Below are 56,848 nucleotides of genomic sequence, written 5' to 3'. Positions count from 1 at the left end.
ACGGACCAAAGGAGACAGGGCCGCGAAGCAACGACTCTGTCCACCCAAAATTGTATATGGTTATCGTTTACCCCTTTAACTGAAGCGATTTTCTACTAAATACGTATTTCGGCCCCAACGGAAGCGGAAAAGGCACCCAGGGATCCATCCTCAAGGACAAGTACAATGCTGCCCACATCGAGTCCGGCGCCATCTTCCGCGAGAACATCAAGGGCGGTACCGAACTCGGCAAAAAAGCAAAAAGCTACATCGACGCCGGTGACCTGGTACCCGATGACATCACCATCCCCATGATCCTTGACCGCCTCAAGCAGGACGACTGCGCCAACGGCTGGCTCCTGGACGGGTTCCCCAGAAACAAGGTGCAGGCCGAAAAACTCGATGAATCCCTCAAGGCCGCCGGCATGGAACTCAACTACGTGGTTGAGATTGTCCTGGACCGAGAGATTGCCAAGCTCCGCATCACCGGCCGACGCCTCTGCGAAAACGACCCCAACCACCCCAACAACATCGGCATCGAAGCCATCAAGCCCAACGGCGACAAATGCCGCGTCTGCGGCGGGGCCCTCACCTCCCGCGCCGACGACCAGGATGACGCAGCCATCGACAAACGCCACTCCATCTACTACAACGAAGTGGACGGCACCCTGGCTGCGGCCTACTATTTCAAAGATGTTGCCGCCAAGAGCGATGCCACCAAGTACATCACCCTGGCCGGTGAAAAAGACATGAAGTCCGTCACCGACGAACTCATCTCCAAGCTGTAGAATACGCAAACGGCCCAGGGCCGAGGCTTTCAGACAGCAAGATACCGAAAAGGTGATGGCAGGATTTTTTTCTTGCCATCACCTTTTTTTTGTTTTATCCTTACAGGAGTTTACTTTTTAATAGTATACAGACTAACCATCACGCCGAACGCAAGAGATCACCGGCCTCTGATGTTGAGAAAGGGGCGATATATTTGAAGGAAATCGAAGTTAAAGTACTCGATAACGATCTCGAAAAAGCCATGCGTATTCTGAAGAAAAAAATTCAGAACGACGGCCTTTTCAAGCGGCTGAAGCTCAAGAAGAGCTACGAAAAGCCGAGCGAATTCCGACGCCGCAAGCAGCGCGAAGCGCAGCGTCGACAGAGGATTGCCAGTGCCCGCAACCGCTAAGGCCTGACAGTTTCCTGTATCGCTATCGATTCTTTTTCAAAAGGCCCGGCTTAGGCATTTTCTGCATTTAGCCGGGTTTTTTGTATTGGCAGACCACCAACATCTTCAGAGTAACATCCACCATGACAATGCAATCCGACTACGAGCGCTGTCTCGACACCATGTACAAACTCGGCCGCTTCGGCATCATCCTGGGCCTGGACACCATGAAAGGGATCCTTGAACGCCTGGACAACCCGGAGAAAAAATTCACCGTCATCCATGTGGCGGGCACCAACGGCAAGGGTTCCGTGGCGTCTTATCTATCTCGGATCCTGACCCTTTCCGGCTACCGTACCGGCCTGTATGCGTTACTTCCTGCCGCCTTTCGTCCGGTTCAACGAACGCATCGTGGTGGACGGCGAGATGGTCACCGATGCAGACGTTGTGGCCAGCTACAACCGGGTGGAAGCCGCCAATGTCGGAGAACGCTCCGGTACCTTCTTTGAGCTGACCACTGCCATGGCCTTTGATCTCTTCGCCGAAAAAGGGGTGGAGGTGGCCATCATCGAAACGGGCATGGGCGGCCGCCTGGACGCCACCAACATCGTCACCCCGGCCCTGTCGGTCATCACCAACGTCTCTCTGGAGCACAAGGACCACCTGGGCGACACCATCGCCAAAATTGCCTACGAAAAAGCAGGGATCATCAAGCAGGGCATCCCCGCCATCGTGGGCGTGCGCCAGGCCAGCGCCATCGGCGTGGTGGAAGAGACCGCCCGGGAGCTGGACGCCCCCGTGATCCGCCTGGGCCGGGACATCCACACCCGACGCTCCGACAAGGGGTTCAGCTGCCGCTGCAGCGGCATCTCCATCAGCGACCTCACCACCTCCCTGCTCGGCAGACACCAGGTGGATAACGCCGCCCTTGCCGTGGCAGCCTGTGCCACCTTGAGAAAAGGGGACACATTCCGCATCGCCGACGAGACCATCCGCCAGGGCCTGGCCACCACCCCCTGGCCCGGACGCCTCGAGCGGGTCGCCGGCAACCCGGAGACCATCATTGACGGGGCGCACAACCCTGCAGCCATAAAAGCCCTCGTCCAGTACCTTGAAGACGAGCAGCGGGGCCGGGACATCACCCTGGCCACAGGCATCCTTGACGACAAAGCCTATCCCAAGATGTTTGCCAACCTGCTGCCCTTTTGCAGGCGCGTCATCCTCGTCAAGGCCAAGACCGACCGAAGCATCGACCCGGAAGCCATGCGGGCCGCTGCGTCCAAATACGTCCGCGACGTCTCGGTTATCCCCGACATCGCGCAGGCCATCCAGTCTGCCCGCTCCACAGCCCGGCAGGACGAACTGGTCCTCGTGGCCGGATCCCTCTACGTGGCCGGAGAAGCCCGGGCCGCCCTCACGAGCCGGTAAGCCTTACCAAGGCCGAGCCTGAACGACTGCTTCTCGCACCAAACCAAAAAAGGACACCCCGCCTGGGGGTGTCCTTTTTTTATGACTGCCATGCGCGCCTTCTAAAGGAACAGAGAAACAAGGCAGGTAAGCTCACTTCACGAGCCGGAGGCCGCATCGTACGCTGCCCGGACCAGGGAATCGGGGACCTCAAGGAGAGAGGCGATGCGCTGCAACAAGGCCGCCTGACCGGACACATACCCCATTGCCTGGGCCGCACGATGGGCCGACTCAAGGAGCATCCGTTTCTCGGCGTTGGCAAGATACGGAGCGATACGCTTCAGGCGCTCTCCCAGGGCATCGGGGTCGGCTTCATAACGACGCGTTTCCAGAGCCATGGCATCGGCATCCATAACAACCCCCGTCACGTCCTCAATGAACTGGGAGTCAACGGCTCCTTTCGAGCAGTTCCCCTCCCCGTGGGCATCCATCATCGCCAGCACCACAGCCAAAAGCGCGGGCTTCAACCCGTCACGGGTCACCGTGGGGCTATGGGCTGTCACATCCCGGTCAAAGACCCCGCCGCACCGAAGGCAGCGCACCAGGCCGGCATCTTCGGAACGTGTGCGCACAGGCATCCCCAGCAGCCGGATCACCGTAAGGGTCTCCATGGACTGACACTCTGAGGTCTGGCGGCATCCCGGGCAGTAAAACTCACCCAGGGGCGTATACCTGTATCCTGTGCTGCACCCAAACAAGCCCATCACCTGCGTCGCCTCCCTTTACCGGCCTCTACCCCGGTTCGCTTCAAGAGCTCGGCCACCTCCCCTTCCGAGAGATGGCGCCACTGGCCGGGCTTCAACTGCCCCAGCCGGATATTGGCCATGCGCACCCGCTTCAGGGTCACCACCTCATGGCCCACGCTTTGCGCCATGCGCCGGATCTGGCGATTCTTACCCTCTTTGAGCACAATGGTGTAACGGTCCCTGTCCTCCCGGCGGATCCTGCAGGGCCGGGTCATGCCTTCTTTCAGGCGTATCCCCTTTTCCATGCGGGACAGCTCCGAGGACGAAATCTCGGTTGACACCCGCACCCGGTACTCTTTTTCATGGTCAAAGGAGGGGTGGGAGAGCCGGTGGTGAATCCTGCCGTCGTTGGTGAGGATAAGGAGCCCCGACGAATCCCGGTCCAGCCGCCCCACGGGAAACACCCGCTCCGGCACGTCCACCAGGTCCGTCACCACCCTGGCATCCCCATGGTTGCAGGAGGTGATCACCCCCACGGGCTTGTGCAGGGCAAGGTAGACCCGTTTTTCTTCGGTGCGAACCGCCTGGCCCTTCACGCAGACCCGGTCCTTTGCCGGATCCACCCGGGACCCCAACTCCGTGACCACCCGGTCGTTCACGGTCACTGCCCCCTCCTTTATCAGGGTTTCGGCAGCCCGCCTGGAGCAGACCCCTGCATGGGCCAGGTATTTCTGGAGGCGCACCCCCTCAATCTCAGTCACAACCCCTTCTCCTTCCAAAGAGCGGTTGAATCCGCTCCGTTTCTTCTATATACCTATGGCGATCACCGGGCCGCTTTCCGGCCCAAAAAATCGGGGCCGCGCCTTTACTGCGGCGCGCCCCTTACCCTATGTACAGGAAACCTCTGAAATGTTCAATCAAACCGACACCCACGGGGAGTGCCCCGAATGCGGAAGCCCCCTTGAGGTGCAGCGGTCCTGAACCCGCGTCACCTTCCGTTGCAGGTCCTGCAACACAAGCTATCGCCCCGAACGGCTCAAGGAACTCATCGACGAAGCCTTTGAACGGAAAATGGCCTGCGTGCCCATCAACCGCATCTGATATGGAAACCACCTTCAAACTGACCATCGGATACCACGGAACGCCCTACGCCGGCTGGCAGATCCAACCCGACCAGCCCACGGTGCAGGAGGCGATCCAAAAAGCCCTGACGCGCATGGTCACCCGACCCGTCACCGTCATCGCCTCAGGCCGCACGGACGCCGGCGTCCATGCCGTGGCCCAGGTGGCCCATTTCAAGGCAGACACCGCCATATCCGCTGAAAAGTTCCAGGACGCCCTCAACAGCATGCTCCCGGAGACCATCACCATCCACGCATGCGAAAAGGTAGACGATTCCTTCCACGCCCGGTTCAACGCCCGGCGCAAGCGCTACACCTACCGCATCATCAACCGCCCGGTGGCCCCGGCCGTAAGCGCCGACACCTTCTGGCACATCCGGAATCCGCTGGATATTCCGGCCATGCAGCAGGCGGCCGCCTGCCTTGCGGGCACCCATGATTTCAAAGCCTTCGAAGGCACAGGCAGCCCCCGGGCCACCACCGTGCGCACCCTCTTTGAGGCCTGCGTCCACGACCACGGCCAGGGGCTTATCACCCTCACCTTCTGCGGCAGCGGCTTTTTAAAATTCATGGTGCGGAACCTGGTGGGCACCCTGGTGGATGTGGGACTCTCCCGCACCACCCCGGACGGATTCAAGGCGATCCTTGCATCCTGCAACAGACAACACGCCGGTGCCACCGCCCCTTCCCGGGGCCTGTTTCTCGTATCCGTGGCGTATGAAGACACGCCCCACACACCGAGAGAGTTCACCGACTCCCCCCTCTACCCCGCCGGCCTCTGGCTCGGCCCCTGTTAGGAGAACCATTCATGACATCACATATCAAAGGGGTCGTCTTCGACCTGGACGGCACCCTCATCGATTCCCTGGAAGAGATCGCCACCGCCACCAACCGCACCCTGGAGGCCTTCGGCTACCCCACCCACCCCGAAGACGCCTTCAAGTACTTTGCAGGCCACGGGGCCCGGGTTCTGGTGGAGCGGGCCGCCCCCAAAGAGGTCACAGCCGACCCCGACAAATTCGAGCCCCTGCTGGAGCGTTTCCTCTCGGTCTACCACAAGCTCACCGGCACCATCGCCCATCCCTACGACGGGATCCCCGAGCTCCTCACCGCCCTTGCGGATAAAGGCATCAAACTCTTTGTCCTCACCAACAAACCCCACGAATCCGCCGGGGAGTGCGTCGCCGACATCATGCCCCACTGGACCTTTGACCAGGTCCTGGGTGCCCGGGAAAGCGTCCCCAGAAAGCCCGACCCCGCAGGGGCCCTGGAGACCCTTGAGACCACCGGTATCAAAGGCGAGGAGATGCTCTACCTTGGCGACACCGCCGTGGACATGAAAACCGCCACCGGCGCCGGCATGGTCCCCGTGGGCGTCCTCTGGGGCTTCCGCGAACAAAAGGAGCTCGAAGAGAGCGGCGCAAAACACCTCATCAACCACCCTCTGGAGCTGCTCGACCTGCTGTAAGACAAAAGCGATGCCTCCGGCGGCCAGGGGCTAAGCCCCTGGACCCCAGGTTCGCGAATGCTCTTTCGCCTTCGTGCCTCAGGCTCATCACGTTCGCTGACGGGCTGACGCCCGTGGCTTACAAATAAAGAAGGGAGATCACGTCACAGCGACGTGGTCTCCCTTTTTTTATCCGTCACCCCACGTTTTCCCACGGGCGCAGCCCGTACGCGAATGGACGCGGGCGAGGAACGAGCCCAAGGAGCATTCGCAATCCCCAGGGGCTTTAACCCCTGGTGGTTTCTCCGTCTGCCTGGGCGGTTGTCGTGGCAATGGCGGGCCGCGCGACGATCCAGCATGCCGATGAGGATGCCCGCGTCATGCTCCTGCACCACGGGCAGGCTGTCGATGTTCTTCTGAGTAAACTTCTGGAGCACCGCGTTTAAATCTTCGGACGGGGTGGTGGTGATAATCTCGGTGGTGGCGATGTCCCGCATCACAATGAGGTGCTCCACCTCTTGAAGAAAAATCACACTCCGGATGTCTGTGGACGAAAAGATGCCCACCAGGCGCTCCTCTTTGTTCATCACGGGAAAGTAGTGCTGCTTGGTCTCCGAAAAGAATCGCTTGAAGGCAAGAAAGCCCATCTCTTCATGGACGTGAGGCACCTGCTTTACCGCAGGCATGAGGTCCTTTACTCGAAGCTTCTGAAGAATATCCACCATGAACTCACCGGCATGGGCCGGGGAATCCACCTTGGTCTTCACCTGGTTTTCAAAGATGGTGAACTTCTGGCCCATGAGAAAACAGATGGAGCAGACCATGAGACTCGGCAGCAGGAGATGGTACGAGTTGGTCATCTCGCTGACGAAGATAATGGTGGAGATGGGGGTGTTGGAGACAGCCGTAAAAAAACCGGCCATGCCCACGATGATAAAGGCCCCGGGGGCCGTGACCACCCCCGGCATGATCTGGTCGAGACCCGGCCCACAACGCCGCCCATGGCGCCGCCAATGACCACCGACGGACCGAAGACCCCGCCGCTGCCCCCGGATCCGATGGAAAAGGAGGTGGTGAAGATCTTACCGATGGCAAGGGTGAGCAGCATGGTGATGGGCAGCCCCGTGGTGAGGGCCGTCTGGATAAACCCGTAGCCGAAGGCCAGGGTATGGGAAAAGAAAAACCCGATGATGCCCGTGCAGAGCCCGCCCATGGCAGGCTTCAGGTGGTTGGGCACCCCGGTGAGGTTCTTGAACACCTTTTCCGTGCCGTAGAACACCTTCACGTAGAACCAGCCCGTGGCCACCAGCACCCCAGCCAGCACCAGGTAGGGCCCGAGTTCCAGGGGGTTTCGGAAGAGAAAATCCGGGGACTCGAAAAGGGACCCCCAGCCATAAACCAGGCAGTAGACGCAGTAGGCCACCACCGAGGAGATCCCCGCAGGAATAATCACATCGGACTCAAACTCGGGGTCCCGGTAAAGCACCTCCGAAGCAAACAGAGCCCCTGCCAGGGGCGCACGGAAGATACTCCCCACCCCTGCGCCGATGCCCGCAGCCATCATGATGCGGCGTTCCCGGTCCGACAGATTTAAACGCGTGGCCAGAAACGAGGCAAAACCTGCCCCGATCTGGGCGATGGGGCCTTCCCGGCCACCGGACCCACCCGTGGTCAGGGTGATGGTGGAGGCAATGGTTTTGATGATGGGCACCCGGCTCCGGATGAAGCCCCCCTTGTTGTGGTAGGCGTCGATGGCTGCATCGGTGCCGTGGCCTTCGGCCTCCGGGGCAAAGGTGTAGACCAGCCAGCCGCTGACGAGACCGCCCAGGGCGGGAAGAAACAGGAGGATCCACCGATTGAAAGGACGGGTGGTGGGTTCGAGGAGATGGTGCTCTCCGGCGGGAGGCGTGGGACGGTACCCTGCCATGAAATCCATAAAATAGTGGATTCCCAGCTGGCACAGGTAGTGAAAAAGGACAGATCCGCACCCGGCAATGAGGCCAATGATCAAAAAGTAGGAAAACCACTTGCCGGCGTTGTAGATCCCTTTCCGACCCCGTGCGCCTTTGGTCAACAAGACCATATAAACTCCAATGGGCAATCACATGTGCCGCCCCGCACAGCAGAGAGTCTGCAGGGCACTTAAAAGCCCGGGCCGGAGCGAGGTCAGGCCCGGGTGCAACAAACGAACCGGTTAGCCCGCCAGGTCCTGGACACCTTTGTAAATGGTGTCGAAGAGCTCGCGAACGTCCTCGATCTCAATGCAGGAGAACGCCACGCGCAGGTCGGTGGCCCCCAGGGAGATGAGGCCCACCCCGTAGGTATCCAGGAGATGGAGTCTCAGGGTTTCGGCATCGGTGTTCTTAAGGCGGATGCACATGAAGTAGCCCGAGTTAAAGGGATAGACGCTCCAGGCGTCGGCGTACTTCGCATCGCGGGACACCTCGGCCACCTTGTTGGCGCGGGCCTTGAGGATCTCGCCCTTGGCGTCCTTGGACTCGGCGTAGCCTTCGGTCTGCATGGCCTTCAGGACAATGGACTGGCTCAGGTGCGAGGCGTTGGAGACGCTGCCGCGAACCGCACCGGCGGTTTTCCTCTCCAGGGCGTCGTAGACACCGGCCTGGTTATCACAGGCGGGAATGCCGTAGGTGAGAAAGCCCACGCGAAGGCCCCAGACATAATCTTCCTTGGTGGCCCCGTCCATCTTGATGGCCATGAGGCGCTCGTGGCGACCGCTGATGAGGGAGAAGATGGACTCCTTGAGGACGTCTTCTTCGTAGAACAGGCCAAAGTAGGCATCGTCGGTGACGGCGATGACGTTGGTCCCGCCCTTGGCCACCTCTTCAAGGATGTCGGCGATCCTGGCTGCTTCGGCATTGGTCACCGTATACCCGGTGGGGTTCTGGGGAAAGTTGAGGAGCACGATGATCTTGTCGCGAGCCGCCGCCTCTTCCTTCACCTTGGCCTCAAAGGCGGCCAGGTCAAAGCCGCCGGCTTCGGTAAAGAGGTTGTACTTGGACAAGGTGGCGCCTTTGCGAACCGAGAGGATCAGGTTGTAGTTGCCCCACATCATGTCCGGCAGGATCACCGCGTCGCCGGGGTCGACCCAGACATCGGCCATGACGCTGATGGCCTGGGTGATGCCGCAGGTCACAACGGGCAGGCTCACCTCTGCCCCTTCAAGGGAGGGGTTCTTCTCGTACATCGCCTCTTTCCAGGCGGCGCGGAGTCCGGGGATACCGAATGAGGGGGCGTAGGTCAGGCTGTTTTCCGTGCCAGCCCCTCGATCACCTTCGCCCATGACGGACGGAAGACGCATGATGCCGCCCTCTTCCTTGGCAATGCCGATGGTGGCGTTGATCCGGTGCGCTTTTTGTTTTGCTTCAGCGGACTGGCTCAAAATCCCTTTGGGAAAAAAGAGATTTTTACCAACCTCTGACAACATCTCCATCAGATAACCATTACCCTGGGCGATTTCCTCATTCAGCTGTCTGGCGATTTCGTTCATGGATCAGGCTCCTTCAAATCTGTGTCGGTTCGACACTTCCGATGTGGGCCAGCCACATCTTCATCATATACGTGTCATGCGGCAAGGTGCCGCCCCTATTCTCCAGGCAATAACCAAAAGATAAAAAAACCCCCGTCGTTGTACCACAAAGGTGAAAAGGCGGGGGCTTTTGAATCGTCCGAAAAGGCGCATCTATGATCGGCTCTGCATCGACTCGATACGCTATCTTCCCCCACGCTTTGAAGCTTTGATGGGGTTGATCTTCTGCTTCTTCTCAACGATCACGTTCTTCACGTGGGTGGCAAGGTTGCAGTTGCCGTTTTTCCAGCGTGCATCGGGATCGGGTGCGGACGTGCAGTATTTTTCGGAGGCGAACTCACCGATGCGGCCGCAGCCTTCGCACTTTTCGATAATGGGTTTGCAGACGCCGCCCTCGTAGGAGCAACCGCTTTTGGTCATGAAAGGGCAATCGCTGCCGTTTCGAACTGTTGTACAAATCATTGGATATACTCTCCATATCACAGATTTTGGCCCTGGGGCCGACTCATGGTATCTCAATAGATCAAAATTAAACCAAATATTTATAAAAGAACTCAGCCCCATTTGTCAAATTCAAATTCATGGGAGCTTTTAAAAAATGGCACCGCCCCTGCCCCTGCGCCGATGCTTGATCCCCGGCACCATCCGGTGCCCCGGATGGCTGAGGCCGCCGGAAAAGGGGGACGCACACGGACTCCCCATGGCCCCGTGCGGCTTTTTCCCTTGATCTTTGGCCCGTTTGATGCCACTTACGAAAGTAAGGTGATGAGCCGACCTTTCGCAAGGCCCACACAAAACCACAACATCATGGACACACGGTCCATATGTGTCCATGGTGCATTCCATACATACAGACCATCTTGAAGGACAACACCATGAATCGAATCCAACAGGCCGCCGAGGTTATCCGCACCGAAGCCGATGCCCTCCTCAACCTGACCAAGGTCACTCACAATTTCGACAAAGCCGTAACCGCCATCCTGGAAAGCCAGGGACGCGTCATCATTACCGGTATCGGCAAATCCGGCCTCATCGGACGAAAAATCGCCGCCACCTTGAGCAGCACCGGAACCCGCGCTGTCTTCATGCACCCGGTGGAAGCCATGCACGGCGACCTCGGCATGGTCTCCCCCAAGGATGTGGTGCTGGCCATCTCCAACAGCGGTGAAACCATCGAGCTCAACCACCTGCTGCCCAGCATAAAGGCCCTTGGGTGTCCGGTGGTGGCTTCAACGGCAAGCCCAACGACCCTGGGGCAGCACGCGGACCTGGTCATCGACACGGGCGTGGAAAAGGAAGCCTGCCCCCTGGGCCTGGCACCCACCTCCAGCACCACGGCCCAGCTTGCCATGGGCGACGCTCTCCTGCGCCGATCATGCTCAAAGCTCAAGCCCGACGACTTCAAAAAGTTCCACCCCGGGGGCGCCCTGGGCCAGCGGCTCTCCCTGCAGGTCTCCGAGATGATGGTCACCGGCGAGATGGTGCCTCTGGTGGCGGCTTCCGCCTCCATTGGCGACGCCCTGGCCGCCCTGGACGCCCGTCGCCTGGGTGCCGTGTTTATCACCGACGACAAGGGCCTGCTCCTGGGGCTGCTCTCCGACGGGGATGTCCGCCACCTCATGGCAGCCGAGGACTTCGACCCCGCCCGCCCCGTCTCCGAGGTGATGACCCGGTCCCCCCGCTCCGTGGCCATCAATGCCCCGGCCTACGACGCCCTCAACATGATGGAAGCACACCAGATCACGGTCCTGCCCGCCACCGACGACCAGGGCAGGGTCAAAGGCCTGCTCCACCTCCACGACATCCTCGGAAAAGGGGCGTTTCAGTTCAACGGCAACTGATCCACTCTCCTTTTTGACCGGGCGCAAAAAAGGGACGCCCGCGGTTCACCCGAAAAATCCGTTGATCCGGCATCGGATCATGACAGATACCCGACGCCCCCGTATCCCTACCCGGATGCGGGGGCACATCGCAACGCCATGATGGGAGTGATTATGAGATTCGAACACATCGACACCACCATCCAGACCCTTGGTGAAGCCAAGATCCCCTCCCCCCTCCTGCAACCGAATAACGGTGAATGCGGGGCCTATTTCGTGGACGACGACGAGCGGATCCTCCTGCACGTCAACGAAAAGCATGTGGCCCAGCTCAAAGCCGACGACATCCCCGCCCCCGCCTTTGAATCAGCCGGGCCCCGTCGCAAAAATCCAAGTTGACCCCAGCAGTTCGACTACGCTCGGCGACCTGCGGCGGCCTCTGCCCCGGCCTCAACGACATCATCCGGTCCGTGGTTTTGGAGCTCTACCACCGCTACGGCGTGAAGCACATCTGCGGGATCCGGCACGGCCTCCAGGGGTTCATCCCCAAATACGGGCACAGCACCGTGGACCTTTCACCCGAAAGCGTCACCAACATCCTGGACAGCGGAGGGTCTATTTTGGGGTCCTCACGGGGAGATCAGGACATCGAAGAGGTGGTGGACAGCCTGGAGCGCATGCACATCGGCATCCTCTTCATGGTCGGCGGCGACGGCACCCTGGCCGCCGCGTCCAAGATCTCGGAGGCCATCACCAAGCGCGGCCTGAAAATCAGCGTCATCGGCATCCCCAAGACCATTGACGACGTCTATTCGCGCGGCCGTCCTTTGGCTTTGACACGGCCGTGGACATCGCCACCCAGGCCATCAGCGGAGCCCACAACGAGGCAGAGGCCTACCCCAACGGCATCGGCCTCATCAAGCTCATGGGAAGGGAATCCGGCTTCCTTGCGGCCACTGCTGCCCTGGCGCGCCAGGACGTCAACTTCGTGCTCATCCCCGAGGTCCCCTTTGACCTGGACGGCCCCAACGGTTTCCTGGAAAACCTGGAAGCCAACGACCCTTCGCGGCCACGCCGTGGTGGTGGTGGCCGAAGGCGCAGGCCAGGAGTTCTTTGAAGGGCGCAAAAAAATGCACGACGCGTCCGGCAACGTCAAGCTTTACGACATTGGCCTGCTCATCAAGAGCAAGATCATGGCCTACTTCAAGGAGAAGGGGATCCCCGTCAGCCTGAAGTACATCGACCCCAGCTACATCATCCGGAGCCTTCCGGCCAACGCCAACGATCACGTCTTCTGCAGCTTTCTCGGGCGCGACGCGGTCCACGCCGGCATGGCGGGCAAAACCAAGATGGTGGTGAGCCACTGGAACAACCACTTTGTCCATGTGCCCATGGACGAGGTGATCACCCAGCGCAAAAAAGTGGACCCCGACGGAAAGCTGGGCTTAGTGCTGGAGGCCATGGGGGCGCTCTCAAGAACCCCGCCCCGGAAAAGGCATAAAAAACGCTTCCGCGGGTCGACTTGGTAAAACAAGCCTCGCAAAAACGTTTCCAATTAAACGGTGACGCGTCCAAAATGATTCTCGGAAACAGCGTGGCGGCACAGCCATTTTATAAGGTGGTGAAGCGCCCACGCACCCCGCCCCCTATAGCTTATAGCCTATGACCTTTTTCCTATGGCCTGCCTCTTACTCCCCACTTCCACAAACCGCCGCCTCGATCCCTTCAGAAGGGTCAGGGCCTTGTCCGCATCGCCGGTTCCGTCAAAGGAGGTGGTTCCGGTGACCCCGGGATAGGCGTTCACCGCCAGAAGAGCATCACGGACCGCACCACGGGATGCCGGTGCCGAATCCAGTAGGATATTCAACATCAAAGAAGCAGAGTCAAAGGCCACGGCCTCGATGTAATGGGGTTCGCCCATAGGCGCCTTTAAACGCCCTTACAAATCCCTTGACCTTCGGGTCGCGGCTCCGCGCGTAAAAACCGTCGGGGATGATGCTGTTCCCAAGATGGCCGGACACCCCTTTTCTCAGGGCTGTGTTGTGCCAGAGGTTCGTACCCAGGGTGTACACACCCCCTAAATCGTGGAAGGCCAGCTGGGGCAGGATCATCTCAAGATTTTTCCGTCCGTCGGGAATAAAGATCGCCTCAAAGTCCACCACCTGGCCCGAGCCTTTGGCATCTTCGGGCAGCACACGCCCCCAGGCCTGCATGCCGGTGGGAACCTGGGGCTTGGCGTACCAGAGCCCGGTCAGTTTCTTGATGGCCCGTGAAAAGTCCACGGTACCGGCCGCGTAGGCCTCCACCCAACTCCTCCCCAAGTGTCTCCACCTCATCCCAGAACAGGTTCATGAAATCCCGGCCATAGGGTTCATCGGGATAGAGGATCACAAAATCGTTTAAGCCCAGCACCTCAAAGGCGTATGAGACCACGGAGCGGACCTGCATCCTGGGGGTTATGAAGTTCCGGAAAACAAAGTCGCCGGAGGCGGTGATCCCCTCTTTGCCCGTCATGGTCATGAGGGGAATCCCCCTGAGCTGGGCTTCGGCCGCGGCGCTCTCCACGTTGCCCACCGGACCGATGATGGCTGCGGCCCCTGCCTCCACCAGCTCACGAACGGCCTGGCGCGTCGTCTCGTCATCGGAGCCCGTATCCCGGAAAATCAACTGGGCATCCCGATACCTTTCGTCAGCGGCCATGGACTGGAAGGCAAGCTCAATCCCCTCCCGTGCCTGGCGCCCGTACTCGGCATACCGGCCCGTAAAGGGCAACAGGCATCCCAGGACCCTGGGGTTGAAATGGGTCTGACTGAGGGCCTCCCGAAAGGCCACCACCTCATCACGCACCGGGTGAACCGCGTAAAGGCTCAGAAACTCCACCGCCCCCCGGAGGGCCTCGTCACCCTGCCCGTCCTCGGCCAGGGCCCGCATGCGCCTCAGAAGCAGGTACCCCCTTTTCTCCTTGTCGTGGACCCGCGAAAGCATCTCCAGGGTTTCCGAAAGGGTCAGGTTGGCCACGGTCTGCCGGAGACGGACCGTCACCCCCCTGCGCTCTGCAGGATGGGCCAGTTCGCACGCCTTGAAATAGGCGCCCACGGCATCCACAGTATCCCCCAGGGCCAGGTAGGCATCCCCCATGACGGCGTATTTTCGCATCAGATAATCGGATGGAGAGAGGGTATCTGGAATGGCCGCACCCTTTGGATCACCCCTGGGCCTCCGGCGATAGGAAAGAATCATGGACTCCACCAGAGCCACAGGCACAAGGGGGCTCTCGGGATATGCCTCGGCCACCCGGGCCAGTGCGACGTCGGCCTTGTCGTAGTCACCGGTAAGGCCGTAGATCATCCCCTGCTTCAACAGGGCTGCAGCGGCCACATGACTTTCGGGATAATGGCCCACCACGTCTGCGTACATCTCCAGCGCCTGGTCGTATCGCCGTGCGCCAAAGGCCTCTTCCGCACGGACAAAAAGCTGCTCATCTTCCGGCAGGACCCGCTCAGGGCCGTACCCCCTTTGCCCGCAACCGACCAAACACAGAATAAGCACCAGGAAAAGCAGTGCCCGGGCCCCTTTTTTTATCAACGGGTTCTTTATCGCCATACCCTTTGGCCATCCTTAATATAGTGGGTTGTCATGCAAGGAACGATTCCACAGCCGCAAAAAGACCTTCGGTATCCCCGGGGTCCAGCCAGATCATGTCGGGTCGGCCGAAGCCAAGGGCCAGCTGCCGCTTGGCACTGCTCGCGTGTCCCGCTTCAGGAGCCTGACAGTCTCCTCCCAGGGCACGCCATCCTCCAGGTGCTCTACCATGTGCCGGTACCCGATGGAACCCATGGACTTCAGGCCCCGGTGGTAGCCACGGGCAAGGAGCCCTTTGACCTCGTCCAGAAGGCCCTCGGCCACCATGAGGTCCACGCGCCGGTTGATGCGGTCGTACAGGGTCTCCCGGTCCGAAAAGAGACAGACCTTGAGGGCATCGTAGCGGGCCTGTGCAAAGGCGTGCTCTGCGTGGTGGGCGCTGAAGGGCTTGCCCGTGGCCTCGAAAACAGAGAGGGCACGAACAATGCGCAACGGATCGTTTTCGCTTATTTTCTCAGCATACGCCGGGTCCACCTGAACCAATCGGGCGTAAAGGGGGGCAAGCCCCGAGGCCTCCACCTCGGCCGTAAGCCTCTCGGTAATGACGGGATCCGACGGGATCGCCTCGGAGAGCCCGTGAACCAGGGCTTTCACATAAAGGCCGGTGCCGCCGGCCACCACGGGCAACACCCCGCCATCGCACAGGGCGTCGATCACCCCATCGGCCTGGGCCAAAAAAAGGGCGGCGTCGTAAGCTTCATCAGGGTCCACCACGTCAATCATGTGATGAACGGCAAGACGCTGCTCCTCTTCGGTGGGTTTGGCCGTGCCGATGTCCATTTGCCGATAAACCTGCATGGAATCCGCCCCGACCACTTCCCCGGAAAACCGTCTGCAAACCTCTATGGCCGCAGAGGTTTTTCCTACACCGGTGGGTCCACATATCACAACAATTTTTCTATTCATACCAGTAAATAATGTAAACAAGCCTAAACGGATTCACGCCGGTTTCTCCCGTTGTCCACCATTGAACAGCCGCACGGATACCGGACATTTAGTCCCTTAATATATAAATATAATTCTATTGACAACACCCAATATAGCGGGTAGTAAGTGTATTTGCTCATTTTATCTTTAATATAAGGTAAGATAGCTGCGAGCCAGCGCGCTCGTCGACTCTGGAAATATAACTTTTCAGGTTTATTTGGAATATTCTGTAACACTGCAAGGCCGTTCTCAGCGATTTGAATGCGCCTGCGCACCATTCAACAGGAGAAAGAAGCCATGTCTAAGGATGTAATCGGATCCGTGATGGTCGTCGGGGGGGGTATCGCCGGTATGCAAACTGCCCTGGATCTGGCCGATTCAGGTTATTATGTATACCTGGTCGAAAAAGGGGCCTCCATTGGCGGTGTCATGTCCCAGCTGGACAAGACTTTTCCGACCAACGACTGTGCAATGTGAATTATCTCACCTAAACTGGTCGAGGTCGGCCGGCATCTGAACATTGAGTTAAAAACCCTTTCTGACGTGATCGACATCCAGGGCGAGGCAGGTAATTTTGAAGTTACCTTAAACGAGAGGCCCCGATACGTGGACGAGTCCAAATGTATCGCCTGTGGTCTCTGTGCCGAAAAATGCCCCAAGAAGGTCACGGACCCTTACAACGCTAATCTGATCAAGCGAAAAGCCATCTACGTCGAGTATGATCAGGCCGTACCCCTTAAGTACGCCATTGATCCCGACACCTGTCTCAAGCTTACCAAGGACAGGTGCGGAAACTGCGAGAAGGTCTGCCCCACCGGCGCCATCGATTACACGATGACCGCCAAGGAGACCACCCTCAACGTCGGCTCCGTGGTCCTGGCCACTGGCTTCAAGCCCTTTGATCCTTCCGTTTTCGACACCTATCAGTACACCAAGTTCCCCAACGTTGTTACCTCTCTGGAATTCGAGCGTATCCTCTCCGCTTCAGGCCCCACCCAGGGTCACCTGACCCGTCGGAGCAAGGACGGCGAAGAGCCCAAGAAGATCGCCTGGTTCCAGTGCATCGGTTCAAGGGACATCAACCGCTGCGACAACGGCCACTGCTCCAGCGTCTGCTGTATGTACGCCATCAAAGAAGCGGTCATGGCCAAGGAGCACAACGGGGACGATCTGGATTGCGCCATCTTCTTCATGGACATGCGTACTCCGGGCAAGGACTTCGAAGAGTACTACGAGAAGAGCAAGGATCGTGGTATCCGGTTTGTCCGCAGCCGCGTACACACCATCAACCCCATTCCTGAAACCGATGACCTGGAAGTACGCTACGTCACCGAAGACGGCACCATCAAGACCGAAGTCTTCGGCATGATCGTCCTCTCCATCGGTCTCGAGGCGGCTCCGGAAACCGTGGAACTGGCCAAGAAGCTGGACATTGAGCTTACCCCCAGCAACTTTGCCGCCACCTCCGCCTTCAACCCCGTGGCCACAAGCCGTGAGGGTATCTACGTCTGCGGCGCCTTCCAGGGCCCCAAAGACATTCCCGAGTCCATCGTGGACGCCAGTGCAGCAGCTGCTGCGGCCGGCGAGTCCATCGCCTCGGCACGGAACACCGTGACCAAGGAAGCCGAGACGGTGCCCCAGCTCGACGTGGGCGGCGAACGACCCAAGATCGGCGTCTTCGTCTGCTCCTGCGGTACCAACATCGCAGGTACCGTGGACGTGGAGGCTGTGTCCGAGTACGCCAAGTCCCTCCCCTACGTGGAGTTCGTGGCCAACAACCTCTTCTCCTGTTCCCAGGATACTCAGGACAAGATCGCTGAGACCATCAAGGAGAAGGGCCTCAACCGCGTTGTGGTTGCCGCCTGTACGCCCAAGACCCACGAAGGCCTCTTCCAGGAGACCCTCCTGGCTGCCGGCCTCAACAAGTACCTCTTCGAGATGACCAACATCCGTAACCAGGACTCCTGGGTACACAAGGATCAGCCGGAGATGGCCACCGAAAAAGCCAAGGACCTCATTCGCATGTCCGTGGCCAAGGTCGCCCTCTTCCAGCCCCTCGAAGAAGCCGAGCTCCAGGTCAACCAGACCGCCATGGTCCTCGGCGGGGGCCTTGCGGGCATCACCACTGCCCAGAGCCTCTCCCGTCAGGGATACGCCACCCACATCGTTGAGCGCGAAGACAAGCTTGGCGGCAACGCCAACCGCCTCTACCGCACCGCCTCCGGCGAGAATGTGGCAGAGAAACTGGTCGAGCTCATCGACGACGTGACCAAGGACGAGAACATCACCGTTCACCTGAACACCACCCTGGAAAACGTGGAAGGCTTCGTGGGCAACTTCGAATCCACCCTCGCTTCCAACGGAGCGGAGACCGTCCTGAAGCACGGGGTTGCCGTCATGGCCACCGGGGCTCAGCCCTACACCCCCACAGAATACTCTTACGGCTCCAGCGACCGCATCGTCACCAGCCTTGAAATGGATGAGAAACTCAAGGCCGACGATCCGATGCTGAACACCGTGAATTCAGCCGTATTTATCCAGTGCGTCGGCTCCCGCGAGCCCGAGCGTCCCTTCTGCTCACGTGTCTGCTGTACCCACAGCATCGACAACGCCCTGGAAATCAAACGCCGCAATCCCCTTGCCAACGTATACATCCTGTACCGCGACATCCGGACCTACGGCGAGCGCGAGCATCTCTACCGCGAAGCACGCGAAAAAGGCGTTATCTTCATCCGTTACGACGTGGACAAGAAGCCTGTTGTCGCCGTCAACGGAGACAAGGTATCCATCAAGACCGTCGATCACGTTCTCCGGCGCGAAGTTGAGATCGAAGCAGACCTCCTCTCCCTGGCCACCGCCGTGGTGCCCTACCGGGATGAAAAGGTTGCCCAGTTCTTCAAGCTGCCCATGAACGACAACGGCTTCTTCGTGGAACGCCACGCCAAGCTCGGTCCCAGCGAGTTCGCAACCGACGGCGTCTTCCTCTGCGGCATGGCTCACTATCCCAAGCCCATTGACGAAGCCATCGGCCAGGCCAAGGCAGCGGCATCCCGCGCCATCACCCTGCTGGCCCGTGAGACCATTCACACCAGCGGCCAGGTCGCCCATGTGAACCCCGCGCTCTGCAGCTCCTGCGGGATCTGTGTCAGCGTCTGCCCCTACTCCGCGCCTTCCTTCATGACCGAAGGCCGAGACGCAGGCAAGGCCCAGATCAACCCCGTACTCTGCAAGGGCTGCGGCCTCTGCGTCGGCTCCTGCCGATCCGGTGCCATTCGCCACAGGGGCTTTGATAACGACCAGATCATGTCGCAGATCTTTGCCCTGAACGAAGCGTAAGGACAGATTCGCATTAAACCTGTTTGTCCCGCCCTTTCCGAGCGTGTTTCGAAGGGGCGGGATTCAAAGGAGACTAAATAAAAATGGCTGAATTCGAACCGAAAATCGTCAGCTTTCTCTGTAACTGGTGCAGTTACGGAGCCGCTGACCTCGCAGGTGTGGGCAGAGCCCAGTACCCTGCCAACGTCCGCGTGATCCGGATCCCCTGTTCCGGTCGCATGAGCCCCAAATTCTTCCTGGCCGCCCTGCGCGAAGGAGCTGATGCCGTCTGGGTTTCCGGCTGACATCCCGGTGACTGCCATTACCTGGAAGGTAATTACTACGCACGTCGAAAGTTCGCCCTGATGAAAAACCTCATGGAGCATATGGGCGTTGAACCCGGCCGCCTGCAGTTCTCCTGGATCTCGTCCGCCGAGTCCACCAAGTTCGTGGACGTGGTGACCAAGGTCACGGAATCCGTCAAGGCCCTGGGTCCCAATACCAATTACGTGAAAAAGAGCGCGGCGAAGGGTTAAGCCATGGAATCATACATCGGAAAAATCAAAGAGATATCGGAAAGGCTCTTGAACGACGGCACCGTCGAGTGCGTTGTTGGATTCCGTAAAGGAACCGTGGCCAACACCAACGAGCCCTGCATGATCACCAAAGCCGAAGATGCCAAAGACCTTGTCTGGGATGCAAACTGCCGTTTGAACCTGGCCAACTACATCACCGGCCGTACGGAAAAGATCGCCATCATCGCCAAGGGATGTGATTCTCGAAACATCGTCAACCACATCATCGAAAACAAGATCTCCCGCGATCAGCTTGTGATCATCGGCGTGCCCTGCAAAGGGATGGTGGACAAGAACAACCCCGAGCAGCTTCAGGCCAACTGCGCCACCTGTCTCCACAGAAACCCCGTCATCTACGACGAGCTCTGTGCCGACCTCGTGGAAGAGCAGAAGGACGTGGACCGCTACGAAGACGTCCGCAAGGTTGAAGCCATGGACACCCAGGAGAAATGGGCCTTCTTCGAAGAGCTCCTCTCCGGCTGCACCCGCTGCTACGCGTGCAGAAACGTACGCCCCTCGCTACCGCCCCACCTGCTCGCCCTGCACCAAGCCCGACCCCAGTGGGTAGGCAAAGGAACCGATCCCATCGATATTCGCACCTACCACTTCCTGAGGGCCTACCACTGCGCCGGCCGCTGCACCGACTGCGGCGCCTGCGAAGCGGCCTGTCCCCAGAACATCAAGGTGCGCAATTTCACCAAGAAGCTCGAAAAAGACTGCTACGAGCTCTACGGTTGGGAAGCGGGACTTACCGTCGACCAGCGTCCGCCGCTGGACAGCTTCAAGCTGGACGATCCCGAAAAATTCATCATGTAATCCCGTTCGCCTCTCTTGTGTTATCTGAACTGAGCGAATGAACCATCATATGAACAAGGGCAAATATCATGAAGGTCATCAAAATTGATAAAAATACATGGGCCGCGGATTCTACAGCCTGAGAAGCGGTTACCGCCTCTTCGGCCCCGTGATGCAGGGTGATGCCCACGAATACAAGGAACTGACGAGTGACGAAACGCCGGACATGGCGTACACCAACACCCGTCTCTCCCCCAAGTCCGTGGTCTTCCCCCAGTCCGAGCCGATGTTTACGTACAGCCTGGACGAGTCTGATCCGGAACACCACCTCCTCAAGGACGCCCCCAAGGATTATTCCCCCCGGGCCGTCATCGGGATGCGACCCTGCGACGCCAAGGCCCTGGCCCTGGTCCGCATGAACTTCGACACCGAAGACTACCGCGACCCCTTCTGGATGGACTCTTACGAAGCCACCACCTTTGTGGGCCTGGCCTGTGACGCCCCCTGCGACACTTGCTTCTGCACCAGCGCAGGATGCGGCCCCTACCACGAGGAAGGCCTCGACGTTCTCCTCTCCGACTGCGGCGATGCCTACGAGGCCAAAGCCCTGACGGAAAAAGGGGAGAAGCTCCTGGCTGCGGCCGGTTGGGCAGCCGAGGGCGATGCTTCTGTCTTCGAGCCCAAAAAAGCCGAAGCCGAAGCCAAGATCACCTGCAAGGTGGAGTCCTCCAAGCTTCGGGGCAAAAACAGCCTCGATCTCTACGATGCACCGTTCTGGAAAGAACTCTCCTTTGCATGCATCAACTGCGGGACCTGCACCTACGCCTGCCCCACCTGCTGGTGTTTCGACATCCAGGACGAAAACAAGGGCAACGACGGCGTGCGCATGAGAAACTGGGACAGCTGCATGACCTCTCTGTTCACCCTGCACGGCTCCGGCCACAACCCCAGGGAACAGAAGCATCAGCGCTTCCGTCAGCGTTTCATGCACAAGCTCAAGTACTTTGTCGACAAGTACGACAAGGGCCTGATGTGCGTGGGCTGCGGCCGCTGCGTTCAGCAGTGCCCTGCCAACATTGATATCCGCAGCATCTGTAACAAGATGAACGGTTACGAAGCCGCCAGCTAAAAAAAGGAGAAGACCTGTGCAGAATCCTTATAAGGCGTATCCCGTTCGCATTGACGACATTCAGGTTGCGACCGCGGATAAAACGCTCAGAACCTTTAAGTTTGTCTTTCTCAACCCGGAAGATGAAGAGAAATTTGCCTACAAGGTTGGACAGTTCGCAGAGCTCTCCATCCCCGGTCAGGGTGAAATCCCCATTGGCATCGCCTCCTCCCCTTCCGAGAAGGGCTTTGTCATGTTTACCGTGTTCGATGAATAAAGTGACCGACCACCTTCACAACATGAAGGTAGGCGACATCATGGGCATCCGAGGCCCTCTGGGCAACTGGTATCCCATTGAGGACCTCGAAGGCAAAAACATCGTCATCATCGGCGCCGGTTTTGCCTTTACCACCCTGCGTTCCACCATCAAGTACCTGCTCGAGCCCGAAAACCGCAAGCGCTTCGGCCGACTGGACGTGATCTACGGTGCGCGTAACCCCGGCATGATCCTTTATAAGGATGAGCTGGTGGAGCGGAAAGCGGCAATCAACGACCTCAACCTCACCGTTGACGGCACCGATGATCCCGACTGGAAATACCACACCGGTTTCGTGCCCACCATCACCGAAACCCAGGCGCCCCAGGCCGATGACGATACCTACGCCATCCTCTGCGGCCCCCCCATGATGCTGAAGTTTACCAAGCCTGTCCTGGACAAGCTTGGTTACAAGCCTGATCACATCATCATGAGCCTCGAAAACCGAATGAAATGCGGCATCGGCATGTGCGGTCGCTGCAACATCGGCAAGGAGCTGGTCTGCAAAGACGGCCCCGTCTTCACCCTCGACAAGCTCAATGAGATGCCGGAAGAGGATCAGTAAACGAATATAGGCGGTTAAACCCGTAACATATTGTATGTTACGGGTTGACATTGCCCTTTCTTTACTGTATTTCTTCTCTTCGAAGTGGACAGGACAAAATAAGGGATAAGCCTTTCAAATTGATAATTCTCAACAGGAGGTTTTGATTCAATGGCCGTAACCACAGGTACGGAAAGTCGTTTGACGTAGATGAGGATGGTTTCCTTCTTGACTTCAACCAGTTCACCGAAGAGTGGCTGGAGATCGTTATGAAAGAAGAAGGTATTGCAGAGCTGAACGACGAGCACAAGCTCGTTATCGACGTTCTTCAGGACTACTACCGTAAAAACGGTATCGCTCCCATGGTTCGCGTTCTCTCCAAGCTGACCAAGTTCAAGCTCAAGCACATCTACGAGCTGTTCCCCTCAGGCCCCGGCAAAGGCGCCTGCAAAATGGCTGGTCTTCCCAAGCCCACCGGTTGCGTATAGTCACCGGACGCCGTTTTTAAGTTTATCAAATCAGGCCCTGTCGGTAACGGCGGGGCCTTTTTTGGTTTAAGCCCCTCACCCTATAAGCCTTTCCCAAACGCCCATGCAGACTTCCCTTCTGATCCAGACCACAAAAAACAAAGAGCTGGTGGATATCTCCTCTGACGTGCAGGCAGAAATAGACCGATGGGGCTGCCACGACGGCGTCCTCTTCCTGTTCGTGCCCCACACCACCGCTGCCGTCACCATCAATGAAAACGCCGATCCCGCCGTTCAGGAAGATGTGATCTACGCCCTGAAAAAGGCGTTCCCCGACCACCCGGCCTTCCGGCACCTGGAAGGAAACTCCGATGCCCACGTCATGACAAGCCTCACCGGCTCATCCGAGATCATTTTCATCCAAGAGGGACGCCCTGTCCTCGGCACCTGGCAGGGCATCTACCTTGCCGAATTCGACGGCCCCCGCAAACGCCGGGTGGTCCTCAAGTGCCTTCCGGGGTAAGGTCCTGAAGGGCTGCGGCACCAACAGGCGCATAACCCCTCTTATTCTTCTTTATCAAGGGGCAGAAGACAAGCGCCTTGATTGCCGGAACGTTTTTGCGGAGCTTTTTTCAAAAAGCGACCCGCCGGAGGCAACGGAATGGATAAATGCGTTGACCCGATGGCACCCGGCCCCAACGGTTGACGCAACGGCCCCGGCATCATAAGATATCGAATTCAAGAAACACGACATGCAGGCCCCCTTTATTATAAGGCCCTGCCAGGCGATTACCCATGAGCGGCCAAAGGAGCATCCGTACATGACCCTCGAAGAGAAGGACAAGCAGATCATCAACCACATCCAATCCGATTTTCCCATCTGCAAACGGCCCTATGCCGCCATCGGCGACGCGCTGTCCATGGATGAAGCCGAGGTGATCACGCGGGTGGCAAAGCTCAAGGAGATGGGGATCATCCGCCGTATCGGCGGCAACTTCAGCCCCGAAAAAGTGGGCTTTCACAGCACCCTCTGCGGGGCCAGGGTTCCCGAGGAGAAGCTTGAGACCTTTGCCGAGGTCGTCAACAGCTACAAAGGCGTTACCCACAACTACGTCCGGGATGACGATTTCAACGTCTGGTTCACCTTCATCGAAGACTCCGTGGCTCAGATTGAGGCCAACCTGGCCGAAATTGCCGAGCGTACCGGGGTCACCAGTATCTACAACCTGCCAGCCACCCATATCTTTAAAATTCGCGCCGAATTCACCGTGGAGTAGCCATGGAAACCCTGCGCCTTGCCCTGGCCGCCGTTCCTGCCTCCCTTGCCGACCCTTCCGGCAACAGAGACACCCTTCACCGCAGCAGTCGCAAGGCCCGGGAGGCCGGGGCCGACCTCATCGTGTTTCCCGAGCTCTCCCTCACCGGCTATGCCAACGGAACCGGTGCCTTTGAGCGGGCCATCACCGAAGACGAGGCCCTCTGCATCATTCAGGAGGCCGTAAACGAAACCGGCTTAGGGATCCTTGCCGGGTATGCGGAAAAGGCCTCCTCCGGTGACCTGTTCGCCTCCCACACAGCCCTTTTACCGGACGGAAGTCACACCACCTACCGAAAGCTCCACCTGGCCCCGCCGGAAAAGGGACTCTACAGCGCCGGCACCGGCCTGCCCCTCTTTTCCTTCAAGGGGTTTTCCATTGGCATGATGCTCTGCTACGACGCCCACTTCCCTCTGGCCTTTCACCACCTGGCCCAGCAGGGCGCAGACCTTGTGATCCTCCCCCACGCCTCCCCCAGGGGCACCAGCGAAGAGAAATACGATTCCTGGATGCGTCACCTGCCGTCCCGGGCCTTTGACAACAGCTTCTGGGTGACTGCCGTCAACCAGTGCGGCACCAACGAAGCGCACCTTTCCTTTCCGGCCCTGGCCCTGGCCTTTGACCCCTCGGGGCATCTTGCGGGACCTCCACGCCTTACAGAAGGCCTCCACCTCGTGGACATCGACCAAAAAAAACTGACCGAGGTCAGGTCCCACCCCATGCGCTACTTCCTGCCCAACACCCGCAACGAGTTTTAACCTTCAACACCAAAGTCGATAGCTTACAGGTGGTTAACCTGTTTCCGCACAACTGAAACAAGACAACACCCAGCCTTTTGATGGCGTTCGCCCATGCCTTAAGTCATCCTCCCCTTAACTCACCACCCGCACCACCTTAGAAATTATTATTGACACATAAAATGTAGATATATATATGACTGACATCGCCCTTTAATCATTGGCACATCCCATGATCAATATTTAATGATTCGATGTTATTAGAAATATGGCATTTATCAATAAAAAAGACCAAGTATCCATTTCACTACACCATAAAAACGCATCGCTGCACGAGCAGCACCGGAGCCAAGGGATAAATACCCGCAAGAATACGTTGAAACCATCGCGATCCTCCACCAGCCCTTAGGTATCGGTCGCCGATGCTCCCTTCAGGCCCTTGCGTTCGCCTAAATTCAGTGGCCAACGCAAGTCACATGCGGCGCAACATGCACCCTTAACCCATTGTTGACAAACGGACATCCCACCGCCGGGCTGGGCCATCTCACATAAGATAACCACCGCGCACCCTGTGCGCCGATCATACAATGTAAGCACTGCATTTAATTTAGTCATCGCTAAAGGAGATTAGGTGAAATGAGACGACTTGTGATGATGATTGGTTTTTTCTTTGTGTTAACCGGGTCCGCGCTTGCGGCCGATGGCAAGGACGTTGACGGCTCCGGCCTCCCACCCCAGATGACCCAGGTTGAATACGAATACATCCTGGACATGGCCAACCTCACGGCACGGATCTACGACAACGCCTGGGACTGGATGCTGGACAGACTGGCGCCCTTCCTGCTGAACAAACTCGACTTTGTGGGCAATTCATCCAACTACCTCAATGTTGTACGGGATAAAAACGTCCTGAACTACATGACCGAAGCGCAGCGTTCGGCAGTGACAACCCTGCTGGACACCTATGTGGGCGGCTGGGACGGCCTGGACGCAAAGGTGTACATCAACATCCACAACCCCGGGCAGCTTGTTCTGGTTTTCAGGGGCACCGAAGCCCTCAACGTCAACGACTGGATTGCCGACGTCAGGCAGGCCCTCAATATTTTCGTAAACTCCATCGGGTCGGTCCAGTATGATAAAGCCGTGGACCTCGCCGTGGGCCTGAAGGCCTTTGCCGATGCCAACAGCTACACCATGGAAATTGCCGGCCACAGCCTGGGCGGTGGCCTGGCGCAGATCACCGGCCTGAAAACCGGGGTCAAGACCACCTGCTTCAACGCAGCCGGCCTCACCGCAGCCACCCTTGTTGAGCAGGGCATCATCGACAGCGCAAGCCAGCCCGTGACCGAAGAGATGGTGGCCAACATCACCCACATCAATGTCAAAAACTGCCCCCTGGTGGACACCGACGGACAGATGAACGACAGCTCCCCCTTCGCCACCTGCCCCCGCTACGGCAATGCCGACAAGGTCTACTGGCTGGATCACCTGATGTTCTGCGGAGGCACATGGAACATGCCCCTGCGCATCGCCAACCACATGTACCATGCGTACGTCTACCAGCTGTACCAGAAAGATTTTCTCTAAGCAGCCCGTAAAACGCCCGGCATAAAGGCAACACGAACCACGCACCATAAAAAAAGCTCACCGGGAATTCCCGGTGAGCTTTTTTAACTGGTGCAATAGCAGTCTGCCGACGAACGCGCTCTGCCTCAGGAGACAGCCACAAGGACGTTCTGATCCTCCAACTGATGCGGTAGTTGAACATCACGATGGTGGTGGTCAGGGGGCGCCCGAAGAGAAAATCAAGGATCTCTGCCTTGACCCTGCCGCTCTCCACCAGGGTCTCCCGGAGGCTCCGGTCGTAGGCGATCATCTCACAAACCTTTTCAGCGGCCTCCTGGTCGCCGGTGTCGTCCACCTTCCGGATCAGCTCGTCCAGCAGGTCATAGCTGCAGCGCTCGTGGTGGTCTGCCACCAGGTCCCAGAGCCCCTTGATCCCGCCGATCTTGTCGGCACCGAAGCGTAAACCTCCACGATCTCCCGCTCGTCCCAGCACTTGAAGGACCGACACTCAAAAGGCCTCTGGCTGTAGATGTCGCAGCGGTTCTCAGGGGTCAGGAACAGGCAGCGCAGAGTCTCGGGGTCCACCTTGATCTTGATCTGATCCGTGGCCAGGGGCTCCATCTTCAGGGACTCTTTATTGAACATGCGCTCTCCGGCCCTCAGGGTGTACAGCACGGAAAGGTCGAGTTTTCCTGTCTTGATAAGCCGCTCATCCTGGGACCGCAGCACCGGGCCGCCCCCGGTGCAGCAGGCGCCGCAGTGGTTGCATGATGTCTGGGCAGCGCTGCACCCGCTGCATCCTTCGTTTCCGCCCGTTAAAAACTCCATAAAGCCCTTCCTTATATATAGATCATGTTGAGCCCCATTGCCTCCGGCGGCCCTGCCGGCGGGACCAACTTTTGTTAAAAATTTAACAACCAGGTTTCACACAGACACCAGCCTGCCTTCCGGGTTCACGGCACAGTCCGTAAGCACATGTGATGAGCCTGGGGCACGAAGCGTAAAGCATGTGCGATACCGCAGGTCATCAAACATCAAACCAGAAAAAAAGGCAAGGGCCAACTGCGCACCGCGCAAGAGACCCCTGCCTGATTTGTTTACCTTACGTTTTCAAGGTGTTTCACCCTGAAGGATCGCTGTGTTACCGCGACCCAAATCCCTGCGGGTTACTCGGCAAGGCGCTTGTAGTGCTCGTAGCGCTTGGCGAACTCCATCTCGATCTGCCCGCGGAGCTTCTTGGACTCTTCAGGGAACATCTGCTCCAGGCTGGCAAAACGGTTCTCGCCGGCCAGGAAGTCCTGAATGGTGCCGTCGGGCTCTTTGGATTCAAAGATGAAGGGGTTCTTGCCCTCTTCGGCCAGGGCAGGGTTGTAGCGATACAGGGGCCAGTACCCGGAGGCCACCGCAAGCTTCATCTCTTCCTGGGTCTTGCCCATGCCTTTTTTGATGCCTTGGTTGATACACGGGGCGTAGCAGATCACCACAGAAGGTCCGGGGTGGTTTTCCGCCTCGATAAAGGCTTTCATGAGCTGCTGCTTGTTGGCACCCATGGAGACGGAGGCCACGTAGACATACCCGTAGCTCATGGCAATGAGACCAAGGTCCTTCTTGCCGATCTTCTTGCCGGAGGCGGCAAACTTGGCCACGGCACCGGTGGGGGTCGCCTTGGAGGCCTGACCGCCGGTGTTGGAGTAAACCTCGGTATCCATGACCAGGATGTTCACGTCTTCCCCGGAGGCAATGACGTGGTCCAGGCCGCCGAAACCAATGTCGTAGGCCCAGCCGTCCCCGCCGAAGATCCAGTGGGACTTCTTGGTGAACAGGTCGTTCATGGCATCGATCTCATCGAGGATGGGGTCTCCCATCTCCGTGAGAAGGCGTGCCTTGATCTCGTCCCCGTACTGCCTTGAGAGCTTGGCATCGCCCATGTTCTCGGACCAGTTCTTCATGGCGGCCTTCATCTCGTCGGAGATCTCGCAATCCTGGGCCTCGGCCATGAGGTCGGCAAGCTTCTGGCGCCGCTGGTTCGTGGCCAGGGCCATGCCGTAACCAAACTCGGCTGCGTCTTCAAAAAGAGAGTTGCCCCAGGTGGGACCGAACCCGTCTTTGTTGGCGCAATAGGGGAAGGAGGGGGCGGACCCCGCCCAGATAGAGGAACAACCCGTGGCGTTGGCGATGGTCATGCGCTCACCGAAGAGCTGGGTGAGGACCTTCACATAGGGGGTCTCCCCACAGCCCGCACAGGCACCGGAGAACTCCAGAAGGGGCTGCATGAGCTGGCTGCCCTTGACGGACTCGCGCTTGAGCAGGCCTTCCTTGTACTCCACGGTCTTGGAAAAGGCGAAGTTGTCCGCCTCGGCCTCGGCCTGGGAGGCGATGGGCTTCATCACCAGGGCCGGGGTCTTGGCCGGGCAGATGTCGGCGCAGTTGCCGCAGCCCAGACAATCCATGGCGTTGACCTGGATGCGGAACTTGTACTCCTTGAGCTCCTTGCCGGCGGCGGGCAGTGTGGCAAAGCTTTCCGGCGCATCGGCCAGCTCAGCGTCGCTCACCACAATGGGAACGATGGCCGCGTGGGGGCAGACAAAGGAGCACTGGTTACACTGAATACAGTTTTCAGCGATCCACTCGGGCACTTCGATGGCCACGCCGCGTTTCTCGTAGCGCGAGGTACCCACGGGGAAGACACCGTCGGCGGGGAAGGTGGAGACGGGCAGGGAGTCACCCTTCTGGGCATTGACGGGTCGAAGCACATCGGTGATGAACTCCGGTGCCTCTTCGGCTTCGGAGGCAGCATCTTTGGCTTCGGCCCACGCCTCAGGCACGGGAATCTCCACAAGGCCTTCCAGGGCCTGGTCCACAGCGGCGATGTTCATGTCCACGATGGCATCGCCCTTCTTCATGTAGGTCTTCTTGATGTCTTTTTTCAGGAGGGCAATGGCCTCCTCAAAGGGCATCACATTGGCCAGCTTGAAGAAGGCGGTCTGCATGATCATGTTGATGCGTCCGCCAAGGCCCACGTTGGCGGCGACCTTCACCGCGTCGATGGCGTAGAAACGGATCTTCTTGGCGGCCAGGATACTCTTGAGGGAACCGGGAAGCTCGGCCTCCATCTCCTCGGCCGTCCAGGGGGCGTTGATAAGGAAGGTGCCGCCCTCTTTGATCCCATCCACCACATCGTAGAGGTGGACGTAGTTGGACTTGTGGCAGGCCACGAAATCGGGCTTGTCCACAAGGTAGGTACTCTTGATGGGCTCGTCCCCGAAACGCAGGTGGGACACGGTAATGCCGCCGGACTTCTTGGAGTCGTAGGCAAAGTACCCCTGGGCGTACATGTCGGTGTTGTCGCCGATGATCTTGATGGCGCTCTTGTTGGCACCCACGGTTCCGTCGGAGCCAAGGCCCCAGAACTTGCAGTTGACGGTGCCTTCGATGCCGGCATCGAAGCTCTCGTCCACTTCCAGGGAGCTGTAGGAGACGTCGTCCTTGATCCCCACGGTGAAGTGGTTCCTGGGCCCGGTGACCTTCATGTTGTCGAAGACCGCCTTGGCCATGGCCGGGGTGAACTCCTTGGAGCCCAGCCCGTAGCGACCGGTGAGGATCTGGGGCATCTCCCCCATCTCCATGTACGCGGCGGCAACATCCAGGTAGAGGGGCTCGCCCATGCTTCCGGACTCCTTGGTGCGGTCCAGAACGGTGATGGTGGACGCCGTGGCCGGAATGGCCTGCAGGAGGTGCTCGGCGCTGAAGGGGCGATAGAGGCGAACCTTGACGAGGCCTACCCTCTCACCCATGGCGGTCAGCTTGGAGACAGCCTCTTCCAGGGCTTCGCAGCCGGAGCCCATGGCGATGACAACCCGCTCGGCCTCGGGGTGGCCCACGTAGTCGAAGAGACGGTAGGGGCGGCCGGTGAGCTTGGTGACCTTCTCCATGTACTCGGCCACGATGTTGGGCACATCCTCATAATAGAGGTTGGCGGCCTCACGACCCTGGAAGTAGATATCCGGGTTCTGGGCGGTGCCGCGAATCTCGGGGTGCTCAGGGTTCATGGCGTTGGCACGGAACTCTTCCAGGGCGTCCATGTTCACGAGGTCTTTCATGTCCTCGTAATCGATCATCTCGATCTTCTGGATCTCGCTGGAGGTTCGGAACCCGTCAAAGAAGTGGACAAAGGGCACCCGGCTCTCGATGGTGGCCAGATGGGCCACCAGGGCCAGGTCCTGGACTTCCTGGACGTTGCCGGAGCAGAGCTGGGCGAAACCGGTCTGCCGAACGGCCATGACGTCCTGGTGATCCCCGAAGATGGACAGGGCATGGGCGGCAACAGCACGGGCCGACACATGGAAGACGCAGGGCAGAAGCTCCCCTGCAATCTTGTACATGTTGGGAATCATGAGCAGGAGGCCCTGGGAGGCGGTGAAGGTGGTGGTCAGCGCCCCGGCTGCCAGTTACGTAAACCGCGCCGCCGGCCACACGGCCTCGGACTGGAGCTGGCGAACCATCACTTCCTGGTCAAAAATGTTTTTCCGGGATGCGGCTGCCCACGCGTCGGCGGTTTCGCCCATGGGCGTTGAAGGCGTAATCGGATACAGTGCCGCCACGTCACTGAAGGCGTAGGCGACATGGACGGCAGCGGTGTTGCCGTCAATGGTCTTCATTGTTTTCCCCATAGTTAACTCCTTTAAATCGTTAGGAAGGATTCGCCACACGCAATCCCGGCCGCAGGACTACCATGCCGGAGATTGGCGATTGCTGCGGGTCTTTTTCGTTGCGGTGGCGCGATGGCGGAAATCCGGGCCGGAACTGCGATGGTCCGCAGGTCGGTGCATGGCGTCGGCCATATTCCGAGCATCCCTGCGGACGCGGGTCTCACTATACCGTACCGCCCCACGGGGCGGATATTTCCTCACTTTACGAGGGAGTCGTAAATAAGCATGATTACATGATCCCCATATCAAAGTAAAGCAGAATAATCCTCATTTACCCAATCATCCTACGCAAATATTTCACTTCCGAGCACCTTCCAAAGCGCCGCCTAAATTACATAAAAAAAGGTCGAAACAGCATCCATTACTCTGCTGTTCCGACCTTTGAGTGTTTTCCAGCTTCCTCGAAAAGGAAACTTCTATTTGCTATCTTGACTCATCACCCATGCGAAACTCAAGGCCATCGCCCCCCACATCCACGGCCACACTGTCGCCGTCCCCAAAACGCCCTTTGAGGATCTCCACGGCCAGAGGGTTCTCCACCTCCCGCTGAATGGCGCGCTTCAGGGGCCGGGCTCCGAACACGGGGTCGTACCCGGCGTCCACCAGGTGGGCCACCCCCGCCTCGGACACGGAAAAGCCGATACCCCGAGCCATGAGACGCTCGCTCACCCGCTTGAGCTGAAGTTCCACAATGCGGGACAGGTCTTCCCGGGTCAGGCTGTCGAAGATCACGGTCTCATCGATACGGTTGAGGAACTCGGGCCGGAACGACGCCTGCAGCATGGACTCCACCTTGGCTTCCATCTCCGGGCGGTTCTTGCCACCGTACTCCTGGATCACGTGGCTGCCGATGTTGGAGGTAAGCATGATGAGGGTGTTCCGGAAATCCACGGTGCGTCCCTGGCTGTCTGTCATCCGCCCGTCATCCAAAATCTGGAGCAGGAGGTTGAAGACGTCCGGATGGGCCTTTTCGATCTCGTCGAAGAGCACCACGGCATAGGGCCGCCTGCGGATGGCCTCGGTGAGGTACCCGCCTTCGTCGTAGCCCACGTACCCCGGAGGCGCCCCGATGAGCCGCGCCACCGCGTGTTTCTCCATGTACTCACTCATGTCGATGCGCACCAGAGCCCGCTCATCGTCAAAGAGAAACTCGGCCAGAGCCTTGGCCAGCTCGGTCTTGCCCACCCCGGTGGGGCCCATGAAGATAAAGGAGCCCACGGGCCGGTTGGCGTCCTGGAGCCCGGATCGAGCACGGCGCACCGCGTCGGAAACAGCCGAAATGGCCCGTTTCTGGCCCACCACACGCTTGCCCAGCCCCTCTTCCATGGCCAAAAGGCGCTCCATCTCCCCTTCCAGCATCTTGGCCACCGGAATGCCGGTCCAGCGGGAGATCACCTCGGCCACGTCCTCGTCGTCCACCTCCTCCTTGAGCATTTTCCGGTCTTTCTGGAGCTCGGAAAGGGTCTCCTTGGCTTCATCCAGAGCTTTCCTGAGTTCATCGCTTCGCCCGTAGCGGAGCTCGGCCACCCTGGCCAGGTCCCCTTCGCGCTCGGCCCGTTCCTCTTCGATCCCCAGCTGTTCCTGCTCTTCCTTGAGACCCCGGATCCCATCGATTATCGCCTTTTCGTTGGCCCAGTGGGCCTTCTTGCTATTGGCCTCTTCCCGGAGCTGTCCCAGCTCCTTTTCAAGGGCTTCCAGCCGGTCCTTGGAACCCCGGTCGCTCTCCTTGGTGAGGGCCTGCTTTTCCACCTCCAGCTGGGTGATGCGCCGCATCATCTCATCGATCTCGGCGGGCATACTGTCAATCTCGATGCGGAGCCGGGAGGCGCACTCGTCAATGAGGTCGATGGCCTTGTCCGGCAGGAACCGATCGGCGATGTAGCGGTTGGAGAGGGTGGCGGCCGCCACAATGGCCGAATCCTTGATGCGCACCCCGTGGTGCACCTCGTACTTTTCTTTAAGCCCGCGCAGAATGGAGATGGTGTCCTCCACACTGGGCTCAGCGGTAAAGACCGGCTGGAAACGCCGCTCCAGGGCCGCATCCTTTTCGATGTATTTCCGGTACTCATCCAGGGTGGTGGCCCCCACACAGCGCAGCACACCGCGAGCCAGGGCAGGCTTCAACAGGTTGGAGGCGTCCATGGACCCTTCCGCGGCACCGGCCCCCACCACGGTGTGGAGCTCGTCGATGAACAGGACGATCTCGCCGTCGGCGTCTTCCACCTCTTTAAGGACAGCCTTCAGCCGCTCTTCAAACTCACCCCGAAACTTGGCGCCCGCCACCAGGGCCCCCATGTCCAGGGCCGCAAGGCGCCTGTTCTTGAGGATCTCGGGTACGTCCCCTTCCACGATGCGGCGGGCCAACCCCTCCACAATGGCGGTCTTGCCCACCCCGGGCTCCCCGATAAGCACCGGGTTATTCTTCCGGCGCCTGGAGAGCACCTGCACCACGCGACGGATCTCTTCGTCCCGACCGATGACCGGGTCCAGCTTGCCGGCGCGGGCCAACGCCGTTAAATCCCGGGAAAACTTCTCCAGGGCCTGGTAGGTCGCTTCCGGGTTGGGGTCGGTGACCCGCTGGCTGCCCCGAATCTCCATGAGCACCGAAAGCAGGGACTCCCGGGTGAGGCCGAACCGGGCAAAAAGCTCCTTCATCCCCTTTTTCCCGCATCCGGCAAGGGCCAGGAGAAGGTGTTCCACGCTGACGTACTCGTCTTTCATGGTCTCGGCTTCGTCAAAGGCCTGGCTTAAGACCTGCCTGGACTCCCGGGATAAGGCAGCGTCCCCTGCGGCCCCGCTCACCTGGGGCAGGCGCCCCATGAGCTCGGCCAGCTGACCGGAGAGCCCTTCTAAAGGAACCCCCATTTTTCGGAAAATCGAGAGGACAATCCCCTCCCGGTCCCCCACCATGGCCGCCAGCATGTGCTCGGGTTCAATCTGTGGGTTGCCCTTGCGCGAGGCCATCTCATGGGCCTCCTGGATCATCTCCTGGGACTTCACCGTCAATCGATCAAATCGCATCATCCACTCCTTTTCGTCCTGAAAGACCCTTCCCCCACGGTCGGGCCTTCACAGCGTTTCGCTTTGTCCATCGCAAAAGCTTTAGCGTCCTTATCGATGCGTTCAACGGAAAAATTAACCACCCATCCGGACGTGTCAAGCAGGGGCCAGGACCATCGCATTGAACCATTCAGATGCCTTCTATGGGCAAAGTGAGCGGCCAATGCCTGCCTCCGGCGGCCAGGGGATTTTTAGCCTAAGTGGCTTCGCCACCCCTGGACCCCAGGTTGCGAATGCCCTCTCCCTTCGTTCCTCAGGGTGAGGACATTCGCGAAGGTTTCTGGATAAGTGAGCAAGACCTGTTTATCTAACTTTTCAAAAGTTTGGCCCCCGGCAGGGCCGCCGGAGGCGTCTTTTAACTTGGCTGCCTTTGGCGGCCAGGCGGGGGCACCTATAAACCCTATGACGAATGCATGGGGGCAACCATCCCGCAAACGGTTTCGGGGCATTCGCGTGGGGTACCGCTTTTGCAGGAGATGCCCATTTCATTCTTCTGGAAACAGGTAAAAGGCTGGCGGTATCAGAAATGGGTGGCGAGAAAATCGATGGATTCAAAGCACGGGGCGGCTTTGAAGATCTCCATGGAGAGGGTGTGGGTGTAGGAGGACAAAAAGGGAAGGAGGCGGTGAAAAAGTGAAGGGTCCATGAGGGGAAGGGCGCGGTGGTCTTTTCCGTTGGCAACGCCGTGGAGGTGAACCATGCGGCACAGGGGACCAAGACGGCGGATGGTCTCTTCAACGGGGAGGCCAAAGTGAATCAGGTGGCCCAGGTCCAGGCAGATCCTGTAACCCATGGACTCCAGGGTGTCGGCCAAGGGAAGCAGGTCGTAGTCCAGGGTCTCCACGGTGACCCTGGCCGGGTCCATGGCCCCTGCAAGGGCTTCAAGGCTCCTGTGGGCGGCTTCCGTCCACGCCCCGGGATCCGTGCCGGAAGGGCGCTCCAGGTGGACGGTATGGGTCACCGGGGCAAGGGGTGCCGTCAACTCGAAAACCCGCTTGTGGGCGTCCAGGGACCGGATCTGTTCGGCACGGTCCACCGAGGCCAGGTTCTCGTCGATGGGCATGTGGATGTTGTAGGAGAGGCCGTGGGCCTGCTGAAGGGAGGCAAGGGCCCGGACGGTTTTCGCCTCCGGCAGGCACTCGGGCCTGCCTTCGAAAAAGAGAAGCTCCACCCCGTCCACAAAGGGGGCCACGCGGACCACGTTCTCCTCATACCCCGCAGGGTAAAGCCAGGAGGGCACGGAAAGGGAAAAGGGAAACCGGTTTTTGTAGCTGGTTGTCGGTATGGATTCCATCAGGCATGCACTCCTTTCACACGGCCGTGGCACCGTGAGATCTTGCGGCTTCGTTTCACCTCGTACATGGCACTGTCCGCATACCGGATCAGGTCGCTTGCCGTCACCGCGTCGTCGGGGAAGACGGCCACCCCCACACTGCCAGAGACATAGGCCACGTCCCTGCCTCCGGCGCTGTATGGCTGGGCCAGAATCACGGCCACCTTGCGCACTACCACCTCCACATCGCAGCCGTCGGCATTGTCCAGGACCACGGCAAACTCGTCCCCGCCCACCCGTGCCACGCAGTCGCACTGGCGAAGATTGTCCACCAGGCGCCGGGTGATCTCCCGGAGGACCTCGTCTCCGGCCTCGTGCCCCAGGGTGTCGTTGACCTCTTTGAACCGATCGATGTCGATGTAGAGCAGGGCCACCTGCCCTCCGTAGCGCTTGGCCCTCAGGATATCCGTCTCCAGGCGTTCGTAGAAGCCCTTCCGGTTTTTCAGGCCGGTGAGGGGATCGTGGTAGGCCATGTAGATCAGTTCCTGCTCGTAGCGTTTCCGTGCCTCCACGTCCCGCACAATGGTGCGGTACCCGGTGCGCTCCCCGGAGCTGTCCCGGATGACGGAAACCGACACGCCGATATGGCGCCGATCCCCACCCTTTCGGATGATGGGGTAATCGAACTCGGCCATCTCTTCATCGCCTTTGAGGATCCTTGCAAACCGGGTCAGCACCTCGTCCCGGCTCTCCTCGGCGATGAACCGGCCCCTGTGCATCCCCAGGATCTCGTCTGCTTCGTACCCGCAGATCTCACACATGGCGGTGTTGACAAAGGTGACACAGCCCTCCCGGTCCACCTCGCAATACCCCTCCTTCATGTTCTCCACGATGGTCCGGTACTTCTCCTCACTGGACCTGAGGGCCTCTTCCGCCTGGTGGCGCTGGACGATTTCGTGCTCCAGCTCATAGCTTCGGATCTCTGCCTCGGCCGTCATCTGGTTGGCTGTAAAGATGGCACGCTCCAGGGCCTTGTTGGAGGATTCGAGCTCTTTTCCCTTTTCGGCCAGGGCCCGATTCTGGCCCTCGGAGTCATGGAGCATCTCTGCAATGGCCCGTCGCATGCGATTGATGCTCCGGGACAGGGAGACAAACTCGGAGCTTCCTGAAAACCGCACCCCTTCGTCAAGGTTTCCTTCGGCAATCTTCTCCGAGACATCCCGCAGCTCCTCAATGGGGCGAATCAAAAACCAGGAGAACAGAGAGCCCCCCACCAAAACAACCCCAAAAAGACACACCGCAGCCACGGCAAACCGGGACCCAAGCTCTTCGGTGCCTCCGGGGCGGGCAAAAACCGGAGTAAACACCAACCGGCCCCTGCCGCCCTCTTCCCCGGGGGGCAGGGCCACCAGGCGAACGGTACCGCTGGGCAGCGCTGCCGTCCGGCCAACGGCCCGGCCTTGTCGCCTTGCCTCCGCCAGCAGGTCCGCATGGGCCGCCAGCTCGGCCACAGGGATACCCGTGGCCTTTCCGAATCGCGCCCACGTCTCCGGGGTTCCCTCCCCCTGGACGAGCCCTCCCATGGAAAGGGCCCCGTCGGCACGCACCGTACCCGACGGAGAGGCACCCTCTCCCCAGGCCAGCAGGGCCCCATCAAGGGTTGCTGTGTAAACGGACCGTGTCTGATAATGCACAAAGGCATAAAAGAACAGGGCCATGACCACAAGGACCCCAGAGATCCATATGGTGATGCGGGCTCTCAGCCCCAGGCCCGTTCCTTCTTTTTCTTCCATCGATCACTCCTGCCTCGTCAGGCAAATGGGTCGGCGGCACGGCAGGTCCATTGAACCCGAAGAGTGCCCTGCTCGCCATAAAAAAAGGGTCGGCCACCCGGTGGCCGACCCTCACATGCTTTCCCGTCACTGCACGCGCTGACGGATCAGTAAGTCAGCACCACGCCGCACATGGTTTCATTGATGTAGCGACTCCAGGAATTCCCGGTGTCGAATTCAGCATCGATATAGGTGTGAGTAAGGGTCAGGTAGGCATTTTCGATGAGGTAGAAGCGCAGGCCCACGGTGAAATCCATGTACCCTTTGGTCTCATCGAAGGTGATGGATTCGGGGGCAAGGGTCATGTCGCCGGTCACCTCGATGGGAATGTTAAAGGGGTTGATGGTGGCCGGCAGCTCGTAGCCGGCGCCGAGGTTGAAGCCCAGGGCGCTGAGGTCGGCCCGCTCGGTCTTTGCCTTGTTCTTCATGGAGCCCAGAACGTACTTGAAGCCCAGGCCGTAACGGAGTCCGGGGGTGAGGTTGTCGCTTTTCACGCTGACAAGGCCACTGCCGATGGTGTAACGGTCTTCGTTGTACATCAGCCCAGCGCCGACCTCAAGGGTCCCCAGGGGGCTGCTCGTCAACATGCTGGCGTTGGTTCCCACGGCACGGTTGTTGGCTGAGATCCCGAGGCTGAGCCCCTCGGCAGATGCCGAGGACCCGAAAGACAACAGGGAAGCGGTAATCATAAAAAGGGAGGCAGCGATGATCGATACTCTTTTCATCATGAAGAATTCCTGTACAAGTTGAATATGAATTGGCGACGAAACCCGCCGTTGCCGCCCCGCTGCCGAGGACAGCCTTGCTGACATCCGCATGATGTGGGTGACTCCGGACAGGGATTCGGTCATTTTCAGGCGTCGACTTTTTCCGGACGGCCCTGTAAGTATGATATACTTCCCCGGTAAACCTCTCCACGCCAGGGTCATCTGCAACGGAGTCGGTACGTTGCTTACGGGATGCCTTAAAAATCAACTGGAAAACACACTGCCACACTTACCGGAAAAGATCAACAATACCGGAATGACGAAACGCCAGGCCCCTTCCCCTCCGGGCCCGGCGTTTTTTAAGAAAGGAAACCCATGCTGAAAGTTTACTCCGCCTCCTGGTGCCCCCACTGCATCAAGACAGAGGCGTACCTCAAAGAACAGAATATCCCTTTTGATTCCATCAACATCGAAACCGCGCCAAAGGAGATCGTGGACAAGGTCTCGGAGATCAACGGCGGGGAATGGGTGGTGCCCACCCTGGAGTACAAGGGTGTATGGCGAAGGGGCAAGGTCTTTAACAAAGCCGCCCTTGAGGCGGACCTCAGGGAGATGGGCGTCCAATAAAAAAGCGGCCCCCAAAGGAGGCCGCTTTTGATCATATCATCACACCAACGCTGAGGACCGGGCTAAAAGGAGAATCCCACCTCGGCAAAGGGTCCGGCAAAGGTCAGGTCGACGTCAAAGTCGTCCTCATCCACCTCCACCTCTTCGTGGCGGTACCCGGCGGCCACGAAAAACGGCCCCATGGTGTTGTATTTCACGCGGCCGATGGCACTGATGATGCGGGCATAGCTCACGTCCAGGCCCCTGACTTCCGCCTCCAGGGCAAAGCCCCCGATGAGGTTGAGCTGGCCTGCCACAAACAGCATGGGAACGGGTACGGTGACGCTTTCGGTGCGTGTCTCGCTGGACACGGAGTCGGTCATCTCGGCTTCCATGTCAAGCACCCGCACGTTGAGGCCCACGTCAAGGCCCACACGGCCCAGGGTGGCCAGCCCCACAAAGGGGACACCGTAGAACAGGCCGATGTCATACTGCTCAAGGGTCAGCTTGGTTTCGGAGTTGGCGGTAAACGTCTCGTCCCCGAATTTGAACTCCTCGGTGAGATTCCCCTCGAATTCCATGGGGGTGGTCATGAGGTAGACATTGGGAATCACCAGGGGAAGTTCCACCCGAAGGCGGGCCGCGGGAAACACCTCGTCGTCAAAGCCCAGAATGGATTCCACATCCCCACTGGTTCCGCCGTTGTACTGGAAGTCACCGGACGGAGTCGGCATGAACCCTCCCACAGCCCCTTCCACACTTACCAGCCCGAGGAGCGCAAAGGAGCGCCCGGGCACCATCACAGCTGCCACTGCAAGCAGAATGAATAACCATCGTTTCATACGTATTGTTTCCTCCATCATTTTGGGCCGATCATTATGGCGGGACATCCCCGTTGTCCCCTATATCGTCCGGGAACATCAATCCTTGAGGCATTTCGTTTATAAGCCAGATGCCATCGTAAAATCAGGTCAAAATAGCCGAATACCGCTTAAATAACAAGCTTTCATCTTCTTTGCGCGGCCCATGAAAAAAAGCGCGTCTCCGGAAAGAGAACGCGTGAACCCCTTGACCGCAAAGGATGAATCAGATATTTTAGGCCGTTGACCTCACTCTGACAGGCTCATTAGCAATGATCAACAACACGAAATGAAAATGAAACGGATCCCCCCTGCACCCTTAAAAGGCACGCAAATGGGATGATTGACTGTTTTATCACCGAGCCGACCCAAGGGCGGAAGACCTAAATAGACGACATGCGCAGAGCAATCGCGCATGCACGGGGCCTCACTCCACGGATCTATGGGGATAGTCTTTTCGTGGAACACTTGATGGCACGCCTTGAACAACGCCATTTCGGTATCCGGTCGCGTCACCCGGACACCCGAAACACGTTGCCCCGAACCACCTGTCGGAGAATCATGAGCATGCGGCTGAACCGCACCTTTGGCTGACCGCATCCGCCCGCTTAACGAAAAAACCAGCACGGCCGGAGTCTTCCCAGCCTAACTCTTTTTACCTTCCCGAAGCTGTATCCGCACAGCCCCGCAGGGCAACCGTTAAAAGGAGGAATACCATGTCTGAAGTGGTAAAAATGATCATCGAGGGAAAGACCTACGAATTCCCCGTGATTGAGGGATCTGAAGGGGAAAAAGCCTTCGACATTACCAAACTGCGCCAGCAAACCGGGTACATCACCATGGACCCCGGGTTCGGCAACACGGGCAGCTGTACGTCCGCCATCACCTTCATGGACGGCGAAAAGGGCATTCTGCGCTATCGCGGCATCCCGGTGGAACAGCTTGCCGAGCACTCCAGCTTCGTCGAGACCGCCTACCTTCTCATCAACGGAAGACTCCCCAACAAACAGGAGCTCACCCGCACCAGCGTTCAGCTTAACGATGACTCGCTCATCCACGAAGACATGCAGATCTTCTATCAGAACTTCCCCAGGCGGGCTCACCCCATGGGGATTCTCTCGGCCATGATCAACGCCCTGAGAAGCTTCTACCCCGAACTCGAAGACACGGACCCGGAAGGCATCAACCGCACCTTCCTGCGGCTCCTCTCCAAGATCCGCACCATGGCGGCCATGAGTTACAGGATCTCCCGGGGCCACAAGGTGGTCTACCCCCGGGCGGACTACTCCTACTGCGCCAACTTTCTCAACATGATGTTTCACTCGCCGGTGCGGCCCTACGAACTCGACCCGGACATCGTGGAAGCATTGAACGTCTTCTGGATCCTCCACGCCGACCACGAGCAGAACTGCTCCACGGCGGCTGTCCGCGTGGTGGGCAGCGGGCGCGTCAACCTCTACGCAGCCATCTCCGCAGGCATCGCCGCCCTCTGGGGGCCCCTGCACGGCGGAGCCAACCAGGCGGTCATCGAGATGCTCACCAACATCCACAAGAGCGGTGCGGACATCGAGGATGTGGTCAGGCGGGCCAAGGAGAGCTACTACCTCTGCCTCATGGGCTTCGGCCACAGGGTCTACAAGACCTACGACCCCCGGGCCAGGATCATGAAGACGTGTCAGATGGCTGCTCAAGCTCAAGGTGAAACACCCCGCTGGACATCGCCAGAAGGCTCGAAGAGGTGGCTCTTACCGACCCCTACTTCATCGACAAGAACCTCTACCCCAACGTGGACTTTTACAGCGGCATTGTCTTACGGGCCATGGGTATTCCCACGGAGATGTTCACCGTGATGTTTGCCATCGGCCGACTGCCCGGCTGGATCTCCCAGTGGAAGGAAGGGGCCGACGACCCCAACTGGAAGATCAGCAGACCCCGCCAGGTGTACACCGGCAACATTGCCACCGACTACGTCCCCATCAACAAGCGATAACCTAACGCAGGCCGCCTGTGGGTCGGGGGCGTTTTTGCGTCCCTTCCCCGCAAGCCCCAATCCGGTATTGACCCGACCCGGGGCAATCCGATATACAACCGCTTTGATTTTTTATGATGTTCACAAGCCTCTTCCACGGCCGTCGGGCCAGAGTGTGGAGTGCGGCTTTCTTGTGCGTCCTGTCCCCGAGGCGACATGTTTCCTTAGAAGCCTGTGCTACATACAGGGCAATGGATGCACGTATACGGCGTTACGCCACATGCATCACAGACAGACCCAAAACCCAAGGAACCGCCCGTGTTTTTCAAGAATTACAGTGACACCACCCACTTTGAGCTCATGGTCCGCCTCATCCGGGCCTTTGATTCCCAGGACTTTTCAGACACCGTCAACCGCATCCCCGTTGAGATGCGCCCCCGGGACGGAGACCACTCCCGGTGCTGTGTCTACAGGGACCGCGCCATTCTGAAGTACCGGCTCATGGCCCTTCTGGGCTTCGGCATCGAAGAGGAAGAAGACGAGATGGTGCCTCTCTCCCGATACGCGGAGTTAAGCCTCTCCCGCCAGTCCGCCCCCAACCCCGTGCTGACGGTTATCGACGAAGCCTGCAACGGCTGCGTGCGAACCCGCTACGAGGCCACCAACGCCTGCCGTGGGTGCCTCACCCATGCCTGCGTGGATGTCTGCCCCAAGGGTGCCGTAAAACTCGTCAACGGCAAGTCCATCATCGACCCGGACCGATGCGTCCAGTGCGGCAAGTGCATGGATGTCTGCCCTTATCACGCCATCGTGCGCATCCCCATCCCCTGCGAGGAGTCCTGCCCCACCGGGGCCATCTCCAAGATGAGCAACAGCAAGGAGACCATCGACTACGACAAGTGCATCTTCTGCGGAAAATGCCTGGCCGCCTGCCCCTTCAACGCCATCCTGGAACGTTCCCAGCTGGTGGACGTCACCCGCGAGATGGCCGAGGGCAAACGCGTCACCGCCCTGGTGGCCCCGGCCATCGTTGGGGAGACCCCTTCCACCATGGGACAGCTCGTGGGCGCCCTGAAGGCCGCCGGTTTCTCCCATGTCTTTGAGGTGGCCTCAGGAGCCGACAAGACCGCTGCCTTTGAGGCCGACGAGTTTGTGGAACGCATGGAAGAGGGCGCGCCCTTCATGACCTCCTCCTGCTGCCCCGCCTACACCGAGTGCGTGGAAAAACACCTGCCCGAACTCAAGCCCTTTGTCTCGGACACCCGAACCCCCATGCACTACACGGCCCAGACCGCCAAGGAAGAGGCCCCCGACGACGTCACCGTCTTCATCGGCCCCTGCGTGGCCAAACGCAAAGAGGCCTCGGACGATCCCTTTGTGGACCACGTCCTCACCTTCCGGGAACTAAGAGCCCTGCTGGCCGCGCGCAACATCGAGATCCTCCAGTGCGAGGACACCGACTTTGACCTGGCAGGCCTGGCCGAGGGCCGCGGCTTTCCCGTCTCCGGCGGCGTCACCGAGGGCATCAAGGCCTATATCGGGGAACGCGCTGCCATAGAGCCTGTGGCCGTCAACGGCCTGGACAAGCGGTCGGTGAAAAAACTGAAATCCTATGCAAAGAAATGCCCGGGCAATTTTGTGGAGATCATGGGATGTGAAGGTGGCTGCATCGCCGGTCCCTCGGGCGTGGAGCCCGGCAAAAAGGCGGGAAGAAAACTCCAGGCATTTTTGAAAGAGAGCCCCAGGGGGATCAAGGGCTAAAAAACGTGCCTCCGGCAGCCCTGCCGGGGGCCAACTTTTTTGAAAAGTTAGACAAACAGGTTTCACGAATCATGTAAACCGGCCTCGTCTTCCGGCCCTGGGTGCCGGAAGACGAGGCAACTGGAACGTTTTTGCGGAGCTTTTTTCAAAAAGCGACCCGCCGGAGGCATGATTTAAAAAGAAAAGAGAGGCAAGGCGCCCCTGGCGATGAACCAGATCAGGGGCAGGAAGATGGCAGGGAGCATGTTGCCCACACGGATCTTGGTGACGTTAAGCATGTTGAGGCCGATGGTGAGGATGAGAAGGCCGCCCACGGAGGTCATCTGGGCCACCACCTCAGGGGTAAGAAACTGCTTCATGACCGTGGCGGTGAGGGTAATGCTTCCCTGGTAGATGAAGACGGCCACGGCGGAGAAGATCACGCCGATGCCCATGGTGGTGGTGAAGATCACGGAGATGATGCCGTCTAAAATGGCCTTGGCGTAGAGGGTCTGATGGTTGCCGGTGAGCCCGCTCTCAAGGGCTCCCACAATGGCCATGGAGCCCACGCAGAAGACCAGGCTGGCTGTGACAAATCCTTTGGCAAGGGACCCTTCGCCACCGGGAACCTTTGTCTCCAGCCACTCCCCGAGCCTTTGGAGACGGCCTTCGATATCCATCCACTCGCCCATGAGGGCGCCAATGACCAGCGAGAGAATCACCACGAGGAGGGCCTCGGAGGCAAAGGCGGCCTTAAGCCCCACAAGGACCACGGCCAGGGCCACGGCATGGATCACCGTCTCCTTGTATTTTTCGGCGATGCCGCCTTTGAACACCAGGCCTGTAAGGCTCCCTGCCACAATGGCGCATGCGTTGACAATCGTACCGAGCATGGGCTCTCCCCTCTCCTTCTGCATATCTATAACTTAAAAACCATGTTTCATATCACAGATAAAAGGGACCAAAAAGGCACAATTGCCGGGAACGTCAACAGTTACCGGGGAAGGTGCCTGGCGCGAAGCCGCTTGGGGAGCTTGCCGTGGTAGCGGGACGAAAGAAACGCCGCGGCATCGGCAAGGAAGGTCTCTGCCCCCCGGGCCGCTTCACGGTCGGCATCGGAGGACCCGGCCTCCGTGCGCAGGGTCTCTGCGTTGCTGCGCCTTTCGTCGATGTAGCTGTAGAGTTCGATCAGATGGGTATGGCTCATTACACGGCCTCCCCGTAATCACGGAATGCCATGTTGTATCTCTCCGTAACGTGGGCCGTCATGGCCGCCACTTCATTGAGCATGCCCCTGTAGAAGGCCCGCGTCAGCGCGTCGTCCGCCCCTTCCAGGCCTTTTATGGCTTCCTTTTTTTTCTCGGCGAGAAATCTGTGAATCTCTACGAGGTAAGCGTCCGGCATCTTTTTCCTCCTGTTGCCCAGGGGCCGGCCCATGGAAACCGGGGCCCCATAAAAACATTGACACGTCTGCGGGAACTCCATTAACTTGACTTTGTTGATATGAATCGTCACATCCAAGGATCCCCATGAAACTCTCCACGAAAAGTCGTTACGGTGCCCGCATCCTCGTTGAGCTTGCCCGGCACCATGCCACGCAAGTTCCCCTTCAGGTCAGTGAAATCGCACGCCGTCAGGACATTCCCATGAAATACCTGGAGCAGTTGATTCGCCTGTTGCGGCTGGCCGGTATTGTGCGGAGCGTGCGAGGGCCCAAGGGCGGCCATGTGCTCAACGTCCCCCCGGAGGAGATCAGCCTGGGCCGCGTGGTGCGCCTCTTTGAAGGGCAGGACGAGCTTGTGGAGTGCATCAGCTCGCCGGAGACCTGCATCAAGGCTCCCAGCTGCAGGTTCCGCCAGGCATGGAAAGAGGCCACCGAGGCTCTGTACGCCAACCTCGACCAGGTCACCATCTCCGACCTCATGGATCCCCACAGTTAAAAAAGGGCGGCCCTGAATGGACCGCCCTGTTCTTATCCCGCCGATGAGAAAGCTTACTCGCTTTCGTCTTCGCTATCCTTGAGTTTCCCCAGGGCCTTGGTGAGTTCCACCACCACCCCGAGTCCCTCTTTCATCTCGTCGCTGAAGCTTGCCACGGCAAGACCGGCCGGTCCCACCTTGGGAGCGTTGTCCAGGTCCACCAGGCCGGGGAGGGCTGCGGCGCGCCTCAGGAATTCAACAGCCTTCGGATCGGAGAGGGTCCTGGCAAGGCCAATGAAGGCCACGATGCCGTCGATGATCTCTTCGGACTCCTCCGGGCCGTAGTTGGCGGCGATCTTCTCCCTGAAATCCACCATCCAGATCTTCAGAACCCGGAACACACCCCGCTGATCCAGGGTATCCAGATACGTGACGAGCTTGGGCACCGTGGATTTCATCAGCGGCGCCATGTCCTTCATGAAGTCCAGGAGGCTCTCGAACTGGCGCAGGGCATAGGAAAAGTTGCGCGTGTTGCGCGCCACCATGGTGAGCAACTCCAGCACATCGTCGAGTTGAACGCTGGTTTCCACCTCCTGAAGGCCCCGGGTCACCAGGTCGGCGGCCTGACGCCCCAGGGGAGCCAGGTCCGCCATGAGCTCGGTGCGGGCCTTGTGGCCCTGGATGATGGGGGCCAGCTGTTCTTCCAGGCGATCGAGCTTTTCAAGTTTCTGTAGTATCAGTTCCTCGTTGGTCATGTGGCCCCTCCTACTTGGCGAATGCGGGCCAAAACTTGCCTGCCATGGACATCTGGGGCTCCAGGGGCAACTCTTTACCGGTGAGAAGCAGGTTCCAGTACACCCACTTGAACATCATCTTGCCCCAGTAGTTCATGTGGGACTCTCCCACAAGGTCGAAGGGTCCCAGGGCCGGGAAGGGGTACTTGCCGGGAAGGGGCTCGGTCTTGTAGTTGAAGTCAAAGAGAAAGGCCTTGTCGTAACCCGAGACGATAAAGCAGGTGGAGTGGCCGTCAAAGGAGGCCTTGGGCTCCAACCCCTCAATCTCCCGCAGGATATTCTCGGTGACCAGCTCCGCCTGGTAATGGGCCACGGACCCCGCCTTGGAGGTGGGCACGTTGGAGACATCCCCCACGGCATAGATGTTGTCGTACTTCACGGACTTGAGGGTATGGTGATCGGTCATGAGGTACCCCATGCCGTCTCCCAGGCCGGACTCGTCGATGAAATCCGCCCCCAGGTTGGGCATGGTGGAGACCATGAGGTCGTAATCGGCCGTCTCACCCGAGGGAGAGATCAGGCGCTTGCCTGCGGTGTCCACCTCGGCCAGGTCGAAGTTGGGCTTGACCAGGATGTTCTTCTCCTCGGCGGTCTTGGAGAGCACCTTGGTGGCAATGGGCTTGGTGAAAATGCCGGTGTTGGGGGTAACCAGTTCGATCTGCACGTCGTCGCGCACCCCGTTCTCCCTGAAGTACCAGTCCGCAAGGAAAACAAACTCCATGGGGACCACCGGGCACTTGTGGGGCATCTCCGCGATGTTGAACACCAGCTTGCCCTTTTCAAAGCGCTTCAGGCGCTTGGCAAGGGCCAGGGCCCCTGAGAGGCTGAAGATGGTGTGCTCGTTGCCTTCCGGGTCGGCCTTCCACTCTTCCAGGCCTTCCACTTCATCCGGTGCGATATCGCACCCGGTGGCAACGATGAGGATATCATAAGGGAGCTTTCCGTTGGCTTTGGTTTCCGCGTAGTTCTGGTCCGGATTGATCCCCACCACCTCGTCCAGAAGGAACTCCACCCCTTTGGGAATGAAGTCCCGCTTCGGTTTCACGCAATCGTCACGGGTGTAGATGCCAAAGGGAATAAACAGCCAACCGGGCTGGTAGTGGTGCTCTTCATCGTTGTCGACAATGGTGATGCGCCATTCGTCGACGCTGAGCTGTTTTCTCAGATGGGCGGCGGCCATGGTTCCACCGGCTCCGGAACCAAGAATGACAATCTTTTTCATAGCTTCCTCTGCGTTATGGTTTCGCACGCCGCTGCGACTCGGCTGTGCCACCTCTCTCCCGCTAAGTATACTTGGTTGATATACATTAACATAATATAGAACCAATGCATATGGATTGAGCTTTTACCGCCAGAGCTTCTGATTGTCAATATTTTTTAGGGATTTATACAGTAACCCCACAAAAAAAAGCCGCCGAAAAACAACGCGCCTCAGCGACTCCAAGGGGCCTTCATGCCTTGCAAAATGCCCCGCCTATTTCCCATTAAGTGGCCCTTCGGGCCTTGCCACCCCCCGCCGTCCGCCTTGACGAACCGCCCCCCTTCCAGTAAGGTTAGGACATCTTCACGGGGATGGAGTTCCCCAGCATCCGGCGACCTTGCACCGGAACAAACTGCCCTTGGGCTGATGACTCCTGCCGACGGTACTTTTGTGTCTGTCCGGGGGCATCCAGCCACCAGACAGACCCGCCGACTGCGGGTTTTTTTATGCGTAAAAATCCTGGCAGACCCTGCCGGGCATCACTGGGAGATTCCACACCATGATCCTCTATCAGAAACTTCTCTGCATTGCTGCGGCCGGTTCCCTGGGCACCCTGTCCAGATACGGGCTGGCAGGCCTGGTTCAACGCCTCGCCGGAGGCGGGTTTCCCTGGATGATGGCGAGGAATCATCGGATGTTTCCTCTTCGGACTGATCTGGACACTGGGGGCCGACCGTATGGTCATCGGTGCCGAAACCCGTACCATTATCCTCACCGGATTCATGGGGGCTTTCACCACCTTTTCCACCTTTATTTCGGAGACCGGCCAGCTGGCCGTGGGAGCCCAATGGTGGGTGGCCATGGGAAACATCGTCTTTCAGGTGGGAGCAGGCCTCGCCCTGTTTGCCGCAGGTGCCGCCCTGGCCCGCCTGATCTGATCAACCGGAACCGTTACTTCAGGAGGTACCATGCCCATTCAAGAGGAAGCACAGCGTCTGAGAGTTTACATCGGAGACCAGGCCCGCCACATGGGGTCGCCCCTGTACCAGTGGATTGTCGAAGAGGCCAGGCGGAAAAAAATGGCAGGCGCCACGGTCTTTCGCGGCCATATGGGCTTCGGGGCGAGCAGCTGCATCCACACGGACAAAATCCTGCGTCTCTCCGAGGACCTGCCCGTGGTGGTGGAGATCGTGGATCGCCCCCATCGCATTGAGGATTTTCTTACGGATCTGGAGTCCGTTCTGGTCAAAGGGATGATTACCCGGGAGACCATTGAGGTCATCGCCTACCGGGACGGTACGCAGTCATAGGGGAAAAAGGGGCAGATCAGGCCTCGGTCTGTCCCTCGGTGGCAAGGAAGGGCTCCCCTTTTCTCAAGGAGAGGTCCAGATCCGCTTCCCGGATGAGAATCTCCGAGGTCACGCCCTGGGACGGGAAGAGGCTCACCCCTACCCGCGCGTCAATGGAGACATCCCCTCTGCCCGCAAGGGTGTAGGGCCTCACCAGGCTTTCCGTCAATTCATCTGCTTTTGCATTGGCCTGCTCACGCGTTCGAACCGTCTCAACCACCACCACGAATTCATCGCCCGCCATGCGGCATACCAGCGCCTCGTCCGAAGCCACCTCCTTAAGCCGCTCCGCCGCATCCCTCATGACCCGATCTCCCGCCTTGTGGCCGTAAGCTTCGTTGATGGGCTTGAAGCGGTCCAGGTCGATATAGAAAAGGGCAAAGGGTTCATCCTTGTACAGATTGACGGTGATCAGCTGCTTGATGTAGGCCTCGAAATACCGGATATTGGGCAACCCGGTAATGGGGTCGTGGTGGGCCAGGTAACGGATCCTGGAAAGGGAGGAGAGAAGGGCGTACAACATGGCCGTGATGACCAGGGAGAGCCCAAGCCCGGAGGCACGGAGGAATCCCTCGGCTTTGTAGACAACGGCGCCCCGGTAAGGCGCCGCCGCCAGGAGCCATGTCCCCACCGGAAGAGAAATGGGAAGCTGGACCGCGTCACTGCGTTCAAACAGGGCCGGGTCCCCGTAAAACACCTTTCCCTGGGCGCCCATGCCGTCTTTTCCCCTCAGGGCATACACCAGGGAACCGGCATCCATGAGCCCGCTGGCCGCATAAAGGGAGTCCACATCCATCACCATGCTGGAGATTCCCCAATACGAGTTGTCCCCGTCGGTGAGATAAATGGGGCTCCTGCTGATGATGGCCCGCCCCCCCTGCACCAGTTCCACGGGACCTGCCACCACGGTCCGCCGGGTGTCTATGGCCCGCTCCACCATGGGCCACTGGGCCGCGCTCTCCCTGTAACGAAAGCCCAAAGCCGCTTCGTTCCCCTCCAGGGGGTAGATGTGGGTGATGACGTTGTCCCTGGCCAGGCCGAGATTGCGGATATGGGGGGTCCTTCGGATCAGGCGACGGGCAATGACCTCAAAGGTCTCGGGCTGCACCTCCGGGTTGGTGGCCACGTAGATCACCAGCCCCAGGTTCAGGTTCAGGGTGGTGTTGATCTCAGACTCCAGAAGGGTTCGAACCCGGCCGGCCTCCTTGATCAAGGCCTCCCGTTCCCGGGCCTGCCAGCGATCCTTTCCAAGGTAAACCAGGCACTCGCTGCCCCCTGCAAGAAGCAAAAAACACAGCAAAGAGACCCCTGCAATGAACACGCGGCTGTCTGTGAATCGTTTCACAACACCTCCCCCTCACGGATGACCCCACCCTGCGTATTCCGGTGGACGATTCAATGATTTCGTTACACGATACGACATATCGCGACGAAAAAACGGATTGATCGTTTAATCATATCGTGTCGGCAGGTTCATGACAAGGACAGGGGCGGCCGCAGCCCCCGGGTTGTGACGAACGCTATCCAGCGGCAGAGATGCCAAGTCTCCCATGCCCAACCGTCTGTCAACACGGAACGGTAGCGGGCCATGGCAGAAGGGCCATTGGGCAACATCCTGGATGGTGGGTCCTTGAAAGGGATAAGGGGGGGACAGAGACGTGATCATCGTACCGAGCCCCGGCTACACCATGGACATAACGGGTATCCACCGACTCGTTTATACGGCTTCCGGGCTCAGGCAGGCGGAGCGGATATACGAAGCCAGGGAGTCAATGGCCGACACCTCGGCATGGCAATACAGGGTGCGGCTGTTCCGCTCCTGGCGCAGAAGGCCTGCAGATATGAGGCGTGCAATGTGGTGGGACAAGGTCGAAGGCGGTACTCCCAGGGCTTTCTGAACCTGCCCCACCGGCACGCCTTCCGGCCCTTCGTTGACAAGATACCGAATGATGGCAAGACGTGTTCCGTTGCCCAGTTCGGCAAGACGCTTGGCTGCCACGTCATGTTCCGTGAGCACGCTATGTGCGTTGAGTTCCATGCTCCCCCCTGTGATTAAAAAAACCTCTCCTTGCATGTTTGATGACGTCCATTCAGGGCGCTTCTCGCTGCGGTCGCCCCCGGCCCTCCGAGCGAAACCTGCCCTGTCATTAACCATGTTCCCGCTAAGTTATCATTGTTTACACTTCAAGCATAGACCAGGTCAAGCAATTAAAAAAGCCGACGCCTTTCAGCCCGTCACCGTGACACAGGCATGCGTCTCCCTGTCGGAGCGTTCAAATATACTTTCTACCCGGTCAATTATAGATCAATGAACTTTTTATTCAATGATTCATTTAAAAATAGGGTTCCGCCTCTCCAGTGAGGCAGGCCCTGCCGAGCTTGACCTGTTTTGCCCTGGCGATGTTTGCGGCAATTCCCGATGTCGCAGGTGACCGGAGATGACGGCACGACTTGCCGGGTAAAGGCCGCCCGGCCTCCTCAAGGGACATCACCAGGCCTGGCAACAGCCGCCACCTGCCGGAAATGATGAGAAGGGCCGTGGTACGCGCTGCGGCAGAGCGGGCGACCTCAGCCCGCCGTCGCGGCCACGGCTCACCGCGCAATCCCTAGAGAGCCGTGGCATCGGACTCCATTTCGGCACTCTAACAGACCGCATCGTCAAACATCACCACAGCATGGCACCTGACGCAAACCACGAGGCACTGTCCACGCCAGTCATCATGGCATCTTCGAAGCGCCTGAAGGGAAGCACAAGCTCACGGTAGGCGTTTCCCGGGTTGCCCAGCACCGAGCCCGCGCCCAGGGCCACCCCGTCGAGGCGGATATTCCCGTGAAGGGAGGGCCGCAGAAAAGGCAGGGCCATGGCATCGGAGCGCTCCACACCCGGCGTGTCACCGTCCAGCAGAAAAGCACTGAACTGCTTTCGCCCCTTCTCCTCCCCGACCACGGCAACCATCACCGCAAGGCCAGCCAGGGGCCCATTGGAGATGTACGATTTCATGCCGGTGAGACGCCACCCATCGTCGACTCTCTCGGCGTAGGTGGTGAGCTTACCCGGATGGGCCCCCACCTTGGGTTCGGACACAGCAAAGGCCGAAGGGAAGCGACCTTCAGCCATGGGAGGAAGCCAGGCTGCTTTCTGGGAGTCGCTGCCCAGGGCCCCCAGCATAAAATGGGCCACCAGCTGGGAAATCATCAGGGCAAGGGGAAGCCCCAGGTTCCCCGTGGCCAGGGTGAGCCGCCGTACCATCTCGGAAATCTCCGGCCCGGCCCCACCCCTTCCACCGTAGGCCTCGGGGATGCCCACACGGCACAATCCGGCCCCGGCCGCAAGTTCCCAGAGGCGGCCGAACAGGACCTCGTCCCCAAGCCCCTCCCCATCGGCCCACAACCTGGCTGCCTGTTCTGAAAAACGCGTGATGCCCTTATCCATCCACATGGTCATGCCTTCCCCCCCGTTGCGTCATGGCGGCTCCCCCCTTTTTGCCGGAGTCCGCAGATTGATACGATATGATGATGTTGCTACATCTACTCATTACACATATGAAATAGATTCAGGGTACCTGCAACACCGCTCCTTAGCAAGGCCCATCCTCTGCTCATAGAGATGTATTTCGCCCGTTTCTCTCAAAAAAAACACCCGTATGCCAGCCGGATCGCCATTAAAATCACCAATCATCCCCGGCCCATTCGCCCCCGCGTTTCCCTTTGACCCGTGTTGCGGTTCAGGCTAAAATAAATGCCATCTCCACCAACAACATGTCTGCACACAGGTCGCTTGCGCCGTGTCCTTTTTTGGGCGCAGCGATCTCACCGCCACGCACGTCGGGGTCGAGGCCATATCGGCACATCCACTCGGCCTTCCCGGGTTCAGCCTGCGCCGTCCCTTACCCGGGATAAATCACAAGGGGCCCCATGGGTATTCGCCAGAAAACAATTCTCTCGATTCTCATCGCAGTGGTGATCTCCATCGGCCTCTTTTACCAGCTTGCCGATCGCACCATCACAACCCGCTTCAGCACCCTTGAAGAGCACAGGGCGCGTAGCCGCCTCAGCTTTGTTTTTCGTCTGTTGGACAACAGCCGAAACAACCTGCACATGCTCACCAGGGACTGGGGTTCCTGGAACGACACCTACGCCTTTATGGACCACCAGGCCCCGTGGTTCATGGAGAGCAATCTGGTGGCAGACACGTATGTGGACGCCAGCCTGTGCTACATCGGTTTTTTTCCCCTTGAAGGCGAACCGCGGTGGGAAGGCTTTTACGATCACTCAGCACAAACCATGGCGCCCCCGCCACCATTTCTGACCCGAACCATCGGCGCCCTGCTCCGGGAACTCAGGGGCCTGAGGGCGGACGCCACACTGCCCCCGGTTTGCGTTTGAGAAACCACTTCCATTCATCGCTGGCACCCCGATCCTTCGAAGCGATGAAACCGGCCCATCCCGTGGCTGGCTCATCATGGTGCAGAAGCTCAGCGACACCTTCTTTGCCGACCTTTTTCCCGAACCGGACACCAGAATCACCGTTGCCGCGCGCCCGGCCTCCACGGCGTCGGCCACCATCCGGTTCGCCTTTACGGACAACCGGTCCCACTACTTCTGCACCGGCTCTCTCCCCGGCAATACGGGCCGGGACGCCGTAACACTGACCCTGACGGGCAGCGCCACCATCGCCCTTGCCGGCAGGAACCTTGTCAATCTCACCGAAGGCGGCATCCTTTTTACCGGCCTGATGCTGAGCCTTCTCACATACCTGCTCATCCAGCGGACCCTGCTCAAACGACTCCTTTTCCTGCGCCACCAGGTGGCCCCTGTGGCGGCACCGAGGACCCCGGTAGAAAACGTCCAGCCACGTGGAAACGACGAACTCTCGGCCCTGGCCATGGATATCAATGAGGTCTTCAAGCGCATCGTGGAAGAGGAGAACCTCAACCAGAACATCCTCACCGCCCTCAATGTGGGGATCCTCATGATTGATGCCCGGTCCGACACCATCCATGAGGCCAACACCTGCATGCAGAAGATGACGGGAAAAACCCGGGAGGAGCTGGTGGGGCACCGAGCCGACGAGCTGTTCCATCTCTCGGGAAGCGGAGAACACAGGTCCGGAGGCCCTCACCAGGAAAAAGGCATTCTCCGGGGGGACTCGCCCCGCCACGTCCTTCGGGCCACCACTGCCACCAGTTACCACGGCACACCGTTGCGCATCGAAACCTTCACGGACATCCAGGCCCTGGAGTCGGCCCTGGAAGACGCCAAACGTTCCGAATCCCATTACCGCACCCTGTTTCACAACTCCGCCACCCCCAGTGTCCTCTTCTCGGCCACCGGCCACATCGCCAAGCTCAACCGGGAGTTCCTCCGGTACTCCGGAGCCGGAAGCCCCCTGGAGCTTCAGGGGCGGCACTGGTCTGAATTTCTCAACACCGAAGCCGCGAAAGGATCGAGGCCTACCTGTCGGAGAAAAAAACGGCATCTGCTTTTTGAAGACGACGTGGTGGTTTCTTCCTACTTCCACGACCTGCCGGGGGGACGCACACGGCAGCCGCATCATGCGCCTGCCGGGGACCCGAGGAACACGTCTACGGTAGCTGAACATCGCCACAAAAGGCAGAAGAGATGCTTCGCCGCCAGGCGTTCTACGACAGCCTCACGGGCCTTGCCAACCGGCGCTTCTTTGAAGAGACCCTCACCCACGCCCTGGACGTGGCCCGGCGCAAGCAGCGCCCCATCGCCCTGTTCCTCATCGACCTGGACGGTTTTAAAAGCGTCAACGACACCATGGGCCACCCCTGCGGCGACAAGCTCCTCACCCTGGTGGCCCAGCGGCTGGTAAGCACCATGCGCACCAGCGACACCGTGGCCCGCATGGGGGGCGACGAATTCATCGTCCTGTCCGAAGAGATCCGGGGCACCCAGGACATCCTTGCCATCCTCTACCGCCTGGAGGACGCCTTCGGAGCGCCCTTTGCCCTCGGCGCCACCCAACTCCACGTCACCCTGAGCATCGGGGTCTCACGATTCCCGGATGATGCGGAAGATGCAGAAACGCTCATCCGGAACGCCGACCTTGCCATGTACCGCGCCAAACAGCAGGGGGATACCTACAGCTTCTTTACCCACCGCCTGGACCGGGACGCCAGGCAAAGCTTTGAGATGGAACAGGACCTGCGCACCGCCGTGGAAAAAAAGGAGTTTTCCATGTACATCCAGCCACGGGTCGACATGGTGGATCACACCCTCCTCGGCATGGAAGGGCTCATTCGGTGGTGCCATCCCCAGAAAGGGATCTGTTCCCCGGCGGAGTTCATCCCCTGTGCCGAACGCAACGGCCTCATCGTGCCCATGGATATGTGGATGCTGGAAACCGGGTGCACCCAGGTGGCGATATGGAACAAAGAGCGCGAGGCCCTGGCCGGCAAGCCCCCGCTGCGCCTTGCCCTCAATGTCTCGGCGTGGCACTTCAGGGACAACAGGCTCCCGGACAGGGTGATGGAGATGTTGAAAAAGACGGGCTGTGAGCCCGGGTGGCTGGAACTTGAGGTGACGGAAACCGCCATCATGAAAAATCTCTCCGGGGCTGTGGCCGCCCTGGACCGGCTGCGGGCCATGGGCATCTCCATCGCCCTGGACGACTTCGGAACCGGCTACTCCTCCCTCAACTACCTTCGGAACATGCCGGTGGACACCCTGAAGATCGACCGTTCCTTTATCGCCGCCCTGGTCCCCGAAGACGAAAAAAGCCGGTTTCTCCTTGCCACCATCGTGGAGATCGGCACCCACTTCGACATCCACGTGGTGGCCGAGGGGGTGGAAGAGGAGTGGCAGCGGGCCTATCTGGAATCCATCGGCTGCCCTTCGGCCCAGGGCTACCTCTGGTCACCGCCGGTTCCCGTGCAGGAATTCCCCCACCTGAAGGACACCCTGCCGCCGGGTTAAGTTGCTGCCGGACGCGGCGGAACCACCCTGCAGGCAAGGACATCGCCTTCTTTGACCACGGCGTGCTCAAACAGGCCGGGCGTCTCCGCCCCCACTCCCACGGACCGCAGCCTCTCCCCGAACCGGACCTCACTCTTGAACTCCAGCTCCAGGCGGGCCAGCGCGCCGTTCATCAGCACCTCCGGGGGCACGCTCTCCAAAATCCACTCGGCGTAACGCACGTTGTTCACATGCCCGTTGATGTCCAGGTCCCGGAAGCCCGCCTGCCAGTGCAGTCCTTCCTCGGGTACCTCCATGGACCCGAGCCGTTCCGGCACCAGGGCCTCGTGTTCGGCCCCCAGCTCACACACAGGGACCTTCACGGGAAAGGCCGAGGTCCTCACCATCCTGCGGGTCTCAAGGCTCACCAGGGCAAAACTGCTCACGCCAGAGGCCAGGGGCCTTCCGTCATCTCCCACGGCTTTGAAAGCGCGATAGAACAGAAGGGGTCCCCTGCCGCCGTGCCAGGTGGTGATGTGCACCGACTCCCCTCGCATGGGAAGGGTCTCGAACTCTACCCGCATGCCGGCCATGACCCAGAAGAGGCCAAATTCGCCCACCCGGTCAAAGGCCCCGTGGGCCGCATCCGAGTGGCGCATGGCCCCCTCCTGAAAGTAACGCAGCATGGCCGCAGGAACCATGCGCCCCGTGGGACCGCAGTCCCACGAGGGAACCTGAAATGAGATCTCAAACCTCTTTATCTCACTGCCTGTCAAGGAATCCTCCTTACCAACTCTCGAATACGCCCGGAGGCAGATGCCTCCAGAAATTGCTCGCCCAAGACCTTTCCCATGGAAACGCTCGTCTCCCAGAAGGAGACGCGCTCGTCGTCCCGACCCGCCAGACGGTTGAAGTCACGCCTGTCCGGAATCCGCCCCAGGGGCAGGGAAGCCACAAAGGAGGGCGAAGGCGCCAGAAGCACCACATCGGACAACAGAGCCCCCCCTGCCATGCGGCTGGGACGGTTCCTGTCGAACCAGCCCAGGGTCACGTCGCTGTAAAAGTGGGGATAAAGCACAAGGCCCTTTTCCCCGTTCATAAAATCAAAGGCGGGGTGATAGTGGAACAGCCCGCCGTCCCGGTACACGCCCTTGGGCCCTCCGGGAATGTCCCGCACCCCTTCCATGATGTAGGGGATGGAACCGCTGGCCAGAAGGGCCTGCCGAAGGTTCTCCGGCGTCAGGGCCGAGGCCCCGCCCGTGAATTCACCGTTTTCCGAAAACGGCGGGGCGCGTCCCGATCAAAACAAGGTGGGACGGCACTGAGCCCGGAACAGCTCACGGGAGATCCGGTTCGCCCCCCAGGCCCCAGCAA

Annotated in this window: 53 protein-coding genes, 6 pseudogenes and 1 riboswitch (1 of these 60 only partly in view); of the genes and pseudogenes, 31 read left to right on the top strand and 28 right to left on the bottom strand. The window is 59.2% G+C overall.

Annotation, left to right across the window (positions count from 1 at the left end; genetic code table 11):
- Positions 1–104: 104 nt before the first annotated feature.
- From ACOYW1_RS02090 to ACOYW1_RS02075, 4 genes and pseudogenes are all read left to right on the top strand, one after another.
- A pseudogene (locus ACOYW1_RS02090) lies at positions 105–767 on the top strand (adenylate kinase); the annotation flags it as partial.
- 194 nt (positions 768–961) lie between these two features.
- The gene (gene rpsU, locus ACOYW1_RS02085; RefSeq protein WP_092207517.1) at positions 962–1,159 is read left to right on the top strand and encodes a 30S ribosomal protein S21; all 198 of its coding nucleotides are present in this window, start codon (positions 962–964) and stop codon (positions 1,157–1,159) included.
- Positions 1,160–1,281: 122 nt separating this feature from the next.
- Positions 1,282–1,647, top strand: a complete 366-nt coding sequence (locus ACOYW1_RS02080; RefSeq protein WP_482421479.1) for a hypothetical protein — start codon at positions 1,282–1,284, stop codon at positions 1,645–1,647.
- Positions 1,565–2,566: a bifunctional folylpolyglutamate synthase/dihydrofolate synthase gene (locus ACOYW1_RS02075; RefSeq protein ID WP_482421478.1), complete on the top strand. Its 1,002-nt coding sequence runs from the start codon at positions 1,565–1,567 to the stop codon at positions 2,564–2,566. Before ACOYW1_RS02080 ends, ACOYW1_RS02075 begins: the two co-directional genes overlap by 83 nt.
- 137 nt (positions 2,567–2,703) lie before the next feature.
- Here ACOYW1_RS02075 and ACOYW1_RS02070 read toward each other — a convergent pair whose 3' ends face one another.
- Positions 2,704–3,312 carry a hypothetical protein gene (locus ACOYW1_RS02070; protein ID WP_482421477.1) on the bottom strand — a complete coding sequence of 203 codons (609 nt, stop codon included), beginning with the start codon at positions 3,310–3,312 and terminating at the stop codon, positions 2,704–2,706.
- Positions 3,309–4,052: a pseudouridine synthase gene (locus ACOYW1_RS02065; protein WP_482421476.1), complete on the bottom strand. Its 744-nt coding sequence runs from the start codon at positions 4,050–4,052 to the stop codon at positions 3,309–3,311. The genes ACOYW1_RS02070 and ACOYW1_RS02065 overlap by 4 nt, the downstream gene beginning before the upstream one ends.
- Before the next feature lie 232 nt (positions 4,053–4,284).
- Between ACOYW1_RS02065 and ACOYW1_RS02060 the strand changes: the two are divergent.
- The 3 genes and pseudogenes from ACOYW1_RS02060 to ACOYW1_RS02050 form a co-directional block, all read left to right on the top strand.
- A pseudogene (locus tag ACOYW1_RS02060) lies at positions 4,285–4,392 on the top strand (dual CXXC motif small (seleno)protein); the annotation flags it as partial.
- A 1-nt stretch (position 4,393) separates the two neighbouring features.
- On the top strand, positions 4,394–5,209 hold the full coding sequence (truA, locus tag ACOYW1_RS02055) for a tRNA pseudouridine(38-40) synthase TruA (RefSeq protein WP_482421475.1): 816 nt from the start codon (positions 4,394–4,396) through the stop codon (positions 5,207–5,209).
- 11 nt (positions 5,210–5,220) lie between these two features.
- On the top strand, positions 5,221–5,880 hold the full coding sequence (locus tag ACOYW1_RS02050) for an HAD family hydrolase (protein ID WP_482421474.1): 660 nt from the start codon (positions 5,221–5,223) through the stop codon (positions 5,878–5,880).
- Positions 5,881–6,023: 143 nt separating this feature from the next.
- On the opposite strand, the gene ACOYW1_RS02045 is transcribed toward ACOYW1_RS02050, so the two are convergent.
- From ACOYW1_RS02045 to ACOYW1_RS02030, 4 genes and pseudogenes are all read right to left on the bottom strand, one after another.
- The gene (locus ACOYW1_RS02045; RefSeq protein WP_482423640.1) at positions 6,024–6,356 is read right to left on the bottom strand and encodes a CBS domain-containing protein; all 333 of its coding nucleotides are present in this window, start codon (positions 6,354–6,356) and stop codon (positions 6,024–6,026) included.
- 90 nt (positions 6,357–6,446) lie between these two features.
- Positions 6,447–7,786: pseudogene (locus ACOYW1_RS02040) on the bottom strand (chloride channel protein); the annotation flags it as partial.
- Positions 7,787–8,053: 267 nt separating this feature from the next.
- Positions 8,054–9,367 (bottom strand): aminotransferase class I/II-fold pyridoxal phosphate-dependent enzyme, encoded by a 1,314-nt coding sequence (locus ACOYW1_RS02035; RefSeq protein WP_482421473.1) that lies wholly within the window; start codon positions 9,365–9,367, stop codon positions 8,054–8,056.
- A 222-nt stretch (positions 9,368–9,589) separates the two neighbouring features.
- Positions 9,590–9,868 (bottom strand): PxxKW family cysteine-rich protein, encoded by a 279-nt coding sequence (locus ACOYW1_RS02030; RefSeq protein ID WP_180136904.1) that lies wholly within the window; start codon positions 9,866–9,868, stop codon positions 9,590–9,592.
- Between the two features lie 413 nt (positions 9,869–10,281).
- Here ACOYW1_RS02030 and ACOYW1_RS02025 point away from each other — a divergent pair, with 413 nt between their 5' ends.
- The 3 genes from ACOYW1_RS02025 to ACOYW1_RS02015 all read left to right on the top strand — a co-directional run bounded on the left by ACOYW1_RS02025 (position 10,282) and on the right by ACOYW1_RS02015 (position 12,755).
- Positions 10,282–11,247 (top strand): KpsF/GutQ family sugar-phosphate isomerase, encoded by a 966-nt coding sequence (locus tag ACOYW1_RS02025; protein ID WP_482421472.1) that lies wholly within the window; start codon positions 10,282–10,284, stop codon positions 11,245–11,247.
- A gap of 153 nt (positions 11,248–11,400) precedes the next feature.
- A complete protein-coding gene (locus tag ACOYW1_RS02020; protein ID WP_482421471.1) occupies positions 11,401–11,625 on the top strand; it encodes a hypothetical protein in 225 nt (74 codons plus the stop codon).
- On the top strand, positions 11,622–12,755 hold the full coding sequence (locus ACOYW1_RS02015) for a 6-phosphofructokinase (protein ID WP_482421470.1): 1,134 nt from the start codon (positions 11,622–11,624) through the stop codon (positions 12,753–12,755). The genes ACOYW1_RS02020 and ACOYW1_RS02015 overlap by 4 nt, the downstream gene beginning before the upstream one ends.
- 131 nt (positions 12,756–12,886) lie before the next feature.
- On the opposite strand, the gene ACOYW1_RS02010 is transcribed toward ACOYW1_RS02015, so the two are convergent.
- The 4 genes from ACOYW1_RS02010 to miaA all read right to left on the bottom strand — a co-directional run bounded on the left by ACOYW1_RS02010 (position 12,887) and on the right by miaA (position 15,774).
- Positions 12,887–13,147, bottom strand: coding sequence for a hypothetical protein (locus ACOYW1_RS02010; protein ID WP_482421469.1), 261 nt, complete (start codon positions 13,145–13,147; stop codon positions 12,887–12,889).
- Complete coding sequence (locus ACOYW1_RS02005; RefSeq protein ID WP_482421468.1) at positions 13,110–13,421, bottom strand: hypothetical protein; 312 nt, start codon at positions 13,419–13,421, stop codon at positions 13,110–13,112. The genes ACOYW1_RS02010 and ACOYW1_RS02005 overlap by 38 nt, the downstream gene beginning before the upstream one ends.
- A complete protein-coding gene (locus ACOYW1_RS02000) occupies positions 13,375–14,829 on the bottom strand; it encodes an ABC transporter substrate-binding protein (protein WP_482421467.1) in 1,455 nt (484 codons plus the stop codon). Before ACOYW1_RS02000 ends, ACOYW1_RS02005 begins: the two co-directional genes overlap by 47 nt.
- A gap of 93 nt (positions 14,830–14,922) precedes the next feature.
- Complete coding sequence (gene miaA, locus ACOYW1_RS01995) at positions 14,923–15,774, bottom strand: tRNA (adenosine(37)-N6)-dimethylallyltransferase MiaA (protein ID WP_482421466.1); 852 nt, start codon at positions 15,772–15,774, stop codon at positions 14,923–14,925.
- A gap of 318 nt (positions 15,775–16,092) precedes the next feature.
- Here miaA and ACOYW1_RS01990 point away from each other — a divergent pair, with 318 nt between their 5' ends.
- The 11 genes and pseudogenes from ACOYW1_RS01990 (at position 16,093) to ACOYW1_RS01940 (ending at position 26,555) form a co-directional block, all read left to right on the top strand.
- Positions 16,093–19,131, top strand: a complete 3,039-nt coding sequence (locus ACOYW1_RS01990; RefSeq protein ID WP_482421465.1) for an FAD-dependent oxidoreductase — start codon at positions 16,093–16,095, stop codon at positions 19,129–19,131.
- 83 nt (positions 19,132–19,214) lie between these two features.
- Positions 19,215–19,646, top strand: a complete 432-nt coding sequence (locus ACOYW1_RS01985) for a hydrogenase iron-sulfur subunit (RefSeq protein ID WP_180136910.1) — start codon at positions 19,215–19,217, stop codon at positions 19,644–19,646.
- A gap of 3 nt (positions 19,647–19,649) precedes the next feature.
- On the top strand, positions 19,650–20,501 hold the full coding sequence (locus tag ACOYW1_RS01980; protein ID WP_482421464.1) for a 4Fe-4S ferredoxin: 852 nt from the start codon (positions 19,650–19,652) through the stop codon (positions 20,499–20,501).
- 97 nt (positions 20,502–20,598) lie between these two features.
- Positions 20,599–21,609, top strand: coding sequence for a 4Fe-4S dicluster domain-containing protein (locus ACOYW1_RS01975; RefSeq protein WP_482421463.1), 1,011 nt, complete (start codon positions 20,599–20,601; stop codon positions 21,607–21,609).
- 16 nt (positions 21,610–21,625) lie between these two features.
- A complete protein-coding gene (locus ACOYW1_RS01970) occupies positions 21,626–21,865 on the top strand; it encodes a hypothetical protein (protein WP_482421462.1) in 240 nt (79 codons plus the stop codon).
- Positions 21,858–22,469 carry an FAD/NAD(P)-binding protein gene (locus ACOYW1_RS01965; protein WP_482421461.1) on the top strand — a complete coding sequence of 204 codons (612 nt, stop codon included), beginning with the start codon at positions 21,858–21,860 and terminating at the stop codon, positions 22,467–22,469. Before ACOYW1_RS01970 ends, ACOYW1_RS01965 begins: the two co-directional genes overlap by 8 nt.
- Positions 22,470–22,651: 182 nt before the next feature.
- Positions 22,652–22,936, top strand: a pseudogene (locus ACOYW1_RS01960) (TusE/DsrC/DsvC family sulfur relay protein); the annotation flags it as partial.
- A gap of 103 nt (positions 22,937–23,039) precedes the next feature.
- Entirely contained in the window at positions 23,040–23,438 is a 399-nt protein-coding gene (locus tag ACOYW1_RS01955; RefSeq protein WP_482414968.1) for a secondary thiamine-phosphate synthase enzyme YjbQ, read from the top strand.
- Between the two features lie 298 nt (positions 23,439–23,736).
- Entirely contained in the window at positions 23,737–24,192 is a 456-nt protein-coding gene (gene ahbA / locus ACOYW1_RS01950) for a siroheme decarboxylase subunit alpha (RefSeq protein ID WP_482421460.1), read from the top strand.
- Positions 24,193–24,194: 2 nt separating this feature from the next.
- A complete protein-coding gene (locus ACOYW1_RS01945) occupies positions 24,195–24,989 on the top strand; it encodes a nitrilase-related carbon-nitrogen hydrolase (protein ID WP_482421459.1) in 795 nt (264 codons plus the stop codon).
- Between the two features lie 615 nt (positions 24,990–25,604).
- Positions 25,605–26,555, top strand: a complete 951-nt coding sequence (locus ACOYW1_RS01940; RefSeq protein ID WP_482421458.1) for a Tle-like phospholipase domain-containing protein — start codon at positions 25,605–25,607, stop codon at positions 26,553–26,555.
- A gap of 342 nt (positions 26,556–26,897) precedes the next feature.
- Here ACOYW1_RS01940 and ACOYW1_RS01935 read toward each other — a convergent pair whose 3' ends face one another.
- The 6 genes and pseudogenes from ACOYW1_RS01935 to ACOYW1_RS01910 form a co-directional block, all read right to left on the bottom strand.
- Positions 26,898–27,362 carry a YkgJ family cysteine cluster protein gene (locus ACOYW1_RS01935; protein ID WP_482421457.1) on the bottom strand — a complete coding sequence of 155 codons (465 nt, stop codon included), beginning with the start codon at positions 27,360–27,362 and terminating at the stop codon, positions 26,898–26,900.
- 338 nt (positions 27,363–27,700) lie between these two features.
- Positions 27,701–31,192, bottom strand: a pseudogene (gene nifJ / locus ACOYW1_RS01930) (pyruvate:ferredoxin (flavodoxin) oxidoreductase).
- A 474-nt stretch (positions 31,193–31,666) separates the two neighbouring features.
- Entirely contained in the window at positions 31,667–34,264 is a 2,598-nt protein-coding gene (gene clpB, locus ACOYW1_RS01925) for an ATP-dependent chaperone ClpB (protein WP_482423639.1), read from the bottom strand.
- Positions 34,265–34,823: 559 nt separating this feature from the next.
- Positions 34,824–35,597 carry a cobamide remodeling phosphodiesterase CbiR gene (gene cbiR, locus ACOYW1_RS01920; protein ID WP_482421456.1) on the bottom strand — a complete coding sequence of 258 codons (774 nt, stop codon included), beginning with the start codon at positions 35,595–35,597 and terminating at the stop codon, positions 34,824–34,826.
- On the bottom strand, positions 35,597–37,369 hold the full coding sequence (locus ACOYW1_RS01915) for a diguanylate cyclase (protein WP_482421455.1): 1,773 nt from the start codon (positions 37,367–37,369) through the stop codon (positions 35,597–35,599). Before ACOYW1_RS01915 ends, cbiR begins: the two co-directional genes overlap by 1 nt.
- 146 nt (positions 37,370–37,515) lie before the next feature.
- The gene (locus ACOYW1_RS01910; protein ID WP_180136923.1) at positions 37,516–38,136 is read right to left on the bottom strand and encodes a hypothetical protein; all 621 of its coding nucleotides are present in this window, start codon (positions 38,134–38,136) and stop codon (positions 37,516–37,518) included.
- 354 nt (positions 38,137–38,490) lie between these two features.
- Here ACOYW1_RS01910 and ACOYW1_RS01905 point away from each other — a divergent pair, with 354 nt between their 5' ends.
- The gene (locus ACOYW1_RS01905; RefSeq protein WP_180136924.1) at positions 38,491–38,742 is read left to right on the top strand and encodes a glutaredoxin family protein; all 252 of its coding nucleotides are present in this window, start codon (positions 38,491–38,493) and stop codon (positions 38,740–38,742) included.
- Between the two features lie 62 nt (positions 38,743–38,804).
- Here ACOYW1_RS01905 and ACOYW1_RS01900 read toward each other — a convergent pair whose 3' ends face one another.
- Positions 38,805–39,563 carry a TIGR04219 family outer membrane beta-barrel protein gene (locus ACOYW1_RS01900; protein ID WP_482421454.1) on the bottom strand — a complete coding sequence of 253 codons (759 nt, stop codon included), beginning with the start codon at positions 39,561–39,563 and terminating at the stop codon, positions 38,805–38,807.
- Positions 39,564–40,297: 734 nt separating this feature from the next.
- On the opposite strand from ACOYW1_RS01900, the gene ACOYW1_RS01895 reads away from it, so the two are divergent.
- The 3 genes from ACOYW1_RS01895 (at position 40,298) to ACOYW1_RS01885 (ending at position 43,311) form a co-directional block, all read left to right on the top strand.
- Positions 40,298–41,431: a citrate/2-methylcitrate synthase gene (locus ACOYW1_RS01895; protein WP_482421453.1), complete on the top strand. Its 1,134-nt coding sequence runs from the start codon at positions 40,298–40,300 to the stop codon at positions 41,429–41,431.
- Positions 41,320–41,571: a citrate/2-methylcitrate synthase gene (locus ACOYW1_RS01890; RefSeq protein WP_482421452.1), complete on the top strand. Its 252-nt coding sequence runs from the start codon at positions 41,320–41,322 to the stop codon at positions 41,569–41,571. Before ACOYW1_RS01895 ends, ACOYW1_RS01890 begins: the two co-directional genes overlap by 112 nt.
- A 297-nt stretch (positions 41,572–41,868) precedes the next feature.
- Positions 41,869–43,311 (top strand): monomeric [FeFe] hydrogenase, encoded by a 1,443-nt coding sequence (locus ACOYW1_RS01885; protein ID WP_482421451.1) that lies wholly within the window; start codon positions 41,869–41,871, stop codon positions 43,309–43,311.
- 173 nt (positions 43,312–43,484) lie between these two features.
- Here the strand turns inward: ACOYW1_RS01885 and ACOYW1_RS01880 are convergent, their stop codons facing one another.
- From ACOYW1_RS01880 to ACOYW1_RS01870, 3 genes are all read right to left on the bottom strand, one after another.
- Entirely contained in the window at positions 43,485–44,183 is a 699-nt protein-coding gene (locus ACOYW1_RS01880) for a DUF554 domain-containing protein (protein ID WP_482414959.1), read from the bottom strand.
- Positions 44,184–44,284: 101 nt separating this feature from the next.
- Positions 44,285–44,497: a hypothetical protein gene (locus ACOYW1_RS01875; protein WP_482421450.1), complete on the bottom strand. Its 213-nt coding sequence runs from the start codon at positions 44,495–44,497 to the stop codon at positions 44,285–44,287.
- Positions 44,497–44,694 carry a hypothetical protein gene (locus tag ACOYW1_RS01870; RefSeq protein WP_180136930.1) on the bottom strand — a complete coding sequence of 66 codons (198 nt, stop codon included), beginning with the start codon at positions 44,692–44,694 and terminating at the stop codon, positions 44,497–44,499. Before ACOYW1_RS01870 ends, ACOYW1_RS01875 begins: the two co-directional genes overlap by 1 nt.
- A 125-nt stretch (positions 44,695–44,819) precedes the next feature.
- Between ACOYW1_RS01870 and ACOYW1_RS01865 the strand changes: the two genes are divergently transcribed.
- Entirely contained in the window at positions 44,820–45,230 is a 411-nt protein-coding gene (locus ACOYW1_RS01865; RefSeq protein ID WP_482414957.1) for an RrF2 family transcriptional regulator, read from the top strand.
- Between the two features lie 53 nt (positions 45,231–45,283).
- On the opposite strand, the gene ACOYW1_RS01860 is transcribed toward ACOYW1_RS01865, so the two are convergent.
- Both ACOYW1_RS01860 and sqr read right to left on the bottom strand, forming a co-directional pair.
- Positions 45,284–45,964 carry a DUF1641 domain-containing protein gene (locus ACOYW1_RS01860; protein WP_482414956.1) on the bottom strand — a complete coding sequence of 227 codons (681 nt, stop codon included), beginning with the start codon at positions 45,962–45,964 and terminating at the stop codon, positions 45,284–45,286.
- Between the two features lie 10 nt (positions 45,965–45,974).
- Complete coding sequence (gene sqr / locus ACOYW1_RS01855) at positions 45,975–47,225, bottom strand: type III sulfide quinone reductase, selenoprotein subtype (RefSeq protein ID WP_482414955.1); 1,251 nt, start codon at positions 47,223–47,225, stop codon at positions 45,975–45,977.
- 337 nt (positions 47,226–47,562) lie between these two features.
- A riboswitch (Fluoride riboswitch) is annotated at positions 47,563–47,647 on the top strand.
- Positions 47,648–47,890: 243 nt separating this feature from the next.
- On the opposite strand from sqr, the gene ACOYW1_RS01850 reads away from it, so the two are divergent.
- A complete protein-coding gene (locus tag ACOYW1_RS01850; RefSeq protein ID WP_482423638.1) occupies positions 47,891–48,142 on the top strand; it encodes a fluoride efflux transporter FluC in 252 nt (83 codons plus the stop codon).
- Between the two features lie 30 nt (positions 48,143–48,172).
- Entirely contained in the window at positions 48,173–48,514 is a 342-nt protein-coding gene (locus tag ACOYW1_RS01845) for a DUF190 domain-containing protein (protein ID WP_482421449.1), read from the top strand.
- Positions 48,515–48,530: 16 nt separating this feature from the next.
- On the opposite strand, the gene ACOYW1_RS01840 is transcribed toward ACOYW1_RS01845, so the two are convergent.
- From ACOYW1_RS01840 to ACOYW1_RS01830, 3 genes are all read right to left on the bottom strand, one after another.
- Positions 48,531–49,898 (bottom strand): diguanylate cyclase domain-containing protein, encoded by a 1,368-nt coding sequence (locus ACOYW1_RS01840; RefSeq protein ID WP_482421448.1) that lies wholly within the window; start codon positions 49,896–49,898, stop codon positions 48,531–48,533.
- A gap of 372 nt (positions 49,899–50,270) precedes the next feature.
- The gene (locus tag ACOYW1_RS01835; protein WP_482414951.1) at positions 50,271–50,591 is read right to left on the bottom strand and encodes an ArsR/SmtB family transcription factor; all 321 of its coding nucleotides are present in this window, start codon (positions 50,589–50,591) and stop codon (positions 50,271–50,273) included.
- A 627-nt stretch (positions 50,592–51,218) separates the two neighbouring features.
- Positions 51,219–51,998 (bottom strand): acyl-CoA dehydrogenase family protein, encoded by a 780-nt coding sequence (locus ACOYW1_RS01830; RefSeq protein ID WP_482421447.1) that lies wholly within the window; start codon positions 51,996–51,998, stop codon positions 51,219–51,221.
- 470 nt (positions 51,999–52,468) lie between these two features.
- Here ACOYW1_RS01830 and ACOYW1_RS01825 point away from each other — a divergent pair, with 470 nt between their 5' ends.
- From ACOYW1_RS01825 to ACOYW1_RS01815, 3 genes and pseudogenes are all read left to right on the top strand, one after another.
- Positions 52,469–52,939 (top strand): CHASE4 domain-containing protein, encoded by a 471-nt coding sequence (locus ACOYW1_RS01825; protein WP_482421446.1) that lies wholly within the window; start codon positions 52,469–52,471, stop codon positions 52,937–52,939.
- Positions 52,940–53,015: 76 nt separating this feature from the next.
- Positions 53,016–53,975, top strand: a pseudogene (locus tag ACOYW1_RS01820) (PAS domain S-box protein); the annotation flags it as partial.
- Between the two features lie 200 nt (positions 53,976–54,175).
- Positions 54,176–55,495 (top strand): putative bifunctional diguanylate cyclase/phosphodiesterase, encoded by a 1,320-nt coding sequence (locus ACOYW1_RS01815; RefSeq protein ID WP_482421445.1) that lies wholly within the window; start codon positions 54,176–54,178, stop codon positions 55,493–55,495.
- On the opposite strand, the gene ACOYW1_RS01810 is transcribed toward ACOYW1_RS01815, so the two are convergent.
- From ACOYW1_RS01810 to ACOYW1_RS01800, 3 genes are all read right to left on the bottom strand, one after another.
- On the bottom strand, positions 55,492–56,250 hold the full coding sequence (locus tag ACOYW1_RS01810) for an acyl-[acyl-carrier-protein] thioesterase (protein WP_482421444.1): 759 nt from the start codon (positions 56,248–56,250) through the stop codon (positions 55,492–55,494). The two genes, ACOYW1_RS01815 and ACOYW1_RS01810, sit on opposite strands and share 4 nt — an antisense overlap.
- Positions 56,247–56,651 (bottom strand): hypothetical protein, encoded by a 405-nt coding sequence (locus ACOYW1_RS01805; protein WP_482421443.1) that lies wholly within the window; start codon positions 56,649–56,651, stop codon positions 56,247–56,249. The genes ACOYW1_RS01810 and ACOYW1_RS01805 overlap by 4 nt, the downstream gene beginning before the upstream one ends.
- Before the next feature lie 123 nt (positions 56,652–56,774).
- Positions 56,775–56,848, bottom strand: the 3' end of a protein-coding gene (locus ACOYW1_RS01800) for a hypothetical protein (RefSeq protein WP_482421442.1). The gene runs 469 nt beyond the window's last position; 74 of the gene's 543 nt are visible here — the last part of the coding sequence; its start codon lies off the right edge, out of view; it ends in the stop codon at positions 56,775–56,777.

It is taken from the genome of Desulfoluna sp. CYM3A (assembly GCF_056829965.1).
This window is presented reverse-complemented; position numbering and strand designations above follow the sequence as displayed.

Bases quoted from the DNA above. Each gene is read 5' to 3' on its own strand.
- ACOYW1_RS01945 (WP_482421459.1), top strand. From the start codon at position 24,195: ATGGAAACCCTGCGCCTTGCCCTGGCCGCCGTTCCTGCCTCCCTTGCC.
- ACOYW1_RS02000 (WP_482421467.1), bottom strand. From the start codon at position 14,829: ATGGCGATAAAGAACCCGTTGATAAAAAAAGGGGCCCGGGCACTGCTT.
- ACOYW1_RS01980 (WP_482421464.1), top strand. From the start codon at position 19,650: ATGGAATCATACATCGGAAAAATCAAAGAGATATCGGAAAGGCTCTTG.
- ACOYW1_RS01965 (WP_482421461.1), top strand. From the start codon at position 21,858: ATGAATAAAGTGACCGACCACCTTCACAACATGAAGGTAGGCGACATC.
- ACOYW1_RS01865 (WP_482414957.1), top strand. From the start codon at position 44,820: ATGAAACTCTCCACGAAAAGTCGTTACGGTGCCCGCATCCTCGTTGAG.
- ACOYW1_RS01860 (WP_482414956.1), bottom strand. From the start codon at position 45,964: ATGACCAACGAGGAACTGATACTACAGAAACTTGAAAAGCTCGATCGC.
- ACOYW1_RS01900 (WP_482421454.1), bottom strand. From the start codon at position 39,563: ATGAAACGATGGTTATTCATTCTGCTTGCAGTGGCAGCTGTGATGGTG.
- ACOYW1_RS02045 (WP_482423640.1), bottom strand. From the start codon at position 6,356: ATGCGGGACATCGCCACCACCGAGATTATCACCACCACCCCGTCCGAA.
- ACOYW1_RS02035 (WP_482421473.1), bottom strand. From the start codon at position 9,367: ATGAACGAAATCGCCAGACAGCTGAATGAGGAAATCGCCCAGGGTAAT.
- sqr (WP_482414955.1), bottom strand. From the start codon at position 47,225: ATGAAAAAGATTGTCATTCTTGGTTCCGGAGCCGGTGGAACCATGGCC.
- ACOYW1_RS01935 (WP_482421457.1), bottom strand. From the start codon at position 27,362: ATGGAGTTTTTAACGGGCGGAAACGAAGGATGCAGCGGGTGCAGCGCT.
- ACOYW1_RS02075 (WP_482421478.1), top strand. From the start codon at position 1,565: ATGGTCACCGATGCAGACGTTGTGGCCAGCTACAACCGGGTGGAAGCC.
- ACOYW1_RS01910 (WP_180136923.1), bottom strand. From the start codon at position 38,136: ATGATGAAAAGAGTATCGATCATCGCTGCCTCCCTTTTTATGATTACC.
- ACOYW1_RS01955 (WP_482414968.1), top strand. From the start codon at position 23,040: ATGCAGACTTCCCTTCTGATCCAGACCACAAAAAACAAAGAGCTGGTG.
- ACOYW1_RS02080 (WP_482421479.1), top strand. From the start codon at position 1,282: ATGACAATGCAATCCGACTACGAGCGCTGTCTCGACACCATGTACAAA.
- ACOYW1_RS01845 (WP_482421449.1), top strand. From the start codon at position 48,173: ATGCCCATTCAAGAGGAAGCACAGCGTCTGAGAGTTTACATCGGAGAC.
- ACOYW1_RS01915 (WP_482421455.1), bottom strand. From the start codon at position 37,369: ATGGAAGAAAAAGAAGGAACGGGCCTGGGGCTGAGAGCCCGCATCACC.
- miaA (WP_482421466.1), bottom strand. From the start codon at position 15,774: ATGAATAGAAAAATTGTTGTGATATGTGGACCCACCGGTGTAGGAAAA.
- cbiR (WP_482421456.1), bottom strand. From the start codon at position 35,597: ATGGAATCCATACCGACAACCAGCTACAAAAACCGGTTTCCCTTTTCC.
- ACOYW1_RS01825 (WP_482421446.1), top strand. From the start codon at position 52,469: ATGGGTATTCGCCAGAAAACAATTCTCTCGATTCTCATCGCAGTGGTG.
- ACOYW1_RS02025 (WP_482421472.1), top strand. From the start codon at position 10,282: ATGAATCGAATCCAACAGGCCGCCGAGGTTATCCGCACCGAAGCCGAT.
- ahbA (WP_482421460.1), top strand. From the start codon at position 23,737: ATGACCCTCGAAGAGAAGGACAAGCAGATCATCAACCACATCCAATCC.
- clpB (WP_482423639.1), bottom strand. From the start codon at position 34,264: ATGCGATTTGATCGATTGACGGTGAAGTCCCAGGAGATGATCCAGGAG.
- ACOYW1_RS01815 (WP_482421445.1), top strand. From the start codon at position 54,176: ATGCTTCGCCGCCAGGCGTTCTACGACAGCCTCACGGGCCTTGCCAAC.
- truA (WP_482421475.1), top strand. From the start codon at position 4,394: ATGGAAACCACCTTCAAACTGACCATCGGATACCACGGAACGCCCTAC.
- ACOYW1_RS01940 (WP_482421458.1), top strand. From the start codon at position 25,605: ATGAGACGACTTGTGATGATGATTGGTTTTTTCTTTGTGTTAACCGGG.
- ACOYW1_RS02020 (WP_482421471.1), top strand. From the start codon at position 11,401: ATGAGATTCGAACACATCGACACCACCATCCAGACCCTTGGTGAAGCC.
- ACOYW1_RS01875 (WP_482421450.1), bottom strand. From the start codon at position 44,497: ATGAGCCATACCCATCTGATCGAACTCTACAGCTACATCGACGAAAGG.
- ACOYW1_RS02010 (WP_482421469.1), bottom strand. From the start codon at position 13,147: ATGGGCGAACCCCATTACATCGAGGCCGTGGCCTTTGACTCTGCTTCT.
- ACOYW1_RS01905 (WP_180136924.1), top strand. From the start codon at position 38,491: ATGCTGAAAGTTTACTCCGCCTCCTGGTGCCCCCACTGCATCAAGACA.
- ACOYW1_RS01870 (WP_180136930.1), bottom strand. From the start codon at position 44,694: ATGCCGGACGCTTACCTCGTAGAGATTCACAGATTTCTCGCCGAGAAA.
- ACOYW1_RS02030 (WP_180136904.1), bottom strand. From the start codon at position 9,868: ATGATTTGTACAACAGTTCGAAACGGCAGCGATTGCCCTTTCATGACC.
- ACOYW1_RS01975 (WP_482421463.1), top strand. From the start codon at position 20,599: ATGGGCCGCGGATTCTACAGCCTGAGAAGCGGTTACCGCCTCTTCGGC.
- ACOYW1_RS01895 (WP_482421453.1), top strand. From the start codon at position 40,298: ATGTCTGAAGTGGTAAAAATGATCATCGAGGGAAAGACCTACGAATTC.
- ACOYW1_RS02050 (WP_482421474.1), top strand. From the start codon at position 5,221: ATGACATCACATATCAAAGGGGTCGTCTTCGACCTGGACGGCACCCTC.
- ACOYW1_RS01830 (WP_482421447.1), bottom strand. From the start codon at position 51,998: ATGACCATGTGGATGGATAAGGGCATCACGCGTTTTTCAGAACAGGCA.
- ACOYW1_RS01880 (WP_482414959.1), bottom strand. From the start codon at position 44,183: ATGCTCGGTACGATTGTCAACGCATGCGCCATTGTGGCAGGGAGCCTT.
- ACOYW1_RS01835 (WP_482414951.1), bottom strand. From the start codon at position 50,591: ATGGAACTCAACGCACATAGCGTGCTCACGGAACATGACGTGGCAGCC.